General features: G+C 35.0%; 51 protein-coding genes (2 of these 51 only partly in view). 9 read left to right on the top strand and 42 right to left on the bottom strand.

Annotation, left to right across the window (positions count from 1 at the left end; translation table 11 throughout):
- On the bottom strand, positions 1–499 hold the beginning of the coding sequence (locus AC4FQ5_RS10290) for an aminoglycoside phosphotransferase family protein (protein WP_491143003.1). It extends 521 nt beyond the left edge of the window; only the first 499 of its 1,020 coding nucleotides appear in the window; it begins with the start codon at positions 497–499; its stop codon lies beyond the left edge, outside the window.
- Between the two features lie 50 nt (positions 500–549).
- Between AC4FQ5_RS10290 and xrtF the strand changes: the two genes are divergently transcribed.
- Entirely contained in the window at positions 550–1,080 is a 531-nt protein-coding gene (gene xrtF, locus AC4FQ5_RS10285) for an exosortase family protein XrtF (RefSeq protein WP_491143001.1), read from the top strand.
- On the top strand, positions 1,067–1,504 hold the full coding sequence (locus AC4FQ5_RS10280; RefSeq protein WP_491142999.1) for an exosortase F system-associated membrane protein: 438 nt from the start codon (positions 1,067–1,069) through the stop codon (positions 1,502–1,504). The genes xrtF and AC4FQ5_RS10280 overlap by 14 nt, the downstream gene beginning before the upstream one ends.
- Before the next feature lie 232 nt (positions 1,505–1,736).
- On the opposite strand, the gene AC4FQ5_RS10275 is transcribed toward AC4FQ5_RS10280, so the two are convergent.
- From AC4FQ5_RS10275 to AC4FQ5_RS10190, 18 genes are all read right to left on the bottom strand, one after another.
- Complete coding sequence (locus tag AC4FQ5_RS10275; RefSeq protein ID WP_491142998.1) at positions 1,737–2,729, bottom strand: cation diffusion facilitator family transporter; 993 nt, start codon at positions 2,727–2,729, stop codon at positions 1,737–1,739.
- 51 nt (positions 2,730–2,780) lie between these two features.
- Complete coding sequence (locus AC4FQ5_RS10270; protein WP_491142997.1) at positions 2,781–3,773, bottom strand: aspartate-semialdehyde dehydrogenase; 993 nt, start codon at positions 3,771–3,773, stop codon at positions 2,781–2,783.
- A gap of 85 nt (positions 3,774–3,858) precedes the next feature.
- Complete coding sequence (locus tag AC4FQ5_RS10265) at positions 3,859–4,290, bottom strand: hypothetical protein (RefSeq protein ID WP_264748811.1); 432 nt, start codon at positions 4,288–4,290, stop codon at positions 3,859–3,861.
- An 89-nt stretch (positions 4,291–4,379) separates the two neighbouring features.
- Positions 4,380–7,028 carry a TonB-dependent receptor gene (locus AC4FQ5_RS10260; protein ID WP_491142996.1) on the bottom strand — a complete coding sequence of 883 codons (2,649 nt, stop codon included), beginning with the start codon at positions 7,026–7,028 and terminating at the stop codon, positions 4,380–4,382.
- A 212-nt stretch (positions 7,029–7,240) separates the two neighbouring features.
- Positions 7,241–8,101 (bottom strand): carboxylating nicotinate-nucleotide diphosphorylase, encoded by an 861-nt coding sequence (nadC, locus tag AC4FQ5_RS10255; RefSeq protein ID WP_491142994.1) that lies wholly within the window; start codon positions 8,099–8,101, stop codon positions 7,241–7,243.
- Positions 8,102–8,120: 19 nt separating this feature from the next.
- Positions 8,121–9,698: an L-aspartate oxidase gene (gene nadB, locus AC4FQ5_RS10250; RefSeq protein ID WP_491142992.1), complete on the bottom strand. Its 1,578-nt coding sequence runs from the start codon at positions 9,696–9,698 to the stop codon at positions 8,121–8,123.
- Between the two features lie 30 nt (positions 9,699–9,728).
- Positions 9,729–10,358, bottom strand: coding sequence for an NAD(P)H-dependent oxidoreductase (locus AC4FQ5_RS10245; protein ID WP_491142990.1), 630 nt, complete (start codon positions 10,356–10,358; stop codon positions 9,729–9,731).
- 130 nt (positions 10,359–10,488) lie between these two features.
- Complete coding sequence (locus tag AC4FQ5_RS10240) at positions 10,489–12,756, bottom strand: FIDD domain-containing protein (RefSeq protein WP_491142988.1); 2,268 nt, start codon at positions 12,754–12,756, stop codon at positions 10,489–10,491.
- Between the two features lie 212 nt (positions 12,757–12,968).
- Positions 12,969–15,218: an FIDD domain-containing protein gene (locus AC4FQ5_RS10235; protein ID WP_491142987.1), complete on the bottom strand. Its 2,250-nt coding sequence runs from the start codon at positions 15,216–15,218 to the stop codon at positions 12,969–12,971.
- A gap of 172 nt (positions 15,219–15,390) precedes the next feature.
- On the bottom strand, positions 15,391–15,867 hold the full coding sequence (gene rnhA, locus AC4FQ5_RS10230) for a ribonuclease HI (RefSeq protein WP_491142985.1): 477 nt from the start codon (positions 15,865–15,867) through the stop codon (positions 15,391–15,393).
- Between the two features lie 75 nt (positions 15,868–15,942).
- Positions 15,943–17,532: a replicative DNA helicase gene (dnaB, locus tag AC4FQ5_RS10225; protein ID WP_491142983.1), complete on the bottom strand. Its 1,590-nt coding sequence runs from the start codon at positions 17,530–17,532 to the stop codon at positions 15,943–15,945.
- A gap of 156 nt (positions 17,533–17,688) precedes the next feature.
- Entirely contained in the window at positions 17,689–19,758 is a 2,070-nt protein-coding gene (locus AC4FQ5_RS10220) for an FIDD domain-containing protein (protein WP_491142981.1), read from the bottom strand.
- A gap of 102 nt (positions 19,759–19,860) precedes the next feature.
- On the bottom strand, positions 19,861–21,930 hold the full coding sequence (locus AC4FQ5_RS10215) for an FIDD domain-containing protein (protein WP_491142979.1): 2,070 nt from the start codon (positions 21,928–21,930) through the stop codon (positions 19,861–19,863).
- 90 nt (positions 21,931–22,020) lie between these two features.
- Positions 22,021–23,256: an MFS transporter gene (locus AC4FQ5_RS10210; RefSeq protein WP_491142977.1), complete on the bottom strand. Its 1,236-nt coding sequence runs from the start codon at positions 23,254–23,256 to the stop codon at positions 22,021–22,023.
- A 93-nt stretch (positions 23,257–23,349) separates the two neighbouring features.
- Positions 23,350–23,712: a hypothetical protein gene (locus AC4FQ5_RS10205; protein WP_491142975.1), complete on the bottom strand. Its 363-nt coding sequence runs from the start codon at positions 23,710–23,712 to the stop codon at positions 23,350–23,352.
- A 69-nt stretch (positions 23,713–23,781) separates the two neighbouring features.
- Complete coding sequence (locus AC4FQ5_RS10200; RefSeq protein ID WP_491142973.1) at positions 23,782–25,281, bottom strand: GH3 auxin-responsive promoter family protein; 1,500 nt, start codon at positions 25,279–25,281, stop codon at positions 23,782–23,784.
- Positions 25,282–25,409: 128 nt separating this feature from the next.
- A complete protein-coding gene (locus AC4FQ5_RS10195) occupies positions 25,410–25,655 on the bottom strand; it encodes a hypothetical protein (protein WP_491142971.1) in 246 nt (81 codons plus the stop codon).
- Positions 25,656–25,871: 216 nt separating this feature from the next.
- Entirely contained in the window at positions 25,872–26,264 is a 393-nt protein-coding gene (locus AC4FQ5_RS10190) for a hypothetical protein (RefSeq protein ID WP_491142970.1), read from the bottom strand.
- 251 nt (positions 26,265–26,515) lie between these two features.
- Here AC4FQ5_RS10190 and mfd point away from each other — a divergent pair, with 251 nt between their 5' ends.
- The 4 genes from mfd to pth all read left to right on the top strand — a co-directional run bounded on the left by mfd (position 26,516) and on the right by pth (position 32,644).
- Entirely contained in the window at positions 26,516–29,896 is a 3,381-nt protein-coding gene (gene mfd / locus AC4FQ5_RS10185) for a transcription-repair coupling factor (protein ID WP_491142968.1), read from the top strand.
- Positions 29,897–30,042: 146 nt separating this feature from the next.
- Positions 30,043–30,957: a hypothetical protein gene (locus AC4FQ5_RS10180; protein WP_491142966.1), complete on the top strand. Its 915-nt coding sequence runs from the start codon at positions 30,043–30,045 to the stop codon at positions 30,955–30,957.
- A gap of 101 nt (positions 30,958–31,058) precedes the next feature.
- Positions 31,059–31,991: a hypothetical protein gene (locus AC4FQ5_RS10175; RefSeq protein ID WP_491142964.1), complete on the top strand. Its 933-nt coding sequence runs from the start codon at positions 31,059–31,061 to the stop codon at positions 31,989–31,991.
- Between the two features lie 89 nt (positions 31,992–32,080).
- On the top strand, positions 32,081–32,644 hold the full coding sequence (pth, locus tag AC4FQ5_RS10170) for an aminoacyl-tRNA hydrolase (RefSeq protein ID WP_491142962.1): 564 nt from the start codon (positions 32,081–32,083) through the stop codon (positions 32,642–32,644).
- A gap of 83 nt (positions 32,645–32,727) precedes the next feature.
- Here the strand turns inward: pth and AC4FQ5_RS10165 are convergent, their stop codons facing one another.
- The 8 genes from AC4FQ5_RS10165 to AC4FQ5_RS10130 all read right to left on the bottom strand — a co-directional run bounded on the left by AC4FQ5_RS10165 (position 32,728) and on the right by AC4FQ5_RS10130 (position 40,452).
- Entirely contained in the window at positions 32,728–33,363 is a 636-nt protein-coding gene (locus AC4FQ5_RS10165; protein WP_491142961.1) for a carbonic anhydrase family protein, read from the bottom strand.
- A gap of 50 nt (positions 33,364–33,413) precedes the next feature.
- Complete coding sequence (locus AC4FQ5_RS10160; RefSeq protein WP_491142959.1) at positions 33,414–35,009, bottom strand: SulP family inorganic anion transporter; 1,596 nt, start codon at positions 35,007–35,009, stop codon at positions 33,414–33,416.
- Between the two features lie 125 nt (positions 35,010–35,134).
- Positions 35,135–35,437 (bottom strand): hypothetical protein, encoded by a 303-nt coding sequence (locus AC4FQ5_RS10155; RefSeq protein ID WP_300350103.1) that lies wholly within the window; start codon positions 35,435–35,437, stop codon positions 35,135–35,137.
- Positions 35,438–35,461: 24 nt separating this feature from the next.
- Positions 35,462–36,127, bottom strand: a complete 666-nt coding sequence (locus AC4FQ5_RS10150; protein WP_491142957.1) for a carbonic anhydrase — start codon at positions 36,125–36,127, stop codon at positions 35,462–35,464.
- A gap of 389 nt (positions 36,128–36,516) precedes the next feature.
- Complete coding sequence (locus AC4FQ5_RS10145) at positions 36,517–37,074, bottom strand: serine O-acetyltransferase (protein ID WP_491142956.1); 558 nt, start codon at positions 37,072–37,074, stop codon at positions 36,517–36,519.
- Between the two features lie 50 nt (positions 37,075–37,124).
- Positions 37,125–38,273, bottom strand: a complete 1,149-nt coding sequence (locus tag AC4FQ5_RS10140; protein WP_491142954.1) for a glycosyltransferase — start codon at positions 38,271–38,273, stop codon at positions 37,125–37,127.
- Between the two features lie 131 nt (positions 38,274–38,404).
- A complete protein-coding gene (locus AC4FQ5_RS10135) occupies positions 38,405–39,301 on the bottom strand; it encodes a glycosyltransferase family A protein (protein ID WP_491142952.1) in 897 nt (298 codons plus the stop codon).
- On the bottom strand, positions 39,298–40,452 hold the full coding sequence (locus tag AC4FQ5_RS10130; RefSeq protein WP_491142950.1) for a glycosyltransferase: 1,155 nt from the start codon (positions 40,450–40,452) through the stop codon (positions 39,298–39,300). The genes AC4FQ5_RS10135 and AC4FQ5_RS10130 overlap by 4 nt, the downstream gene beginning before the upstream one ends.
- A gap of 93 nt (positions 40,453–40,545) precedes the next feature.
- On the opposite strand from AC4FQ5_RS10130, the gene AC4FQ5_RS10125 reads away from it, so the two are divergent.
- Entirely contained in the window at positions 40,546–41,322 is a 777-nt protein-coding gene (locus tag AC4FQ5_RS10125; RefSeq protein WP_491142948.1) for a class I SAM-dependent methyltransferase, read from the top strand.
- 33 nt (positions 41,323–41,355) lie between these two features.
- Here the strand turns inward: AC4FQ5_RS10125 and AC4FQ5_RS10120 are convergent, their stop codons facing one another.
- Entirely contained in the window at positions 41,356–42,372 is a 1,017-nt protein-coding gene (locus AC4FQ5_RS10120; protein ID WP_491142946.1) for a glycosyltransferase family 2 protein, read from the bottom strand.
- Positions 42,372–43,181, bottom strand: coding sequence for a glycosyltransferase family 2 protein (locus tag AC4FQ5_RS10115; RefSeq protein ID WP_491142943.1), 810 nt, complete (start codon positions 43,179–43,181; stop codon positions 42,372–42,374). The genes AC4FQ5_RS10120 and AC4FQ5_RS10115 overlap by 1 nt, the downstream gene beginning before the upstream one ends.
- A gap of 57 nt (positions 43,182–43,238) precedes the next feature.
- Between AC4FQ5_RS10115 and asnB the strand changes: the two genes are divergently transcribed.
- Positions 43,239–45,062 carry an asparagine synthase (glutamine-hydrolyzing) gene (gene asnB / locus AC4FQ5_RS10110; RefSeq protein WP_491142941.1) on the top strand — a complete coding sequence of 608 codons (1,824 nt, stop codon included), beginning with the start codon at positions 43,239–43,241 and terminating at the stop codon, positions 45,060–45,062.
- On the opposite strand, the gene AC4FQ5_RS10105 is transcribed toward asnB, so the two are convergent.
- From AC4FQ5_RS10105 to AC4FQ5_RS10090, 4 genes are read right to left on the bottom strand one after another with little or no spacing between them, the layout of a single operon-like run.
- Positions 45,057–46,172, bottom strand: a complete 1,116-nt coding sequence (locus AC4FQ5_RS10105) for a glycosyltransferase family 4 protein (protein WP_491142939.1) — start codon at positions 46,170–46,172, stop codon at positions 45,057–45,059. The genes asnB and AC4FQ5_RS10105 overlap by 6 nt on opposite strands.
- Positions 46,160–47,104: a glycosyltransferase family 2 protein gene (locus AC4FQ5_RS10100; RefSeq protein ID WP_491142937.1), complete on the bottom strand. Its 945-nt coding sequence runs from the start codon at positions 47,102–47,104 to the stop codon at positions 46,160–46,162. Before AC4FQ5_RS10100 ends, AC4FQ5_RS10105 begins: the two co-directional genes overlap by 13 nt.
- 1 nt (position 47,105) lies before the next feature.
- Positions 47,106–47,900 (bottom strand): glycosyltransferase family 2 protein, encoded by a 795-nt coding sequence (locus tag AC4FQ5_RS10095; RefSeq protein WP_491142935.1) that lies wholly within the window; start codon positions 47,898–47,900, stop codon positions 47,106–47,108.
- A gap of 14 nt (positions 47,901–47,914) precedes the next feature.
- Positions 47,915–48,481, bottom strand: a complete 567-nt coding sequence (locus tag AC4FQ5_RS10090) for an acyltransferase (protein WP_491142934.1) — start codon at positions 48,479–48,481, stop codon at positions 47,915–47,917.
- 85 nt (positions 48,482–48,566) lie between these two features.
- Between AC4FQ5_RS10090 and AC4FQ5_RS10085 the strand changes: the two genes are divergently transcribed.
- Positions 48,567–49,562 (top strand): glycosyltransferase, encoded by a 996-nt coding sequence (locus AC4FQ5_RS10085; protein ID WP_491142932.1) that lies wholly within the window; start codon positions 48,567–48,569, stop codon positions 49,560–49,562.
- Between the two features lie 24 nt (positions 49,563–49,586).
- On the opposite strand, the gene AC4FQ5_RS10080 is transcribed toward AC4FQ5_RS10085, so the two are convergent.
- The 9 genes from AC4FQ5_RS10080 to AC4FQ5_RS10040 all read right to left on the bottom strand — a co-directional run.
- Complete coding sequence (locus AC4FQ5_RS10080) at positions 49,587–50,270, bottom strand: NAD-dependent epimerase/dehydratase family protein (protein WP_491142930.1); 684 nt, start codon at positions 50,268–50,270, stop codon at positions 49,587–49,589.
- Entirely contained in the window at positions 50,267–51,346 is a 1,080-nt protein-coding gene (gene wecB, locus AC4FQ5_RS10075) for a non-hydrolyzing UDP-N-acetylglucosamine 2-epimerase (RefSeq protein WP_491142928.1), read from the bottom strand. Before wecB ends, AC4FQ5_RS10080 begins: the two co-directional genes overlap by 4 nt.
- Positions 51,347–51,375: 29 nt before the next feature.
- Positions 51,376–52,158 carry a glycosyltransferase family 32 protein gene (locus AC4FQ5_RS10070; RefSeq protein WP_491142926.1) on the bottom strand — a complete coding sequence of 261 codons (783 nt, stop codon included), beginning with the start codon at positions 52,156–52,158 and terminating at the stop codon, positions 51,376–51,378.
- Positions 52,155–52,931, bottom strand: a complete 777-nt coding sequence (locus tag AC4FQ5_RS10065) for a hypothetical protein (RefSeq protein WP_491142924.1) — start codon at positions 52,929–52,931, stop codon at positions 52,155–52,157. The genes AC4FQ5_RS10070 and AC4FQ5_RS10065 overlap by 4 nt, the downstream gene beginning before the upstream one ends.
- Before the next feature lie 67 nt (positions 52,932–52,998).
- Positions 52,999–53,892 carry a glycosyltransferase family 2 protein gene (locus AC4FQ5_RS10060; RefSeq protein WP_491142922.1) on the bottom strand — a complete coding sequence of 298 codons (894 nt, stop codon included), beginning with the start codon at positions 53,890–53,892 and terminating at the stop codon, positions 52,999–53,001.
- Complete coding sequence (locus AC4FQ5_RS10055; protein ID WP_491142920.1) at positions 53,892–54,770, bottom strand: glycosyltransferase family 2 protein; 879 nt, start codon at positions 54,768–54,770, stop codon at positions 53,892–53,894. Before AC4FQ5_RS10055 ends, AC4FQ5_RS10060 begins: the two co-directional genes overlap by 1 nt.
- A gap of 62 nt (positions 54,771–54,832) precedes the next feature.
- Positions 54,833–55,657, bottom strand: a complete 825-nt coding sequence (locus tag AC4FQ5_RS10050; RefSeq protein WP_491142919.1) for a glycosyltransferase family 2 protein — start codon at positions 55,655–55,657, stop codon at positions 54,833–54,835.
- A 111-nt stretch (positions 55,658–55,768) separates the two neighbouring features.
- Positions 55,769–56,647 (bottom strand): glycosyltransferase family 2 protein, encoded by an 879-nt coding sequence (locus AC4FQ5_RS10045; protein WP_491142917.1) that lies wholly within the window; start codon positions 56,645–56,647, stop codon positions 55,769–55,771.
- Positions 56,644–57,671, bottom strand: partial view of an ABC transporter ATP-binding protein gene (locus tag AC4FQ5_RS10040; protein ID WP_491142915.1) — the 3' portion only. It continues 253 nt past the right edge of the window; only the last 1,028 of its 1,281 coding nucleotides appear in the window; the start codon falls outside the window, past its right edge; it ends in the stop codon at positions 56,644–56,646. The genes AC4FQ5_RS10045 and AC4FQ5_RS10040 overlap by 4 nt, the downstream gene beginning before the upstream one ends.

Raw genomic sequence — 57,671 nt, 5'->3', positions numbered from 1 at the left:
ATTTATGATATTCAAGCTCCAGTACATCTGCAATAAAATTTTTGAAGTAATACAAATCATGCATTACCGGAAGCTCATCATAACTTTCATATTCAAAAGTTTTGGTAAAATCAATCTGGTCCTGCGTTTTGGTTTGCAAGTGAAAAAGTTTTTCTAAGGTCTGCTTTACCAAAGATTCTACATTTCCGGACAGACCTTCTTTCGAAATAATTTCTGAAAGTGTCTGTCTTCCCAAATATTCCTGAATATATAATTTCCTGTCTTCAGAAACTTTAAAGATCTTCGGAGTATTGAGAGTTAAGCCCGAGAAAACTTCAGAAAAATAAAGAAAACTTTCATTCTCCGGAATATTTTCGTTGTAGGTTATGATGTACGTATCATTTTGATTTTGAGCCAAAAAATTGACCCTTGCAGAACCGCTTTGAGCTAAAGTGACAAATTGAGTTGATTTTTCGCCAAAATGGTTTTCAAAAAATCTTTTTGCGTTTTCAGAAGTCATAATATGGTAACAAATATACTAATTTACGTTCGATTTTTTATCTTTGCATCATGCTAAAGGACTTTAAGCCTGTTTTGGGAATTCTGTTGCGTTTCATCATCATTTATCTGGTGCTGCTCTTTGCTTATCAGTTCTATCTGAACAGTTTTAAAGCTCAGGGACTTGACCCTTACTCCCGTTTGATTGCCGATCATGTGATGTTTATTCAAAATAAATTAAACTTCCCGACACACTTACTCGATGACGTTCCCAACGAGCAGGTGGGATATATTGTGAAAGGAAAATATGTGACGAGAATGGTAGAAGGCTGCAACGCAGTTTCTGTGATTATTCTTTTTGTGTCTTTTATTTTTGCTTTTTATAAAGGGGCTAAAACTTTTATTTTTGCAGGAATTAGTCTTGTTGTTTTATACATAATGAATGTTTTCCGGATTGTAGGACTGAATATCGTAACGAGTGATTACCCGCAATACAATAAAATAGCTCACGATTATCTTTTTCCTGCGGTGATTTATGGAAGTGTGGTGATTCTCTGGCTGGTCTGGATTAAATTTTTTGCCTTGAAAAATGAAAATTCTTAGTTGGTTCCTGGTTTTAGCCGGAGTCTGCGGACTTGTTGGTGTGAGAATGACAGAAAACGAGATTTTTTACGATCCTTTTCTGAATTATTTCCACGAAGCTAATAAAAACATTTCTTTTCCTGAATTTATTTGGGGGAAATTGATTTTCAGTCACCTTTTCAGATTTCTATTAAACCTTTTTTTCTCATGTGTGATCATTCATTTTTTATTTAAAAATAAACAATGGACTTTGCAGGGAGCGGTTTTGATCACAATTATTTTTGCAATCACTTTTCCTATTTACTTATACTGCATTCATGACAGATTTGAGATTGGTTACCTTTTTTCTTTCTACATGAGAAGGTTTGTAATTCAACCTCTGATTTTACTTTTGATTATACCCCTGTTTTATTACAGGAAACAAATTTTAATGAAAAACTCGTGATCAATATTAATTTGTAATTTTTTATTTTAACTTTTTGATTCCCCGACAAAGTGACCTGAATTTTCTTACAGATATTTTGTGAATAGCCCGGATCGCAGCGGTTACCCCGCAACAAGCGTTGGCAAATTCAGCGAAGTCAGAATAAGCGGCTGTGTGAGGAGTATGAGCGAAGAGCCGGAAATAGCTTCTAAAAAAATGCAGCTAATAGACATTATCAGATAGCTGCAAATGGTTATTCTGCAGTATGTTTTTCCACTCTGGTTACATTTTCGGCAGTCCATTTTACTTTTTTGGTAAAAGGCTGTTCGCGGACGGGGCAGTCGAGAATCTGACAAACAGGGCAGGAGATAGGTTTGCAGTCATCCATATGAAAATTGAACTCTACAGTTCGTTTGGTGTTTTTCGCTAAAAGGAGAATGGCTTTTTCCATTTCATTGTGTGCATCCCGAAGACTGTAATACCAAGGCAGTGTAATGTGTGCGTCAATATGCAGAGAAGCTCCGAATTGCTGAATCTTCATGTTGTGGATATCAATCCATTCTGTATGTCTGTTTTTTTCTAAAAGGTCAATGATGCTGTTGAGAAGTTCAGGATCTTGCTCATCCATAATTCCGCTTAATGCTTTTCTTACGATTCTGTAGCCTACAAAAATTATGTAACCTCCGAAAAGTAATGCAACGGCAGAATCGATCCAATAAATTCCGGTAAAATAAACGATAATCAAGCTGATCACCACTCCCAAAGTGGTCAATGTATCTGATTGCAGATGCTTCCCTGAAGCTATAAGCACTACGGAGTTTACTTTTTTTCCTTTTCGAATAGAGATGTAACCTAAAATATAATTAATGACCGCTGTAGCTGCAATGATTACAATTCCCCAGTCGATCCGGGAAATGATTTTACCCGTTAAGAGGCTATTGGCACCTTCGTAGATAATCATGATCCCTGCAATGATGATCAAAGCACCTTCTATTCCTGATGTTACAAACTCTACTTTTCCGTGACCATAAGGATGATCTTCATCTTTTGGTTTTGCTGCCAGATAAAGAGAGTATAAACCCATAAATGCACTGATGATATTAACGATGCTTTCCATGGCATCAGAAAATACGGAGTCAGAGTCTGTGATTTTCCAGGCAATTATTTTTGCAGTAAATAAAAGTATACCGATAGCTGCAATAATCTTCTGGAAATTGATATTGTCTGTGTTTTTGCTACTTCTCATAATTTGATAAAAAAAAGAATCTCTTTTGGAGACTCTTTTTATTTTGTTAGTTTATACTAAGTTATTTGCTACTAAGTATTCTGCAATCTGTACTGCGTTGGTTGCAGCACCTTTTCGCAGATTGTCTGCTACAATCCAGAGGTTGAGTGTTTTCGGTTGGGAGAGATCTCTTCGGATTCTTCCTACGAAAACTTCATCTTTCCCTTCTGAATAGAGTGGCATTGGATATTCGTTGTTTTTTACGTTATCCATTACGATTACTCCAGGAGTTTCTGATAAGATTTTTCTTACCTCGTCTAGCTCAAATTCGTTTTCAAATTCGATATTTACGCTTTCAGAATGACCTCCCTGTACCGGAACTCTTACTGCAGTTGCCGTTAAATTAAATGTGTCATCACCCAAAATCTTTTTAGGCTCTTTCATTAATTTAATTTCTTCTTTTGTATAATCGTCATCAGCAAAAACATCACAATGTGGTAAGGCATTTTTGAAAATCTGATAAGGATAAACTTTAGCAACAGAATCATCACCAGCAATTTCAGCATTTAACTGATCAACGGCTGCTTTTCCTGTACCTGTTACAGATTGATAAGTAGAAACGATGACTCTTTTTAAATCATATTTTTTATTCAACGGACCTAAAACCATTACCAATTGTATGGTAGAACAGTTTGGATTTGCAATAATCTTATCTTCTTTTGTCAGAACATCTGCGTTGATCTCAGGAACGACCAGTTTCTTCGTTGGATCCATTCTCCATGCAGAAGAATTATCGATAACGGTAATTCCAGCTTCTGCAAATTTAGGAGCGTATTCTAAAGAAGTTGATCCTCCTGCAGAGAAGATGGCGATATCAGGTTTGGCAGCTATAGCGTCGTCGATGCTTACGATAGTATAATCTACCTGTTTATATTTCACCTGTTTACCAACAGATCTTTCCGAAGCTACGGGAATCAATTCTGTTACAGGGAAATTTCTCTCTTCGAGAACTTTAAGCATCACTTGTCCAACCATTCCTGTTGAACCTACTACAGCTACTTTCATAAGTTGATAATATTGTTTTTTAAAGGTTATATGCAATCGCGTGGCGATTTCATTGTTGTTAAAAAAAATTAAGTTAAATATATAATTAAGCTCCAAAGACTCTTGTCCATGGAAATGCAAATGCAAATAAGCCTACTGCGATCAATCCCATGATCACAATTCCTAAAGAAATAGTGTCGTTGGATTTTACTTTTTTGTTGATGATGGTCATCAAAACTGCAGCAATCAGCATTGAAAAAGGATGTTCTACATACTGAAATCTCAAATCAGCATTTTTCATTACTGATCCCATATCCAGCCCTTTTGTAAAATTCATGATCAGCATTACAATACCAATTAAAAATTGTACATGGAAGAAAATCATCGTGAAAAGCGTGATTTTTTTCAGGAATTTATTTACTTTACCGCTATATCCGAACATTACTGTTAAGAGTGCGATGATAAATAAAGAGGTTAAAGCGAGCTCCAGATAAGCAAAACCTTTGTGGGCGCTCAGTAAAATTTTGTAAAGATCCATACTTCTATTTTTTCTGTTTATTAAGTGTACAAATATAAAAAAATCCCAGCTATAAAGCCGGGATTTGGTATTTAATAAAAATGAATTTATTAGAATCTAAAAGTTAAAGTGGTAGACCATGTTCTTCCGTAACCGAAATAAACCTGGTTTTGTTGGCTAATACCTTTATATTGTCCTGCTGCTTGATATGCGGCAAATGCTGTATTTCCAGAAGTTCCAGCAGCAAAGTTTTCTCTTGTTTGGTTTGCGTGGATATTTGTAGTAGCTTCTGAAATATACGTAGTATCAAATAAGTTGTAAACGTTTGCCCCAATTGTAAAGCTTTGCCCACTTCTTAATTTGAACACATATGATGCACCTATGTCAAATAAATGAAAGTCAGGTAATTCTAATGCTCCAAATTCTGTTGCTGGCGCTCTAAATGTAGCTGTGTTTCTAGAGTTGTCAAAATCATTTACGTTAAATCCAGCGTACAAATCATTTGCGTATCTCCAGTTAGCGTAAAATCTTAATCCTTGTACTGGCTTTACAATTGCAGTAAATGAAGCAGTCATTTGTGCTGCATCACCTACCTTAACTCCATCTAACGCCAATGTTGCAGTGTTTGATCCTGGTGATAAGTTGATTGGGTTGTTGTTTTCGTCATAAGATGTACTAGATGCATCACCTTTATACTCCCAATTTCCCATAGAGAACATACCTTCTAGCTCAAGATATTGCCCAACTTTATAGAATCCTTCAAATTCAACTCCAGAGTGAACCTCGGTGATTCCGTTTACTTCTGCATATGCATTCTGGAACGTTCCTCCATTACCATCTGGAATTGTTAAACCAGTTCTTCTTTGGAACCTATCTGCCCAAGAAGTTCTGTATAAGTTAACATTAGCTCTGAAAATCGAAGATCTGAAACCATAACCTAATTCCGCAGAGAAGATTTTCTCATTCGTTAAGTTAGGATTTACTACCTGCTGGTTATTTGGATAAACTGCGGTGAAAAATGGTTGTCTAGAATAGTAACCGATATTTCCAAACACATTATGTTGATCATTAATGTTATAATTTAAACCTCCTTTTACGTTATAACCTAAAATATCTTTAAATCCGGTTTTTCTGTTAACCACTTGACCAGTTGTTGCACTTGGTTGTTTTGTAACTCCGTCAACTACCCAATTGTCAATTCTTTGGAAACCTTGATTAGATACAGATCCTTGCGCAAATGCAGAAATTTTGTCGTTTGAATACTCAATTTGTCCAAAACCACCATACCATAAAACTTCACCATTATAATTTCTGCTGGCGATCTGAGAATCATCTTTAATTGCTTTAACAAAAGGATTAGCAGAAGGTACCGCATTGTATGCTTGTGTCACAGTATAGAAAGGCTGAGAATTGAAGTTTTGATTTTCACGGTATTCTTTGTTTCCTAAGAAATCACTAATAACTCCTGGGTGATAGCCATAATAATATCTAGCGTCAATTCCAACTTGGAAATTCCAATTTTCATTTACTTTGTGCTGGAAATTTGATAAAATTCCATACCAATCATGAGAGTTTACGTGTGCTCTTCTTACTAAACCGTTATTTCTTGTAGCAATACCTGGAGTTGCATTTGCTGGAGCTGCAGTACCAGCGTTATTTGTGAAATCTGAAATAACAGCACCTTGATTCCATCTTACGATGTCATCCCATCTCATTTGTCCATCAGCTGTTTTAGCAACGTTGAAGACGGATTTGCCGTTAATGCTTCCTAAGAAACCAGTTCCACCACCTCTACCCCAAGATCCATATCCAACAGTAGATAATTTAGAACGTTCTGAAATTTTCCAATCCCAGTTAATAGATGCAATTGGCTTTGAATAGTAGTTTGTATTTGTAGAGAATTCTTCACCATTTAAATTACCCCAGTTTGAGTTGTATTTTCTGTTTGGCTCACCATCTTTACCATATTTTATATAAGTTTGGATCGTATTTGTAAAGTTTTGGTTATGCCATTGAGGTGCTCCTGTAAATGTAAACTGTAAATCATGCTTTTCATTTGGTTGATAACCCAAAGCAAAATAATAGTTGTACGATTCGAAATTAGTTCCATTAGCATACATTGCTCCTGCTGTTCTACCTAATAAAAATGAAGAAGACCATCCTGTTTTAGATTTTCCAGTATTATAAGCAAATGAAGTTTTTAAATATCCATCATTAGCTATACCTAGTGTTACAATACCTTCTTTCTTTTTATCAGAAGCTTTAGTGATGTAGTTCATTGTACCTCCAACTGATGCAATAGCCAATTTTGAAGAACCAAGACCTCTTTGTACCTGAATATCTGAAGTTACGTCGGAAAGACCAGCCCAGTTTGACCAATAAACAGCTCCGTTTTCCATGTCGTTTACAGGCATACCATTGATCATTACCGCGGTATTTGAGTTTCCAAAACCTCTTACTCTGATAACAGCGTCACCGAAACCACCACCACCTTTGGTTACATAGACTGACGGTGTTGTGTTTAAGATTTCAGGAAGTTCTTGGTTACCTAATCTTTCAACGATTTGTGCAGCTTTAATATTTGAAACTGCTACAGGAGTTTTTCTGTCTTTTGCAAGATCGGCTACACCTGTAATTACAACTTGCTCAATATCTCTTGACCTTGTGTCAATCGTGTCTTGAGTCTGCTGTGCATAATAAACGCTAGCTGTGGATAATGTGATTATCACGGTTAGCATCGATTTGTTGATTAATTTCATAATCGTAAGTAATAGTTAGAATTAAATTTACTGCAAAATTCGACAAATAAATTTTAACTATTATTAACTCAATGTTAATTTTTAATCAGTCTTAATAATGATTAACTTGCTGTTTTTCAGTTAAATATAAATAATATGAATTTTAACGTGAAAAAAATCATATTATTTAATTTTTAACAAATGGCGCGTGTTTTTATTAAATATGTAATGTTTTACATAATAGCTTTTAAACTTAAATCGATATTTTTAGCAGAATGTGTAAGTGCTCCTGCGGAAATAAACGTCACCCCTGTTGCAGCAATGTCTTTTAACTGATCTCTTGTAATTCCTCCTGAAGCCTCACTTTCACAAGACCCGTTAATTAATTTAACGGCTTTTTTCATCATATCAACATCCATGTTATCAAGCATGATTCTGTCAACTTTTGCCTTAATGGCTTCCTGTACTTCTTCAAGATTTCGGGTTTCAACTTCTATTTTAAGTTTTTTCTTTGTTTTTTTTATATAATCTTTCGCCATTTTCACCGCGTTGGTGATGCTTCCGTTATAATCAACATGATTGTCTTTTAACATGATCATGTCGTACAATCCATATCTGTGATTGGTGCCGCCACCGATGGCAACTGCCCATTTTTCACAAACCCTGAAGTTGGGAGTTGTTTTTCGGGTGTCCAAAAGCCTGGTTTTTGTACCAATCAATCTAGAATCCCAATCTTGGGTGAGTGTAGCAATTCCGCTCATTCTTTGCATACAATTGAGTACTAGTCTTTCAGTAGATAATATGGAACGTGCGCTTCCGGTTACGATAAAAGCTACATCGCCGGCTTTTGCGGTCTCACCGTCTTTGATGAATCTTTCTACTCTTAAATCTTTATCAAAAGTCTTAAAAATAATTTCTGCCAATTCAACCCCTGCCAAAATACAGTTTTCTTTTACCAATAGTTTTGCACTTTGCTCCAGGTCTTTTGGGATTGTAGACAAAGTAGAGTGATCGCCATCCTGAATGTCTTCTTCCAAAGCATTTTTGATGAACTGTTTTAAAACTTTATCGGTTGCGTAGTTGGGTCTTTTCATTATTTTCTTTAATAATCTATTATGCTTGTACTAAATCCTTATTATAAAATGCGCCTTTGTTTTTTGTCATTTCCATCGACTGGGTGATGATAAGGTGTGCAACAGTTGTTAAATTTCTCAATTCTGAAAGCTGCGGCGAAAGAATAGAGTAGTGATAGATTTCGTCAACAGCTGCTGCGATTTCCTGATGCTTTTGGAGCGCCATTTTCAGACGTCTGTTGCTTCTTACAATTCCCACGAGATCGCTCATCATTTCCTGAAGCTGTTTTCTAAGGTATGATACGATTACCATCTCGTCAATGATTTTCATTCCTTCTTCATTCCATTCCGGAACGGCTTTCAGGTCATCAAAATTAAAATTATTTTCTTTGAGTAATTCTACAGTTTTCATTGCGGCATTATGACCAAAAACCAAACCTTCCAAAAGTGAGTTTGAAGCCAGTCTGTTGGCTCCGTGAAGCCCGGAATTGGTGCATTCTCCTACAGCGAATAAATTATTGATAGAAGATTGCCCGTCTTTGTCAACTTCGATTCCACCCATCAGATAATGACATGCAGGAACAACCGGAATCAATTGAGTGAAAGGATCGATGCCTTCATCTTTACACTTTTTATAGATGTTGGGGAAATGTTCCAGAAATTTATCATGATTCATCTCTCTACAGTCAAGTCCTACGAATTCGTCTCCCGTAACTTTCATTTCTGCATCAATAGCTCTTGCTACAATATCTCTTGAGGCCAGCTCTTCACGCTCATCATACTTATGCATGAATTTTTCACCTTTTTTTGTTCTCAGTTTTGCGCCGTCTCCACGTACCGCTTCGGAAATCAGAAATAACATTCCGTCAAGCTTACTGTACAGCGCAGTGGGGTGAAACTGATAATACTGCATATTGGTCACTTTTCCTTTTGCACGGGCAACGAAAGCGATTCCGTCCCCGGTTGCAATAACAGGATTTGTTGTGTTTTTATAAACGTGTCCTGCTCCACCGGTTGCAGCTAAAGTGATTTTTGAAGTAATTTTCTTGATTGTTTTAGATTTTTCATCTAAAATATAAGCACCATAACAATTGATTTCGCCTTCATTCAGTTCTTTTCCGGGAACATGATGTTGCGTAATGATATCAATAACGTAATGATGATCAAGAATTTCAATATTAGGGCTGCTTTTTGCGGTTTCTAATAATGCTCTTTCGATCTCAAAACCGGTAATATCCTTATGGTGCACGATTCTGTTTTCTGTGTGACCGCCCTCTCTTCCTAAAGCAAACTCACCATTTTTCATGTCAAAATTGGCGCCCCATTCCACGATTTCATTAAATCTTGCGGGGGCTTCTTTTACCACCATTTCTACAACATGACGTTTGTTTTCTCCATCTCCGGCACGCATGGTGTCTTCGATGTGCTTTTCAAAATTATCATTTTTAGAATCTGTAACAACGGCTAAACCGCCCTGAGCATACTTTGTGTTACTTTCATCTTCGTCAGATTTTGTTACAATGATTATTTTGGTGTCGGGAAACTGCTCTGAAACTTTTATGGCATAAGAAAGTCCGGAAATTCCGGAACCAATCACTAATACATCCGCTTTTATCATATTCTTGCTTTAAGACAATCGTCTAAATATTTACATAAATTTAAACAATTTTTCGTTTGGTTTTCTTACTTTTTTCATGTGCTGGAACTGATCTTCTTCCGACCGGTAGCCTAAAGCAAGTGTTACAGTTACTTTTTCTTTTGTGTTATCTATATCTAAAATTTCTTCGATGAGATCTTGTCTGAAACCTTCCATCGGACAGGTGTCTATATTTTCAATGGCTGCAGCGTACATTAAATTTGCCAATACAATATATGATTGCTTTTCTGCCCAGATCAGAATATCATCATGCTCCTGTCTGCTAAAATGCTTTGTGATACTTTTTCTGAATAAATCTAAGTTTTCTAAAGGGTGTTCTCTCACTTCGGAGATATGATTGAAATATCCGTCGAGATAGTTTTCTTCAATATTTTTTTTGGACACGAGTACGATAAGATGTGAGCAGGTGGAAATTTGTGAAGGGTTATAAAAAGCAGGTATTAGCTTTTCTTTCATTTCTTTGGTCTCAATGACCAATATTTTATAAGGCTGAAGCCCCTGCGAACTTGCCGCCAGTTTTCCCGACTCAAGAATGTTGAGAAGTATCTGCTGTGGAATGATTGATTCGGGATTGAATTTTTTTACAGAATATCTTCTGCCTAAAGCTTCCAAATAATTCATAAAGACAAATTTAAGAATTGAATATGAATAAAGAGAGTTTTGTGCCGAAATTCTATTTTTAAATTTATAAATAAAAAAACCGCTCCTTTTTACGAGAGCGGTTTCAATATAATTAAGGTATGAAAAAAAATTAATCTCTGTTTTTTACCATAATCCAGCCTGAGAATTTGACAGGAGTTTTGTTTTTGTTGTTTTCATTCCATGTTACAGAATACCAATAACTTCCGGTCGGTACTTTTCTGCCATTGGCGGTTCCGTCCCAAATGTATCTGTTGGTTTTGTCACCTTGATGAAGCTTAGAACCATATCTGTCATACACGTTGAAGGTCAAATCTAATTTTCCTTCTAAGGCAGAATAATCGATGAAATCATTCTGACCATCCCCGTTTGGAGTGATGACGTTAATAAGATTCGGCACGGTAATATTTACTTCAATAGGTTCGCATTCATAAGTATCTCTCACATAGATTTTATGCAAGCCTCTCGAAATTTCGGTAAATATGTTAGAATCCTGCCAATGAACATTGTCCATAGAATATTGATATGCAGGAGTTCCGCCATTTACATTGACGGTAATTGTTTTGTTCGAGATATCAATGTAAGTTACAACAGGTTGTTCTGAAGCGTAAACTTTTACCGTTTGTGTTGAGGTACAGTCACCTGTTTTAAGTTTTACCCAATATGTTCCTACTCCCACATTGGTAATGGTTTGGGTTGTTGCTCCTGTACTCCATTCATATCCTGAAAATCCGGAACCTGCATCTAAAGTTGTTTTATCTTCGATACAGATTATTTTATCAGTCAATACTGTAGAATAAACTGGCGGAATTACAATTAAAGTCACTTTCGCAACAGAGAAACATCCGTTTGCGGTGAAAACACTGATATATACAACTCCGTTTGGAGCGGTGTATGTTGCCGGATTCCCGATCTCATTTGTTCCGTTTAGAGCATCCGTGAGCGAAGGATAGTATTTTTTTGTCGTTCCTGCCTGTGCCGTAACGTTTGCACTTATCAGGTTGAATACTCCTAAAGAGGGATTGGTTGGTTCCGAACAGGCTCTTAATGTTGCATCAGTTACCGTTACGACCGGAAATGTGTTGAGAGTGATGATCGCATTATCTACGCAACCTTGCGGAGTTGTTACCTTGACGTGAATCGTAGTGCCCTGTGCAGCCGGAAAAGCTGCAAAGTTCATGATTTGGTTTGTTCCCGCATTTAAGCTTGCAAGAGTAGGATAGTATTGTTTGGTGACTCCGGCCAACGTTGTCACAGCGGCGTCATTAAGATTGAATATTCCTACACCGGCATTGTTATTATTACATTCTGTGAGCGATGCGTCAACTGCTTCAAACGGAGTTGGGTTTAGAATGATTCTTGCATCACCATTATCACATAAAGTCGCCGAGGGATCTTTAATAACAACCGAGATCGTTGTATTTCCTGTATACTGAAAGTTGGTAGGCGTTGCAATTGGTGTCGAGCTTCCCAAAACATAATAAGTGATAATGTAATTGGCAGGATTGTTTACAAATTGAGTCGCATAAGAAGTCAGATCAACAAAACCGTTTCCTGTTGAAGGATTGGTGCATACAAAAGGAGTGATCGTATTTTGAAGAATTGGAACTTTATCAATGAAGATTTTAGCATTTTTAATTGAATGTCTTGCGCTTGCTGCTCCGGTTCCTGCTGAAAAACCAAAGTATCCTGTTGTCATCCCTATTGCTCCTCCGGAAGGGGCAAAAGATTGGTTAGTAATTACCACACCGTCTATTTTGATCTGAATAATCCAGTTAACGGGATTAGCCGGATCAACCTGTCCGTTTACCTCAACGTGTTTGTAAGCAGGTCCTACAAAAGGTTGTGTCGTCTGCAAATCCGGAGAGTGAAAGGTGCTTCCTGCTGTTACATTGTACTCTATATTGGGGCTTCCGGCAGGAGTATTGTTGGTACCATATAAAAGGTGAACTTTGCTCATCTGTCCTTCGGTGGAATTGTTGAAGATATCAAAAGCCACCATCAATCCGTTTGCATTTGCAGGAATACCCAATCCTCCGCCTGTTGTAAATGCGGTTGGCGGGTTTGAAAGATACCAGAAAGTCAGTCCATCTCCTCTTCCGTATGCAGTGGTTCCGTTTCCATCGATTCTGAAATCAAACTCTACTTTCCACTTATCACAGTATTTTAAGTTGATAGGATTTGAAAGTTTGATGGCGCCAAATTGACTCGTTTGGTCAGGCGTAAGCTGCACAAAGTCATTGGGTACTGTTGCCGAAGGAACAATATCCCATCCTGCCGTATTTACAGGATTTCCTGTTAGTTGATATGTCTGAGCAGAGGTATTCTGAAAGAAAAGTAAAAACAGGACTGAAAAATAAAATAGTAATGTTTTCTTCATTTTATTTAATTAGTTTATTGGTTGAGATTTTAGTTTTATTTTAAATATAATTTATTTTAAGACGGTTATAATTATCAATAATTTATAAATTTTATTTTTGTTTTGGTTTTTTTTGTATAAAATTCTCTTTAAATCGTTATTTGTATTATTTTTTTTATTCGCATTGACTGTAACAAAAAATCACTCCAGATAAGGAGTGATTTTTTGAGTGTTTATTCTCTGTTTTTTACAAGTACCCAACCGTTGTATTTTGTTTGGGTGCTGTTTGCATCGTTTTCGTTCCATGTGATGCTGAACCAGTAAGTACCTGTAGGGATTTTTTTTCCGCCGGAAGTTCCGTCCCATTTGAAGTTTCTCATTTTGTCAGCCTCGAATTTTTTGTTTCCGTATCTGTCGTATACTGTGAATACTAAATTTTTCTTATATGCTAGAGCGGTATAATCGATGAAATCATTTATATTATCCCCGTTTGGAGTAATTGCATTCAGAAGATTAGGTACAGTAACCTGTACTTCAACGGGTTCGCAATTGTAGTAATCTTTTACGAAAATCTTGTTTTCACCTCTTGGTAATCCTTTGAAAACATTAGAATCCTGCCATGTAATTCCATCTAAAGAATATTGATAAGGTGCTGTTCCTCCGTTTACGTTTACAGTGATGGTGTTATTTGTAATATCTAAACTTGCAATTACAGGATTTGAAGATCCTTTCACTGTTACATTTTGAATTGTATAGCAGTTTGCTGTTTTCAGTCTTACCCAGTACGAACCTACCGGAACGCCTTGTATTGACTGAGTTGTTGCGCCTGTGCTCCATTCGTAACCGTCAAACCCAGGTCCTGCATCTAATGTTGTTCTGTCATCAATACAAATGATTTTATCTTTTAAAACGGTAGATTTTACAGGAGGAATTACCTTTAGTGTGATCTTTTTAATGATGAAACAATTGCTGATTGCAGTCACTTTTACATAAACATCTGAACTTGTGGAAATATATGTAACTGGATTTATAATTTCATTGGTTCCTGCTAAAGCATTAGCCAAAGTAGTGTAGAACTTTTTAGTTATATCGGTCTCTGAAGTTATGTTTGCTGAGGTTAGATTAAATAAGCCCAAAGTTGGAGTTACATCAATAGAGCAGGCTTCTAAATTGCCATCCGTAACTACAGGCAGTGGAAGGAAGTTTAGTGTAATCTGTGCTGTACCGGTACATCCCTGAGGAGTAGTTACTTTCACATAAACAATTGTGGGGGCGGATATAAATGCGGTAGGATTGGTAATCTCATTGGTTCCTGCATTGAGATCAGCCATCGTTCTGAAATATTTTTTAGTAATACCCGGAACTGAACTTACATTCGCTGTAGTAAGATTAAATGTTGCTGTAGTTGCATTATTGTTATTACATTCAGAAATTGTTCTGTTGGTTGCCGTAAATGGGGACAGTGAAAGCTGGATCTGTCCATCTGGGTTATCACACAGGATTCCTGCATTATCTTTAATAAATACATTTACCGTTGTGTTTGCACTAAACGGATAATTCGTAGGAGTGGTAATTGTGGTACCTCCTACGGCATAAGTGAATGTATAATTGGCAGGTGTGGCAACAAATTGCGGATTAAATAAAGTTAAATTTGCATTTGCAACTCCGGTAGTAGGATTCGGGCAATATGATTGCGTAACGGATGGTTGTAAAATGCTTACTTTATCTGTATAGATTTTTACATTTTTGATAGAATGTCTTGATCTGTTTCCTCCGGTAGATGCTGAGAATCCAAAATATCCCACCGTCATTGCAGCTGCTGCTCCGGAAGGTGCAAAAGACTGGTTGCAGATTACCGTACCGTCAATCTTTATCTGTACAATCCAGTTGGCGGGAATCGCCGGATCTACCTGTGCATTTACTTCAACGTGTTTATAAGTAGTCCCCTGAAACGGCAAAGTCGTATTCATGTCTGGTGAATGAAAAGAACTTCCTGCAACATTGAAAAACTCTACATTGTTGGTATCGGTCGTGTTGACTACCTGTCCGTAGGCAACGTGTACTTTACTCATTACCGCCGTTGTGGTATTGTTGTAGGTATCAAAACCGGCAATGAAACCGACTGCATTCTGGGAAACTCCCAATCCTGATCCTAAAACACTTGCCACAGGAGGATTTGCCAGATACCAGAAAGCAAGACCGTCACCGTTTGCAGTTTGGTTAGAATCCATCCGGAAATCAAATTCTACTCTCCATTTATCACAAAATTTCAGGTTGATAGGATCGTTTAGTCTTATTGATCCTGACTGGTTATTTGTATCCGGAGTAAGCTGTATAAAATCTGTATTGACAACTGTAGGCGCAACCATCGTCCAGCCGGTAGTAGTTACTGGGTTCCCTGTGAGCTGATATGTTTGCGCACTGAGTGTTCCGGAAAGACAAAAAAGAAATATGAAAAAACAAAACAGTAGATTTTTATTCATTGATCATTGTACTTTATGATTAGACGCGTAAAGGTATTAAATCCTGATCAATAAATGCAGATTTAATGTTAATTTTATGAAAAAATTTACTTAAATGGTAAAATATGTCGTGATTTATAAAAGAATAACTAAAATATTTAATCTGAAGTTAGAATGATTCAAAATTTATCTATTAAAATAATGAATTATTGTCAATATTCTCAAAATAAGAATCGATTTCAAGATTAGGCGCATTTGCCGCTGCCACAGCCAATTTGTCGCAGAGTTCATTTTCAAAATGGCCTGCATGACCTTTTACCCAATGCATTTTTGGCTGATGCTGATTAAAAAGGGCGATAAAACGCTTCCAGAGGTCAGGATTTTTCACGTTTTTCCAGCCTCTTTTTATCCACCCGGCGATCCAGTTTTGGTTGATGGCGTCTGAAACATATTTGCTGTCTGTGAAAATATGAATGTCATTTTCAGTAGATTTCAGTTTTTCCAAAGCGGTGATTACAGCCAACAATTCCATTCTGTTGTTGGTGGTTTTTCTGAAACCTTTTGAGAAAGTTTTCTGATAATTTTTTTCAGGAACTTTCATGAGGATTCCGTAACCTCCTTTGCCGGGATTCCCGCTGCATGCGCCGTCTGTATAGATTTCAATTCTCAAATCTTTGGTTTTAGACTAAGGTTCAGTTTAATCAATAAATTGGATGGTCAAGTTTATGTAAGCCTATGATTTGAATTAAAAAGGAAAATCATCCTCATCATCCAGATCATTCATTGAAGAGCCAGAAACTTTAGAGTTATCCGGCAAGTCAAATGCTGCACCGGGTTGAATTGTAGTTTTTATTTTTTCAAAACCGCTCGGTTCAGATGATTGGTTACCACCTGAAGGATATCCGTAATCGTTGTTTCCATATAAATCAAGATCACCAAACTTCGCAAAATGCTTCATAAATGAAAGTCTCACATCGGCTGTTGCACCATTCCTGTGTTTAGCTATGATAAGTTCTGCCTGGTTTTCGGTAGAAGATTCCTGTCCTTCTTCATCGTTGTCCCAAACTGCAATTTTATAATATTCTGGTCTGAAGATAAACGATACAATATCCGCATCCTGCTCAATAGCTCCCGATTCCCTCAAATCTGAAAGCTGAGGTCTTTTTCCGGGACGGGTTTCTACAGTTCTTGACAGCTGGGAAAGTGCAATTACAGGAACATTCAATTCTTTTGCAATTGCTTTTAAAGAACGAGAAATCATTGCGATTTCCTGTTCACGGTTTCCGCCTCCTTTTCCGCCGCTGCTTGCGGTCATCAGCTGGAGATAATCGACCATGATGATTCTTACCCCATGCTGCATTACCAGTCTTCGGCATTTCGCACGGAAGTCAAAAATCGAAAGGGAAGGAGTTTCGTCGATATATAAAGGAGCATTTTCCAGTTCTGAAACGTTGGAGAACAGTCGTTGCCATTCTTCATCGCTCATTTGTCCTTTTCTGAGTTTTTCTGAAGAAATTTTAGTTTCAGAAGCGATCATCCTGGTGATCAGCTGTACAGATGCCATCTCGAGAGAGAATAACGCCATCGGAATCTTGTGACCCACCGCAATATTTCTTGCCATAGAAAGCAAAAATGCAGTTTTCCCCATCGCCGGACGTGCAGCAATGATAATTAAATCTGAATTTTGCCAGCCTCCGGTTTCTTTATCAACATCGGTAAATCCTGACGGAACTCCGGAGATTCCTTCTTTGTCTTTTAAAGATTTAATCGTATCAATAGCTTGTTTTACCAATGTATTTGCAGTATCAAATCCTTTTTTGATGGTTCCGTTGGTGATTTCAAAAAATGATTGTTCGGCTTTATCTAAAAGTTCAAAAACGTCGGTAGATTCTTTATAAGAAGTATCAATAACGTTTGCTGAAACATTGATTAAACTTCTTAGGATATATTTTTCTAAGATGACACGGACGTGATATTCGATGTGGGCAGAAGAACTCACCCCCATTGTCAGTTCAATAATATAATGATCACCACCTGCAGAACTTAATTTATCAGTTTTTTTAAGTTCCTGAATAACGGTCATCAAATCAACAGGACTGTTTCCTTCGTACAGTTTTAGAATAACTTCAAATATCACCGAGTGTCTGGGATCGTAAAAAACTTCGGGTGTCAAAAGGTCAATAGAGTGATCAAGCCCTTTTTTATCAATTAAAAAAGTACCTATAACCAGTCTTTCAAAATCTACTGCATTGGGGGGCATTTTTCCATCTGCAATCGACAATTCTCTGGCAAAGTTTCCTTGTGTAAGAGATGATAATGTTTCTTTCTGCGCCATGCTGCAAATATAGTTTATTTAAAAAATAATTTTGAAGTGAGTAATTAATATTTATTGTTGATAACTTATAAAATCACAATATTAAAAGGTTGTTGAGTGATGTTAATAAAAAAATCACCCCGTTTCTGAGGTGATTTTAATATGATGAAAATAAATTTATTCTCTGTTTTTTACCAATATCCATCCGCTGTATTTCGTCTGGGTACTGTTTGCATCGGTTTCAGTCCATGAGATAGTGTACCAATATGTTCCGGTAACGATTTTCTTACCGCCTGAGGTTCCGTTCCATTTGTAATTTCTCATCCTGTCTGATTCGTAAATTTTGTTTCCGTATCTGTTGTAGACGGTAAAGATCAAATCTTTTTTGTAAGCTAAAGCTGAGTAATCTACCTCGTCATTTACATTATCTCCGTTTGGAGTGATCGCATTTACCAGATTCGGAACTGTCACCTGAACTAGAATAGGATTACAATCGAAAGAATCTTTTAAGTAGATTTTGTTTTCACCTCTTGGAAGATTGTTGAAGATGTTTGAGTCTTGCCATGTAATACCATCCAATGAATATTGATAAGGAGCTGTTCCGCCTGAAGCATTCACTGTGATGGTGTTGTTTGTAATATCTAAACTGGCAATTACTGGCTGTTGTGCAGCGTAAATATTTACCTGTTGCAATGTAAAACATTTACCTGTTTTTAATTTTACCCAATAAGCACCAACAGGTACGCCTTGAATAGTCTGTGTCGTTGCGCCTGTATTCCACTCATATCCGTCAAATCCTGGTCCTGCATCTAGAGTGGTTCTGTCTTCAATACAAATAGTCTTATCTTTTAAAACTGTAGATTTTACAGGAGGTAAAACTTTAAGAGTGATTTTTGTGATTGCGTAACAGCCATCTCCACTGGTTACTCTCACATACACTTCACCATTTTCACTGATATAGTTGGTGGGATTTAAAATTTCATTAGTTCCTGCCAAAGCATTGACCTGAGTTTTAAAGAATCTTTTTGTGCTGCCTGTTTGTGTCGTAACATTTGCTGAGGTTAAATCAAATACGGCATTTGTGATAGCATTTTCGATATAGCAAGATTCTAATGTTACAGGAGTTAAAACAACAACTGGGTAATAATTTAAAGTAATTTCAGAATCATCTGTACAGCCTTCTACAGAGGTTACTTTTACATAAATTGTTTTTGGTGCAGAAGACACATAAGCGGTTGGATTTGTGATTGCATTGATATTGGCATTAAGGTCAGCCAATGAAGTATAGTATTTCTTCGTTGCTGTTGCATCTGCAAAAACCGGCGCAGTAGCCAGATTAAATGTTGCAGAGCCTTCGCCATTGTTGTTACAGGCAAAAATAGTAGCGTTACTTGCAACGATATTTCCTTGTTTAAATTTAAAAGTTCCTAGCTGAAAACATCCGTTTATTGGATTGGCAGGATCTGCAGGATCTGTATATTTTAATCTATAATAATAAATTGTTGTCCCGTTTATTAATGCAGTGGTAAGTGGTGAACTTCCTGTGATGGCATTGTTTTCTGTATCATGATAAGTAACGGTGAAATTAGCATTTCCATTGATGATACCAGCAGAAAGAGTTGTAAAATCAAACTGCATTGGTAATGCACACTTTAATATTTCGTTGGGGGCATTAGGAGTTGCGCTTGGTGTACCGGGAGTTATAAAAGGGTTAGGAGTAAGTGCCGGATTATTAAACGCTGAAGTCAGAGTAGCCGTACCTCCCCAATTTAAAGAAAAACCAGTTTGCGACTGAGAAAAGTTATCAATAACCAGATAATAAGTCTGACCTGCAACCACATCCATATAACTGCTCCACTGTCCAAAAGTACCGCCATTGGGGTCTGTTGATGTTAAAGAAAGTCCCGTTGGTCCATCGGCTCCTGAATAATTACATCTGATTGGATTTCCTAGCGTGGTGCATGTTAAATTTGGTCCATATACACCAAAATCGTAATCGTCTGCAAATACAGCAGGGTCAATAGTGAAAGTTAAAGTTCCCGATGTAGCAATGGTAAAGGTATACCAAACAGTATATCTTTCATCGGTTGACAAGCATCCTCCAAGCTCTTCAGCAATATTTCCATCATCTTGTGAATTATATGAAAAACCAGAGTTTCCACAAACAGGAATCGCTGAAATACAGTCAGATTGCGAGTAAAATAACTGCGATATTATTAAAACAAAAAAGAGTAGTAATTTTTTCATGTGAAATGAATTTAAAGCAAATTTAAAAAAAATAATGCATTTAGGTTTAAAATGTAAAGAAATCGCTCAGATGCGATTTCTTTACTGTTATTATTACAGAGACTAATCTCTGTTTTTTACCATTACCCATCCTGAGAATTTGATAGGTGTCTTGTTTTTATTGTTTTCGTTCCATGTTACAGAATACCAATAGGTGCCTGTAGGTATTTTTTTACCGGCTACCGTTCCGTTCCATGTGTAGTTATTTGATTTGTCTGCCTGATGAATTTTAGTTCCGTATCTGTCGAAAATGGTTAATACCAAATTAGACCTGCTTCCTAAAGCAGAGTAGTCAATCACATCATTTACACCGTCTCCGTTTGGTGTGATCACATTGATAATGTTGGGTACTACAAAATTTACTTCCATCGGATTACAGTCATATGAATCTTTTACATAAACTGTATAGTCACCTCTTGTAAGGTCTGTAAATACATTAGAATCCTGCCAGTGTACATGATCCAGTGAATACTGATAAGCTGGTGTTCCTCCTAATACATTAACAGTAACAGAGTTGTTGCTAATATCAATATTTGAAACTACAGGTTGTTCTGTTGCATATACTTTCACATTTTGAATCGCTGTACAGTCTCCGGTTGTAAGCTTTACCCAGTAAGTTCCCACTCCTACGTTTGATATAGTTTGGGTTGTTGCTCCGGTACTCCATTCATATCCGCTGAATCCAGGTCCTGCATCTAAAGTAGTTTTATCTTCAATACAGATTACTTTATCTATCAATACGGTAGAATAGACAGGAGGAATTACCACTAAAGTAACTTTTGCAACATTATAACATCCGTTTGTGCTGGTTACTCTTACATAGACAACGCCGTTTGGTGCAATGTAATTGGAGGCACTTGCGCTTGGGATTTCATTAGTCTGATTGACTGCATCAGTTGCTGACGGATAATATTTTTTAGTAGCACCGGTAAGTGCTGTTACGTTGGCATTACCAAGATTGAATAAACCTGTTGAAGGATTTGTTTCTATAAAGCAGGCTCTCAGAGTTGCTTCCGTAACGACAACGACAGGATAAAAATTCAATTTAATTTCTGCGATATCCGTACATCCGAATTCTGATGTTACCAAAACAAAAACCGATCCTCCTGCAGATAAATACTGGTAAGGATTCGTGATTTCATTGGTATTGGCATTCAAATCAAACATTGAAGGATAATACTTTTTAGTGGCGGTAGGAATATTAATGACATTGGCTGTTGTGAGATTAAAAACAGCAGTTCCCTCATTATTATTGTTACATTCTGTGAGAGTGGCATCTGTGGCGACTATAGATCCGTCTTTGAATTTAAATTCGCCGGTTTGCTTACACCTGTTGATAGGATTATTAGGATTTGTAGGATCTGTATAAGTAATACTGTAATAATAAGTGTCTGTAGTATTTACGGAAACAGGAGTTGTAATAGGATTGTCACCTGTCAAAAGGTCGTTGGTATTATAATGGTAAGAAACAGTAAAATTAGCATTACCATTGATAATTCCAGGACTTAATGTGCTGAAATCAAATATTGCAGGATTAGTACAAACCACCACCTCATTCGGAGAATTTGGGTTTGCATTTGGGAGTCCCGGAGCAATAAAAGGATTTGTAATCAGTCCCGGATCATTGAATGGTGAAGCCAGTGTAGCGGTACCACCCCATGTAAGAGTAAAACCGTTCGGACTGTTTGAAAAGTTATCAACCACAAGATAATATACTTCTCCCGGAAGCACATTCATAAAACCGCTCCATTGCCCGTTTACAGTCGGATGCACCGTTGTTAAATTCAGACCTGTAGGACCATCAGCTCCTGAAAAGTTACATCTGATCGGCGCGCCTAAAGTTCCGCAAGGTTTATTGGGACCATACACTCCGAAATCGTAATCGTCAGCAAATACATTTGGATTAATGGTAAATGTTAAAGTTCCTGCGGTTGCAATAGAAAATGTATACCACACAGAAAAGTTTTCGTCATCAGTAAGACAGCCGCCAAGATCTTCAAGGATATTTCCCGGACCTGATGGTGTATATGATATTCCCGAATTTCCACAAACTGTAATAGCTGTAGGACAATCTGACTGCGCAGAAAATACCTGAGATAGGATCAATAAAAAAATGAGTAGAGTTTTTTTCATTTTCGAAAAATATTTAATACAAATATAAAAAAAATAATAAGCTTATGTTTAAGTTTTTAGAATGTATTTAAAGACAACGATGATTGTCTCCTAATATTGCATTTTCCTGAGCTTATGATTAGTGGCTCCCACAATCAGAGCAATTAGTACAGTCATGCTGCCTCCGAACACTACAGAACGCACAACGCCCAAAAGTTTTGCCATCAATCCGCTTTCAAATTGTCCCATTTCGTTGCTCGACATGATAAAAATAGAATTGACGCTCAAAACTCTGCCCCTTATATGATCCGGAGTTTTCAACTGAACAATCGTACCTCGGATAACAACCGATATTCCGTCGAGCATTCCGCTTAAAACCAAAAACATAAATGACAGCCAATAATAATGTGACAACCCGAAACCGATAATACAAAGCCCAAATCCTGCAACCACAGCAAGCAAAACTTTACCCTGATTTTTTCTTAAAGGGATAATCGAAAGAGTAGTAATGATGATCATCGAACCGATGTCTGAAGCAGCATTCAATAATCCGAAACCTTCAGCGCCGGATTTCAGAATATCTGTAGCAAAAACAGGAATCATGGCTACCGCACCACCGAAAAGTACTGCAAACATATCCAGACAAAGTGCTCCGAGAATTTCTTTTGTTTTAAAAATATAAGAAATTCCTTCACGCATACTTTCCAATACTTTGATCTCTTCTTTTTTATATTCTGAAAACTGTTTTTGAAGCTGCCAGAAAAATATTGAAGCAATAGATATTAGAGAAATAATCACAACTAATGTCCATTTTTCACCAAACAAACCGATCAAAAATCCGCCTGCGGCATGACCGCAAACTGATGAAACCAAAAATGTAGCCTGATTTAATGTAATAGCACTAGGAAGATTCACCTTTTGAACGATTTTCGGGATCATCGACGGAACAATAGGACCTATAAATGCCCGCACAATTCCTGTGAAAAAGACAACTCCGTAGATAAAATAGGTAATCTCGTGTCCGGAAAAATGAAGCTCAACATTGAAAAATGCAGGAATTAAAAGAAGCCCGATCAAAAAAACATACAGGTATGTGCAGATGAGCAGCAGCTTTTTCTTTTCGTTCATATCGATAACATGACCTGCGTACAATGCGCAGCTCACCGCCGGAATTACCTCCGAAAGTCCTATCAATCCTATTGAAAAAGGATCTTTTGTCAATTGATATACCCACCATCCGAGTAAGGTGGCAAGCATTCTGAATGCTAAAACAATAAAAAATCTACCGGTAAGAAGATTTCTGAATTCTATATTTTCTAAGGTTTTAAGCGGTGTAAGAGAAATCATTTCGCAAAAATAGCCCTAAATATTTATTCAGGGCTATCTTATATTGAGATTTTCAAAAGATAAATAAAATATCCTCTGAAAGATAAAATCTATTTAGTCGGCTCTTAATGCGCTGATCACGATTGCAGCAACACCTGCTGCTCCTATCACCGCAGCTCCGCCTACAACTCTCGCTTTAGACCTGTCTTTTACAGATGCGATGTTAGACTTAGGAATGATTATTTCTGCACTGTCTTTTTTACCTGCGGTACCGATGATGTTTTCACCACTGATGTTTCTGAAAAGGATGGTCTGTTTTTTAGATCCGTCTCTTGGTGTTACAACATATATTTTTCCTGCTTCAAGGTTAGAATAATTATTTGTTGAGATATTTTCGCTGTACTTTGTGGTAGCACAAGATGAGATGACAAATAAACCCGTTAGTAAAGATGATTTTAAAAGTACAGATGCTTTCATTATTAAATTTTAGTTTTCCAAATTTATAATTTTTTTTGAATATATCTTTTCGGAATAAAGAAAATGTGCTTAAATTTTATAAATTTTCAATAAATCTCCGATTTTTCTGTCATTAGCCAATCTCGGAATTTTATTTTGACCACCCAGTTTACCTTCAGATTTTGCATATTCCTGAAAAGCATTTTTTGAAAGTTTACTGATCTTTAATTTCTGAAGAATATTTCCGGATATTAAATCGTCATAATAAGTATTTCTTCTTCTAAGCTGATCATCGAGCTCCGCTTTAAATACATCTAAATTTTCAGGTTCTTTTTCAAATTCAATAAACCATTCGTGATAAGGCAATCCTTCTTGTGGATTAACTTCTGGAGCTAAATGAAATTCTGTAATTTGTGCAGGAAATTTCTCAACCGTTGCTTTCATCGCTTCCTCCACCTCAAAAGCGATCACATGCTCGCCAAAAGCGGAGGTGAAATGTTTGGTTCTGCCACTGACCAAAATCCGGTGCGGATTTTTATCAATAAATCTTACTACATCACCAATAGAATATGCCCACAATCCTGAATTTGTAGTTAAGATCAAAGCATAATCTTTATGGAGTTCGGTTTCATTTAAAGTTAATCTATGTGCATTGGGCTTTCCATATTGTTCTAAAGGAACAAATTCGTAGAAAATCCCATGATTGGTTAAGAGTAAAAGTCCTTCTTTTGTATAATCATCCTGAAAAGCAAAAAAACCTTCCGAAGCAGGAAATGTCTGAACGATGTCTACTTTCCCGCCCAAAAGTTCTTCCATCTTTTCGCGGTACGGTTCGTAATTCACGCCGCCTGTTACGATCAACTGGAGATTTGGGAAAAGCTGTTTGATCTTTTTGCCGTTTTTCTCAATCAGTTTTTCAAAATACATAATCAGCCACGGTGGTATTCCGGAAATCAGGGTCATGTTTTCTTTTTCCGTTTCTTCAACGATTTTATCAACTTTGGCCTCCCAGTCTTCCATCAGATTGGTTTCCCAGCTTGGAAGACGGTTTTTCTGAAGATAATTTGGGATGTGATGCGCCACAATTCCGGAAAGACGACCCGTTTTGATCCCAAAAACCTCTTCCAGTTCCGGGCTTCCCTGCAGGAAGATCATTTTCCCGTTGACGAAATCTGCGTTTCCTTTTTTTGAAATATAATGAAACAAAGCACTTTGAGCTCCTGCAACCTGAAACGGCATTCCCTCTTTTGAGATCGGAATGTATTTTGAGCCGGAAGTAGTTCCGGAAGTTTTAGCAAAATATTCCGGAGTGTCTGTCCAGAGAATATTGCGCTGCCCTTTTTTTACTTTTTCGATGTAGGGTTTGAGGTCTTCATAGTCTGCAATCTGCACATTCTTCTGAAAATCCTCAATAGATCTGATGTTTTCAAACTGATGTTCTCTTCCAAAAAGCGTTTTCTCGGCAGTTTTCACCAATGACAAAAGCAGTTTCTCCTGATTTTTTTCTGCATTTTGCTTAAAATCATTCGCTTTCTGCACATGGTTATTTGCCCAGATCAAAGCTGCATTTTTCTTGAAGAAGTTTAACATGGTTCAAATTTATAAATAAGTATAGAATTCTGTCAAATATTTTAAGATTAAACACAAAAAAACCGATAAATTTTATTTATCGGTTCTTCGAAATTTGATTATGAAAAATAACATTTTTTTAATGTTAATTATTTGTTTGCTTTAAACCTTTTATCAGGTGTTCCGTCTTTTTTTAATTTTTGATTTTCTTTGTATCTTTTATCAGGAGTACCATCTTTTTTAAGCTTAGCAGCGGGTTTAGCTGGTTCTGCTTTTACAGCTTTTACTGTTTTAGTGGTTTGCTTTACAGTAGATTTTGTAGCAGGGGCGACTTGTTGGGCATTTGCAAGTCCTAATCCTAAAACTATTGACATTGCGGTAAGAAATTTTTTCATTCGTAGATATTTATTGTTTTTGTTTAAGTAAATGTATGCAAAATCTTAATATAAAAATCTTTTTTTGAAAGTCTTAACTGTAGTTTATTACAGATTAAAAAAAACTTAAGATCAGTTACGGCAGATTCATTGATTGCATTTACTCTTACTGAATTTATAATAAAAAAAACCTGCTCCCAAAAAAAGGAGCAGGTTCCGGATATGTATGAATAGTTATTATCTTGTACAGTTGGCTGTCCAGATTTTTCCGTCTTTTGCATAAGCAATTTTCAACTCATTGTTGTCAATTCTGATGTAAGAAGTTGCAGTAGACCCTACACTTACCAGCACATTGTCACCTTGCTGTTCAAATTCTACCCCGTTAAGATCTGGGATGCTGTTTGAGAAGGCAAAATTATACTTCGTACCGCTTGCGATTTTTGTTACGAATACTTCTCCGTTGTCTGTCCCAATTGTAGTAGATCCGTCATTGTAAGATATGCTTCCTCTATAAGTTCCTGCAAAGAAATCATTGTTTGCCGGATCGTCATCATCACTACAAGAAGTGAAAGAGATTGCCGTGAACATTACCAGCATAAAAACGCCTAAAATTTTGATTACATTTTTCATAATATTTAATATTTCGGTTTATGGAAGAAGACTTTTCAAACACTGTGCCGTATATTGAAAAATCAAATTATTTTTAACTTTTTTTGGGCTTTTTAATAATAAATTGTGATTTTTGATCAATTATTATTATCATTTGTTAATTTACAACCATGCGTTTTTATCGCAAAATAAAAATAGCACTATCTTTGTAATGCTAAAACGGTTTCGGAACTCTTCCGAAATCGCTTTTGTCGTTTACACTTATATTATTTATGCATTTAAAAACCATAAAAGAAAGCTTTCTTCCTGACCTTTTAAAAAAAGAATTTGGAAAAGAAATTTTCGCACAACTTGAAAATCATCAGCATCTTTCAGTAAAGGGAAGTGCGGGTTCTTCGGTTTCTATTTTTACTGCCGAATTGTTTCTTACACAGAAAAAAACTATTCTTTACCTCGTTGACGATAAAGAAGAAGCTCTGTACATCAATACCGAAATGGAAGATCTGCTCGGAAAAGAAAAGGTTTTATACTTTCCGGCAACACACCTTGAGCCCTATCAGGTTGAGAAAACGCAGAACGCCAATCTTGTTTTACGGACCGATGTTTTAAATAAAATAAATTCTGAAAAATCTCCGAAAGTCATTGTGGGTTATATGGGAGCTTTATCTGAAAAGGTTTTGAAGAAAGAAGATTTTAAGGCGATTTCTCATCATATAAAAGTTGGCGATCAGCTTGATTTTGATTTTGTAGACGAATTACTATCGCATTACCAGTTTCAGCAGACCGATTTTGTTTCAGAACCCGGAGAATTTTCTGTACGTGGAGGAATTGTAGACGTTTTTTCGTATTCCAACGAGAAACCTTACCGTATTACTTTCTTTGGAAATGAGGTTGAAAGCATTAAAACTTTTGATATTGAAACCCAGCTTTCAGTCGATAAAGTAAAAGATTTTCAGTTGGTTTCGAATATGAACTTTTCAGTTTCAGGAAGCCGTGTTTCTTTACTTGAACTTCTGCCGAAAGACAGTTTTGTAGTTTCTAAAAATGCTGTTGTAGGTTTAAATAAAATCCGAAGCTTTTATGAGAAATCTTTAGAAAAATATCAAACATTAAGCAAAGATATTTCACACAGAACTCCGCAGGAATTATTTATTTCAGATGAAGAGTTTTTATTTGATCACAAGAAATTTAAAACGATAGATTTCAGTTCGCAGACTCTCCAACTCTCCAAATCTGAAATACTCCAGCTCAATCAAACGCAACAGCCTTCTTTTCACAAAAATTTTGAATTATTAATTGAAGATTTAGAAGAAAAACAGCAGCAGGGTTTTGATACATGGATTTCTTTTTCTACCGATAAACAGAAAGAAAGGTTAGAATCTATTTTTGAGGACATCGATTTTGCTCAGTCCGGCTCTACTAAGATTTCATTTAAAAGTTTTAAATCTGAACTTCATGAAGGTTTTGTAGACGCAGATCACAAGCTTTTGGTCTATACCGATCACCAGATTTTTGACCGTTATCAAAGATATAAAGCAAAAAACACGTTTGCCAAATCTGAACAATTGACGCTGAAAGATCTGATGTCGTTAAAGGTCGGAGATTACATCGCACACATCGACCACGGAATCGGAAAATTCATGGGATTGGTGAAAGTGAATAATGATGGCAAAATTCAGGAATGTTTTAAACTGACTTATAAAAATGGAGACCTGTTATATGTAAGTATTCATTCTTTGCATAAAATTTCAAAATACAACGGTCCCGATGGGAAAGAGGTAGTTTTGAGCAAGCTTGGTTCGCCTGCCTGGAAATCGTTAAAGCAGAAAACAAAAGCTAAAGTAAAGCAGATTGCATTTGATCTAATTAAATTATATGCGGAACGGAAAACCGCCAAAGGTTTTGCCTACACACCAGATTCTTATTTGCAGAATGAGCTTGAGGCAAGTTTCCTTTATGAAGATACTCCAGATCAGGAAAAAGCGACCATTGATGTAAAAAATGACATGGAAGCCGAAACTGTGATGGATCGATTGGTTTGTGGTGACGTAGGTTTCGGGAAAACGGAAGTCGCCATCCGTGCTGCTTTCAAAGCTGCAACAGACGGAAAGCAGGTGGCGATCTTGGTTCCGACTACAATTCTGGCGTTTCAGCATTACAGAAGTTTTAAAGACAGGTTAAAAGATTTTCCTGTAAATATTTCTTATCTAAACAGATTCAGAACAGCAAAACAAAAAGCTGAAACTATTGCTGGTTTGAAAGACGGAAAAGTAGACATTGTGATTGGTACACATCAGTTAGCTTCCGAAAAAGTAAAATTTAAAGATTTAGGTTTACTGATTATTGATGAAGAACATAAATTTGGAGTTGCCGTAAAAGATAAATTAAAAACATTAAAATCTAATATTGATACACTTACTCTGACCGCAACGCCAATTCCGAGAACTTTGCAGTTTTCGTTAATGGCTGCGAGAGATTTATCGGTGATTAAAACGCCGCCGCCCAACAGGCAACCTGTGGAAACTCACATGGTCGGTTTTAGTGAAGAAATTATTCGTGATGCGGTTTCTTACGAATTGCAGCGTGACGGACAGGTTTATTTTATCAACAACAGGGTTGAAAATCTGAAAGATATTGCCGGATTGATTCAAAGATTAGTTCCTGATGCGAGAGTAATCACCGGTCACGGACAAATGGAAGGCAAACAGCTTGAAAAGAATGTTCTTGATTTCATGGAAGGTAAATATGATGTTCTGGTTGCAACAACAATCGTAGAAAGTGGAGTAGATGTTCCTAATGCGAATACCATGTTTATAAATGACGCCCAACGTTTTGGGATGGCAGATCTTCACCAGATGAGAGGTCGTGTTGGTAGAAGTAACAGGAAAGCTTTCTGTTATCTGATAACGCCCCCTTTGGATATGGTGACCTCTGATGCCAGAAAAAGACTGGAAGCGATTGAGCAGTTTTCAGATTTGGGAAGTGGTTTTCAGATTGCGATGAAAGATCTGGAAATACGTGGAGCAGGAGATTTGCTGGGAGGAGAACAAAGCGGATTTATCAATGAAATGGGATTTGAAACCTATCAGAAAATGATGCAGGAAGCTCTTGAAGAATTAAAAGATGACAAAGATTTTGAAAATCTGTTTGAAAATGAAGCAGACCGTCAGAAGTTATTTAAAACGGTAAAAGAAGTCAATATTGATACCGATTTAGAGCTTATGCTTCCGGATTCGTATATTTCAAGTACAGAAGAAAGACTTTTGCTCTATCAAAAACTGGCTGAAATTGATAATGAAAAAGATCTTCAGAAATTTGAATCTGAATTGACAGACCGTTTTGGAATCTTACCTTCTGAAGCAATCAATTTATTAAAAAGTGTTGCTTTGAAATGGCTTGCCGCAGACATTGGTTTTGAAAAAATCGTCATGAAAAATGGGATTTTCCTCGGATATTTCCCAAATAATCCACAGGATAAATTTTATCAGACTGATAAATTCAGACATATTATCAGCTATTTAACTCAAAATCCTTCACAGGCACAATTGAAGGAAAAAATCGGAAAAGAAGGTAATCAATTGATGATGCGGAAAGATGGTGTGCAGAATGTGGACGAAGTAAATGTCTTGCTGAAGTCTATTCTTGATCTTTAAGTCATATTTGTATTTCTGATTTTTTGAATTATTTAACATAATCTAAGTCTAAAAGCGAAAGTTTTTAGATTTTTTTTATTAAATATTTAAAATAACTCAAGTCGTATTGAAAATTAATTATATTTGTGCGACTAAAAATAAAAACTATGATTAGAAACAACTTTTTTAAAGTAGTGGCAGCATTACTTCTTGGCTTTATGTTCTCTTGCGATAACACAACGGATGATCCCATCAATAATAATAAAAATAATCCCTCAACAGGTACAGGAGGAAGTGGATCTACTGGTCCCACAATTACAGGACCAAGAATTTTGCATAAAATAGTTGTCAATAATGTGACTAACCAAGAATTTGTTACCACGGGAAATGTTCTTCAGAAAGCTATTTTTCAAGAAGCAAGTGGTCCAACTTCATTTTTCATTGGAACACCAACATATACCTCTGGTAAAATTTCAAAAGTGAAATTTGGGCAGGAGATTAATGGTGCTATTCCGGCTAATAATATTGCATATGATTTTGATATCACTTACGATTCTAGTGGGAAAATAAATTATACTACCTGCCAAACAACTTTGGGAGGTGCTCCACACTTCAACATGGAATATACCTATACATATGATAGTTCCGGAAAAATGACAAAGATTGTTGAGAAGAAAAAATCAGGGACAACCTACATTCAGTTTACCAATTATACCTTTACCAATACGGGAGATAATATCACAAAAGTGATAGCAGAAAATGGAACAACAAGCGCAACAGGTGTTCCAAATATGTCTACTTTAATGTCGGCTGGTACATATAATTATCCTCTGTACGATGATAAGATAAACCCATATACAACTTTACCAAAGACATTTTTTGTAATGTGGAGTTTGGTACATCCTACTAATTTCCAATCATTATCGGCTAATAATGTAAAGAGTTTCAATATTGTATATCCACCTATCGGATCTGTACCAGCTCCATTAGTAAGTGGCGATTTTACTTATATTTATGATTCGATGAATTACCCGACTTCAGATCAGTCTCAAGCTCAGAAGTATATTTACAAGGCTTTATAACGAGATTTATATTATTACTTTTGCGAGAATATAAATAAAAACGTGCTTTTTATTCAAAAAAAAATTATATTTGTGGAAAAATAAATAATCCCCCTTCGGAAATGAAACAACTTTTCTATTTTATTTTACTTATAGCAGGTATTTCTTCTATTCACTCTTGTAAAGATATGGTTGATGAAGAAGGTAATCCTCTCATCGATTTAAATCAATCAAGCGGATTTAATGGTCCGAGAGCTTTATTCAGAGAAATTACAGATTCTGATACAATTGCAGAATATCATTACAATGGTTTGCTTTTGTCAAGAGTTATTACAGATAAATATTCTGTAGCAAATGTGATGTGGAGCGGTGATAAGATCAGTCAGATTGATTTCAAAGGTCATTTAGACAATGATGGAGACGGAGACCTGGATGCCGATAGTATCGTTTATACACAGCTATTTACTTACGGAAATTTAGGGAGATTGACGATTATTTCAGAAAACAGATCTACTTTTAAAAGAGCAGCGCCTGTACCTCCTTCAACGACTCCTGGACCTTACGCACTGGATTCTAAAGTAAAAGTTTTATACGATCTGACTTACAGTTCTACAACAGGAAAATTAGATGTAATCAATATGAAAAATGGTCCTGATGCTATAGGAATCCCTTTTGAATATAAAGATTATTCTAAAACAACCTATACATATTTAGGCGATAATGTATCAAAAGCTGAAAGACATTATGGTAAAATCAATGCTGGTATCAATGGTCCTGCAATTGAAAAGTATGCATATGAATTCCTGAATTATGATTCTCAAATCAACCCATACACACTTCTTCCGTTTGCATATAAAGTTTCTACAATTTTAGCAACTGATTATAATGATGATGCATCTTCGATGTTATCTCCTAATAGTCCGAAAAGAATATCTATCACAGATCTTACACAACCAATTCCGACCCCGGTAATTTTCTCTACAGATTACAGATATGATGCCCAAACGTATATGATAAGAGGTTTTGGAGTAAACTATATTTACAAACCGATGTAAAGATATCATCAAAAAATATATTTAAACTCAATTCTCCACAGGATTGAGTTTTTTTATTTAATATCTATTAATTTTGCAAAAAATTTCTCATGAAATATTTAATCGTCGGTTTGGGCAACAAAGGTCCGGAATATGAAAATACACGTCACAATATAGGTTTTAAGGTTGCCGAGAAAATAGCGGAAAGCCTTGATGTTTCTTTCAATACCACCAATTTTGGATGGATGGCAGAAGGAAAATACAAGGGCAGAAAGGTTTTTATATTAAAACCTGATACATATATGAACTTATCTGGCAATGCTGTAAAATTCTGGATGCAGAAAGAAAATATTCCACTGGAAAATGTGATGATTGTTACGGATGACCTTGCTTTGCCGTTCGGAACTTTAAGAATGAAAATGAAAGGTTCTGATGCGGGTCACAATGGACTGAAGAGCATTCATGAGAGTCTGCAGACCCAGAATTACGCAAGGCTGCGATTTGGAATTTCCGCAGAGTTTTCTGAAGGGAGACAGGTTGATTACGTATTGGGAACCTGGACACTGGAGGAAGCAGAAAAACTAGGTGAAAGAATAGAAAAATTTTCTAAAGCATGCCTTTCATTTGTTTTTGCAGGAATTGGAAATACGATGTCTGCATTTAATGGAAAATAGCCATTACAATTGATTTAAATCTGATATAAAAATTTCGGCGGGAGCAAAGCTCCCGCCGAAATTATAATTAAGGAGAAAATATTTTATAACCAGGTTACAACGCCTGTCTCAACATCATAATTGGCGCCTACAATTTTGATTTTTCCTTCGTCCTCAAGTCTTTTTAGAGTTGAGCTTTGTTTGCGGATATCATCAATCGCATTCTTTACATTATGGTGATTTAATCTTTCAAGAAGCGAAATATTTGCTGAAGAGCGTTCTTCGCCATCTTCTATTACCGACTTGATGATAGGGTCAAAGTGATCAATAAGGTGGTTGAGATTGTCCATGCCCATTCCCTCGATTTTTGCAGCATCAAGTCCGCCTTTTAGAGCTCCGCATTTGGTGTGTCCCAAAACAACAACAAGCTTGGAACCCGCTACGTTGCACCCAAATTCCATTGAACCCAAAATATCCTGATTGACAAAATTTCCGGCAATTCGGATGCTGAAAATATCACCCAATCCCTGATCAAAGATGAGTTCAGCAGACGTACGGCTGTCGATACAGCTTAGAACGACTGCGAAAGGCCATTGACCTTCTCGTGTTGCATTTACCTGCTCCAGAAGATCTCTGTTTGCCTTAAGGTTGCCTACGAATCTTTGATTCCCTTCCTTTAAAAATTCTAATGCCCTTTCAGGAGTTATAGTCGACTGTGTTTCGGAAGTATGTGCTTTCATATAAATTTATTTTTATGAATTATTATTTAAAATTAAAAATTGATTGTTGTTTACATTGCTCTCTTGTGAGTAATAATCACATGAGATTCTTCATCGGCTTCGTAATCTCTGTATGAGGTTTTGAAGCCCATCAGTTGTACAGTAATGTCTTCTTCTTTTGCACGGATATTGGCAAAATCCTGAATCATTTCTAATACATCGGTCGCAATATACGACGTCGTTGTCGCATCAATAATCACTGTAGAGTTGGGTTTGATATTTTTCAACGTCTTTTTGATCGCAGCTTTATTAAGGAAAGAAACTTCCTCGGCAAGTTTGATGGAGATTTCGTCTGCATCATCCAGTTTTTCTCTGCTCAGATAATAAGCACGTTTCATATTTCCCTGAAGAATATAAAAAACGGAGATGGCAAGACCAATTCCGACACCTTTCAGCAAATCGGTCGCTACAATTGCTACCACAGTGGCTACGAATGGTATGAACTGAAATTTACCCAAATGCCAGAAATGTTTGAACGTAGCAGGTTTTGCCAGTTTGTATCCTACCAAAAGCAATACCGCAGCCAGAGTTGCCAGCGGAATTAAATTTAATAAAAACGGAATAGACAAAACGCAAACTAACAAAAGGAAACCATGAATCATTGCTGAAGCTTTTGAAGTTGCTCCTGCATTGGCATTTGCTGAACTTCTCACAACCACCGATGTCATCGGAAGTCCTCCGATTAATGAACTTACTAAATTACCAATTCCCTGAGCTTTTAATTCAAGATTGGTATCCGTAATTCTTCTTTGTGTATCTAATCGATCGGATGCTTCAATACATAGCAGTGTTTCTACTGATGCCACCACTGCAATTGTAGCCCCTGCAAGCCAGACTTTATAATTTGTAAAACCGCTGAAATTTGGGAATGTAATCAATCCCTTAAAATCTTCAATTGACTTAGGAACAGGCAGTGGTACAAGATGCTCTTTGCCAATGGCTAAGACGCTGCCGGACATTTTAAACACCTCATTAAGTAAAATACCAGCAACAACTGCAACAAGAGCTCCTGGAAGCATTTTCATTCTTTTTAAAATGGGAATTCTATCCCATGCCAACAAAATTCCTATAGAAAATAATGTGACTACAACAGCACCCGGATGAATGGCTTCAAGCAGTTCGGTAAAATATCCGAAGTTCAGCCCTTTATCAAAAATAGATTCATGACCTTCATAATCTTTATCAAATCCCAAAGCATGCGGAATCTGTTTTAAAATGATAATGATACCAATACCAGCAAGCATTCCTTCAATTACATTATTAGGAAAGTAATTGGAAATACTTCCGGCTCTTACAAACCCTAAAATAAGCTGAATGATTCCTGCAATAATCCCGGCGCAAAGGAAGAGTTCAAATGCACCAAGATCTGTTATAGCTGAGGCCACAATAGCAGTTAATCCTGCTGCGGGACCAGATACAGAAATATTTGAATTACTGATTGCCCCGATTACCAAACCTCCTACGATACCGGCAATAATCCCTGATAACGGCGGTGCTTCAGATGCTAAAGCGATTCCTAAACAGAGGGGTAAAGCCACCAAAAATACGACCAGACCCGACGGGAAATTCTCTTTGATTTCTCCAAAGAAAGATTTTGATTTTTTCATGATAATTGAAAAATACGTTGATGTAAATAGTGAATCGATTAAAATCAATCAAAAATGATTGGAAATTAATGAAATGTAAAAATGTTCAGAATCGAAGACGATTTGAATAAGTAAATTGTAAATGACTAAGCTTCCGGAGGCGGAGAAAATATGCTCAGTAAAGGAGATAGATGAAAATCGTCATCTATTAATGTGAAAGATCTGCCCTCAATATCAGGCTCAAAGAACTTAAGATAATCGTAAACATCTAAAGTTTTTGGAAGTGTTTTTTCGTAAACAGAAAACAGAGATGAGTAATGAGAATGGGTTTCTTCTTCGTTCACTATTACATTGGTTGACATGATATCCCAATCAGCAACAGCAGCAATGCTTGGCAATGCTGTGAAGTTGAGGACGATCATTAATGTAATAATACTCCAGAATTTCATTTACTCTTTTTATTTTTTGAAAGATTATTTCTTTCGGCTCATCACCCAGTCTGAACTGGTAAGATTATATATTTTTTGAATGTCTTTTAAGATTTTCTCAAAGTCAATCTCCAGATCAATAATTTTTCCCGTTCTAAGGTCAAATACCCAGCCATGCACCACAGGAAACTCATCAATGATATATCTTTCCTGCACACAAGCCATTTTAATAACGTTGATGCATTGCTCCTGAACGTTTAGTTCTACCAATCTGTCATAGCGTTTTCCTTCATCATCGATAGAATCCAGCTCAGCTTGATGCAATCTGTACACATCACGAATATTTCTCAACCAAGGATTTAATAATCCTAAATCCTGAGGCGTCATCGCAGCTTTTACTCCACCGCAATTGTAATGTCCGCAAACAATAATATGTTTCACCCTCAAATGTTCTACAGCATATTGTATAACTGCAGTGGAACTCATATCTAAAGTGTTGACTACATTGGCAATGTTTCTGGTGACAAAAACTTCACCGGGTTCTGTTCCCATCAATTCTTCGGCAGTTACCCTGCTGTCTGAGCAGCCGATATACAAATAATCGGGATGCTGGGTTTTTGCAAGTTCCTCAAAGAATTTCGGATCCTTTTCGATTTTAGATTCAACCCATTTTCTGTTGTTTTCAAAAATAGCTTCGTACGATTGTGACATAAATAAATTTTAAATTGAATGAATTATTTATTTCGTTTAAATTATTTTTAAAACCAATAGACTAAATCAATAACTATGCAAAAATATGATTTTTGATGAAACAGCCATCATTTTTAACAAAGTTTAATATTAAATATGCTTAAAATCATGTCAGATTTTTTAAAACTGTTGTTTATATATAGTCTTTTATGCTCAAATTTTATTTTATCAGCAATATAAACATCAATTTTAAGATAAATTTACAAAAAACAGATCATAAATAGTAGGATACAATATTAAATATCTAAGATATTTCTCTGATTATTAAAACCATTGTTTTAAAATATAATTTTCAACAAGAAGATATTATGAACTATCAGAAGATATATTTCAAACAGCTTATCTTTGACTTATACTCTGTTATTGATATATCCCTCGGTCGCATTCTTGGTGGGGTAGATCTTTGCTTTGTTTCCTGCAACAATAGAATTATCGGGTACGTCTGTGTTTACATAAGAATTTGGTGCAATCAAAACATTGTTCCCAATGGTGATGCTTCCTACAATTACGGCGTTGGGACCAATCCATACATCATCTCCAATTACAGGAAAGCCTTCATTTTTTCCCCGGTTTTGTTGCCCGATGGTAACGCCCTGTGCAATATTGCAGTTTTTGCCGATTACCGCTTTGGGGTTGATCACCAGACTCCCCCAATGTCCCAGATATAAACCTTCACCTATTTGCGTTTCCGGATAGATCTGAAAACCGTATTTAATCTGAAAATGTCGCAGAACAATCTTCCAGTAGAATCCTAAAACAGGAGTTTTATTAAATTTCTGTGCCTTTCTGAGAATATAGATAAAGTGCAGATTAGGATTGATGCATTTCATCAAAATCTGAATGGGTGAAAGCCATTCGCCACTTTCTCGGTAAAAATCTTTTTGTATAATGGTGTAATTCTTGGGCATGCAGCAAATTTAAGGATTCTGTTTTATTTTTATTGATAATTAAATCTTAATTATAATTCATCTAAAACTGAAACTATTCTGGCAACAGAATGATCAAGATTAAAAGGCATAGTATAATTTTCGAGTTTTTCGGTGTACCCGGAGAAAAATTCAGGATTTGTTAAAGCTTTTTTCATGCCCAGATAAATTCCTTCCTCGGAGTTTTCTACAATCAAACCAAGTTCACCGTTGTTCAGCATTTCATTAACGCCGGAAACTTCTGTGGCGATGATTTTCTTTTTCAGAGTAATCGCTTCAAATAAAACAGTCGGGAAACCTTCATATCTTGAACTTAAAATATAAAAATCAGAATTTTTAAAGTAAGGATAAGGGTTATCAGTAAAACCTAACATGGTGGCGGTTTCGTCAACTCCCAATTCGGTTTTTAAATGTTTAATGTTTTCAAAATCATACCCGTCACCTACAATCAAAATTTTATGTTTAAAGCCTTCATCAAGTAGTTTTTTGTGAACTTTCAAAAGTCTGTCGAACCCCTTTTGAGGAAAAACAGTTCCAACCGATATGAAAGTCGGAATTTTCTCATCAAATTCATAATTGATAACCGGTTGCTGAGCCTTTGTTACAATTTCTTCGGTATCCAGAGGATTGTATATTTTTACAATTTTTTGTTTTTCAGCTTCGTTTCTGGCTAAATTGTGAAATAATTGTTCTATTTTTTTTGAAATCACCATAATAGAGTCAAACCCGAAAAACTTTCGAATTTCCTGATTTGTATATTCTTTTACCTGTGAAAGATCATTGTGAATCCAGATGATTTTTTTTGAAGAATGGTTGGTAGAATGAAGGATTTCATCGCGCATTCCATGAATAGCTGCAAACTCGATGTCGTATTTTTTATCTTTTAATATAAGAGTATACAGAAGATCGGGGAATTCTTTTAAAACCTTTTGAAAGATCACTCTCGCTGCTTTTTCCGGGATGTCCTGAAGTCTGTTGGTAGTGATCATTTCACCTTTGTTGAGGTAAATAACGTTCACCCAATCAGGAACTTCACTAAGATATTTTCCTGAGTATAAATTTAGTAATAAGTCAATTTCGTACTTATCTTCAGGAAGATTTTTGAGGAAAGTTACCAATACTTTTTCAGCTCCTCCATGACGAAGAGAACCGATACGTATGAGGATTTTTTTCTTGATCATTTTGTTTGAGGGATTGTGTAAGAAAGAACTAATTTAAATTTTTTCTTCGATATATTGAAATTTTGAAGCAATGGTTTGTGGTATCTTCCAAAAATATAATTTCCAAATAAGCTTTTTAATTGAAGCGTTTTTTAAATAAATTTTGAAAATGGATAGATTAAATATGCTAGTGTTTTTATTTCAGATGCTTCCAGATCCGAGGTGATTTTTTTTAGAGATCTGCCGTCAATCTTAGAGAATTTGAGGTAACCACCGAGATTTCTAAAAATTGTCATTGGATTGCTCCAAATTTTTGAACCGTATATATTCAGAAAAGCTTTGTAGTTTTCCGCGAGTCCAAAAGCATTTTTTTTATCGTAAAACTGATTGGCAAGAGACTGCTCATCATTTTTGTCACGAAAATAGATTCTCGTAACTTTATTAATACAATAGTGAAATCCCAACTTATCAAACTGAAACTGAAAAACACCTTCCGGAATAAAACCTTTTCCGGCAAGATCACCAAAATTCAGTTTCATTTTTTTGTAAATTTCTGTTTTTCCCATACCCCATTTGTCTCCTTTTATTTTGTACTTGTAGCGCATATCAAAAATACTGCAGATCAATGGGTCTTTTGGGAAACGATCTCCCACAATATCACCAAACTGATCTTCACAAAGCGTCGAGACAAAAACAATATTCTGACTGTCTGGAATGTTTTCCCAGGTATTTACCAGTATCTCCATAGAATTTGGAGGAAGAGCATCATCAGAATCCAACGGTGAGAAGTATTGACCTTCGGCCAGATCAATTCCACGGAAAAAAGTTAAAAATTTGTGCTGGTTTTTCTGATGATAATAACGGATTTTAAAATCAGCTTCTTTCTGAAATCCTTCAACTAAACCTTTAGTATTGTCAGTCGAACCGTCATCAATCACGAGCCATTCAAAATTTTTGAAAGTCTGATTTTGCAAAGATTCAAAAACTCGTGGCAATGTATGTGCACGATTGTAGGATGGAGTAAGAATGGTTACTTTTGGAGCATTCATTGTTTAAGTTGATATTGACTGAGAAACACTTGGGTTACTTCATCATAGATTTTTTGATTGTCAAATTTCTCTGTTGATTTTTTGGTACTGTTTTTTATTTTATTTGGAATTTCAGAATTTGTGAGAAACAGTTTCATTCCTTCATAAATAGAATTTTCATCAGGATTTACCAAATATCCATCTGCTTGATGATCAATCATTTCCGGAATGCCACCAACATTGGTACTGATAATAGGAATATGTAGCCCCATTACTTCCCCAATCGTTAAAGGATAAGATTCAGATTCCGAAGGTAATACAAAATAATCTGAATTTTTTATATAGGGATAAGGATTTGTCTGTGTATCAAGCAACAAAAATGTTTTTTCAACCTTTAGTTCTTTTGCCTGTTTTTTTAAATTTTCCATTTCGCTACCTCCTCCAATGACAGCAATAGAATGTGAGAATCCCTCATCAGATAACCTTTTATGGATATTCATCAAAGTATGATAGTTTTTTCGGCTATGTAACCTTCCCATTGAAGAAAATACAGGGTGCAAATCATAATGTACCGGAAATTCTTCAGCTTTTTTTCTTACCTCATCGATTTTGATAGCATTGTAAATCACAGAACTTCTGGGGTATTCAATCTGGTAAAGATCTTTTATTACATCTCTTGTCTGTTTTGATCCGAAAATTACCCAGTCAAATTTTTTCAGATTGTTTATTCGGCTAAGAACTCTTTCCTGATCAGGGTCATAACTTACATCGGTATGAAACCAAGCGATTTTTCTTGATTTTAAAGGGCTTGATAAAATGTTTTCAAACTCTGCGTAAGTAGGAGCAATTTCTATATCAAAATCGTCTTTAATGATTTTTTTATAGAGTAATTTGGGGTTTTTTCTATAAAAAAGGAGAGTTAGGTTTCTCTTAACCAGCTGCAATGTCCTGAGAAAATTATTATTACTCATGTCTTCTTTTCCTTTTTGAAAAGTAATAACTTTAATATCTCTCGGAATATTACTTCTCAGTTCACCCTGATTAAGCGTGAGGAAGAATGTAATATCAAAAAGATCTCTCGGAAGATTTTCTAAAAGATCAAGAAGAACCCTTTCTACACCTCCCATCTCCATAGATCTGTGGCGGAAAAGCACTTTTATTTTCTGATGCATTTGTGTAGTTTTCAAAAAAATAATTCTTAAAAAAGCAAATATAAGATTGTTTGAGCAATTCTTTTGTATTTTTGCATCTCAAAACATAATTGTATGAGTAAAGTCGCTGAAATCGCAACAACATTTTTTGGATACCTGAAACGTCCTGATCTTTATCCCGAGCTGAGACGAAAAATTTGGAAAAACATTTTTAATCGTTCATCAGCTTTGCGTGGTAAAGAAGAAGCAGAAATCTGGTGTAAAAATTTAGCGGTTTCTGAAAAAGAATTTATTGAAAAAATACTGAAAATTACTTTTGTTCCTTTTCAGGAAATCTTTCCGATCGAGTATGAAGCGGCAGTACAGGCACAGGAAAAAGCGCCTATAAAAATGGGAGGTGCGGGCTCTTTAAGTGTTATTTATTATATTAATGAATATACTTCTGCACAAAAATCAATAGAAACAGGTGTTGCTTACGGATGGTCTTCTTTTGCAGCTTTAGCATCTTTAGTGAAGAGAAACGGAACACTTTTCAGTTCAGATATGCCTTATATTATGCAGAACCAAAGTGAAGATTTTGTAGGATGCGTGATCCCGGAAAAATATAAAAACAATTGGGATCTTTATCGTTTTGCAGACAAAGAATCTCTGCCTAAGATCTTTGCAAAGGCAGATTCTTTAGATGTGGTACATTATGACAGTGATAAAACCTATGACGGAAGAATTTGGGCTTACACTTTGTTATGGGACAAATTAAGAAAAGGCGGAATTTTTATGAGTGATGATATTGGCGACAATGCAGCTTTTAAAGATTTTTGTGAAAGCAAAGGGCTGGAGCCACACATTATAGAATTTGATGGCAAATACGCCGGAGTTATTATAAAAAATTAAAACAAAAACCACAGAAATATTCTCTGTGGTTTTTCATTCTGTTTTACAACCCATATTTTCATATTGCGAACGGAACTTATCGACCCACTGTTCAAATTCCGGGATATTAATTTTTGCCGAAACGAAATTTTTTAAATAATCTAAAGAAAAATCGTTTGGGAAATTTTGCATTGCATCAAAATCTCCTTTCAGCCAGGCTTCGTTAATCAGGTAATTAAATTGATTGACATCAAAATCAAAGCCGTATTCGTGATAAGAATTGGTGGCAGAAGACTGGAATGTAGTTTTCATTGCTTCTGTTTTTAATCTTGAGATAAAGTTGGGATTATTGAGGTATTTTTTATAGAAAACAGATGCATTGATGAGTTGTTTTTTTTCATCCACTTTACCATCCATGCCTTTCCAGATTTCTAACCAATATTCTTTTTTGTAAAAACCCATTAATATAGAATTGAGAGACCAATATTTTAAATGGGTAAGATTATTTACAAATTTCAATTTATAAAGGATCGTGAAAAATTTGTATTGATTGTGAAAGAAAGCTGTCATTAGCTTTCTATTCATCAACAGCAAATTTTTTGGTTGTGCAGATTCTAAATTCTCAGAAATTGAATTTAGATTCAAATCTTTTCGTTCGTTTTCGTTACCAAGCCAACCCAATTTTAAAAGATGAATATCAAATTTTTGCGCATCTTTTGTTAACTCATTTAAATTTACAGCTTGTGTAAACCAAACATCATCTTCTGTTACAATGACATATTCTGATGAATTTTTAACGTTCTCATACCAAAATTTTGTAGGAATTTCAAAACCATTGATAGATTTTCCGGATGCAATATTTTCTTCAATTGCTTTAACCTTATTTTCGTAATTATCTGACAGAAGTATTTCTACTTCAGGATATTTTTCACGAATTTTATCAAGATGTTTTTCTGGAGTTCCGTCATCCAAAACCTTGATTTTAAAATCACCCGAAACATTCTGATAAATTGATGTGATGCATCTGTCAAGATAAAAAGGGCGATTAAAAGATTTTATAATAATATCCATTACTGAAGTTTTCTCTGTATTTTCTTAAAAATGGTATTCTGTTTTGTAAAAATAAATTCAGGAAGATTATCAACACGATCAATTTTTTTACCGTAAAGTTGCTGTATATGTCTTCTTTTGGCTGTATCTAAAATGACTTGATGCCAGTTTTGATTTAATTTACCTTTCTTGGATTTTTCCTGAGAAACTCCTTTTTCGTGCAGCCTGTAAAAATATAAAGGTTCTTTTATAAATGTAAAGTTCCCGGTTTCGTATAGTTTTAAATAAAGATCCTGATCTACTGCGGAAGTAAGTGCCGGATTGATTCCTGAAGTTTGATCGTAGGCTGATTTTTTAAATGTGAAAAAATGATTCGCTTCTAAAAAAATATTGAAAAACAATTGATCTCCGTTTTTTACCGATTTGGAATGTGGGAATGGTTTTAAAGGTTTTAGATTATGATCACAAAGAAAAAATTTTGAATAAGTCACCACATTTTTTTCTGTATAATTTTTTATACTGATTTCTATTGCATTTTCTGCCAATGCATCATCAGGGTCTACAAACCCGCAAATTTCTCCTGAAGACAATTCTATACATCTTCTTTTTGTGTAACCGACTCCCTGATTTTGGTCATTTTTATATAATTTAACTCTTGAATCATTTTTCGTCAGTGTTTCGATTTTTTCAAAAGAATCATCAGTAGAAAAGTCATCTACAACAATCATTTCAAAATCTTGGAAAGACTGCTTGAGAAGACTATCATAACATTCTGTGAAATAATGATAATTATTATAGTGTGCAATAAGAACAGAGAATTTTTTCATCATCAAAAATATGGTCAAAATTAACGAAATAATCTTAGATTTGCACCTTAATATTATGATATGTGTGGAATTACGGGGATTGTGAAGAAAAATATTCGAGAAGAAGTTTTCTATCATCAAACTCTTAAAAATATGACGGATTCTATTATCCACAGAGGTCCGGACGATGAAGGTCACGAGTATTTTCAGAATTGTTTTCTAGGTTTTAGAAGATTGGCAATTGTTGATCTTTCAAAAGACGGGCATCAACCGATGTATTCCAATACAAAAAATGAGTGTATCGTTTTCAACGGTGAGATTTATGGTTATCGCGACTTGAAAAAGGATCTTTTTGATTATCCTTTCCAAAGTAATACAGACACAGAAGTAATTTTATCACTATTTCAAAAATATGGAACAGATCTTCCGAAGCATCTTAACGGAATGTTTGCGATTGCAATCTGGGATGAAAAAAAGCAACAGCTTTTTTGTACGCGAGACCGTTTTGGAGAAAAGCCTTTTTATTATGCCATTGGAAAAAACGGTGAATTTATTTTTGCTTCGGAGATCAAAGCTATTTTGGCAACAGGTCTTGTAGATGCAGAGTTGAATGATGATGCGATTCATCATTTTTTAAAGCATATGTATGTTGACAGTCAGCAAAGTATTTATAAAAAAATTAAAGTTCTACCTCCTGCTCATCAATTAATCTATAAAGATGGACAAATTGAATTTTCACAATATTGGAATTTTCCTGATCAGGAATCTGATATTTCGGAAGAAAAAGCTGTAGAAAAATTTCAGAAATTGGTAGAGCAATCTGTTGAGAAACAATTGGTAGCAGATGTAAAAGTAGGAGCATTTTTGAGTGGAGGCTTAGACTCCGGGACATTGGTTGCGCTTTCTTCAAAGAAAAATAATAATTTGACAACTCTCGGATTTCAATATGAAGGTGATTGGGACGAAATGCCCGATGCGAGAAGCATTGCAGAAAATTATAGTACGGATCATAAAGAAGTAAGTCTGCAAAAATCAGAAATTCCTAAAACACTCGTTGAAGTTTTGCAAAAATTAGACGAACCACTTGCAGATACAGCTATTCTTGCGACTTATACAATTTGTAAGGAAGCAGCAAAGAATATGACTGTCGTGATCACAGGTAATGCAGGTGATGAGCTGTTTGGTGGTTACAAATGGTATCAGCAGGAGAAAGAAATTCTTGAGAAAGGAGGTGCAAATTCTGCATTCCTTCCATTTTATAAAATTAGCTCAACCCTTAGTGAAAAGGCAGGACTTGAAAAATCGAGACTTTACTTTTTAGATAAAATTTTCAGATCTAAATTTCCTGATATTGTAGCATATCAAAAAGGAAAGGTTCACAGTAATTTTTCGGAAGAAGAAATCTTTCATCTATTGAAAAACAAACAAAGTTATGAGCATCAATACAGCTTTGATTTAGATAAAAACAATCTGAATACCTGTATGAAAATGGATCTCACCAATATCATTCCGGGAGATTATCTGGTGAAAGATGACCGTATTGCAATGATGCATTCTATTGAGTTGAGAACACCTTTTCTGGATAAAGATCTCGTTGAATTTTGTGCAACACTTCCTGCCAAATATAAAGTGGACAGCAGTAATACAAAGATCATACTCAGAAAAGCATTTGGAGATCTGCTTACAGAAAACATCCTGAATAAGAAAAAACAAGGTTTCGGAGCACCCATCAGTGATTGGCTGAAGATCCCGGAAATGGAGGAACTTACGGAGAAAATTCTAAAAAAATCTTCATCAAAAATCTTTAAAAAATTAGATTTTCAGCAAGTTCAAAAGCAACTGAACTATAATTATAAGCATTGGTCCCTTTTGGTTCTTGGAATTTGGATGGAAGAACATTTATAAAGTTACCGCTTTACGAATAGCTTTTTCCACTTCTTCGATATGTTTTCTCATCGAGAAGTTTTCGTAGATAAATTTTTTCCCGTTTTCCCCGAAATTTTGAATAAGAGAGGGGTTTTCTAACAGGTGAATCATTTTTTCACCCATATTTTCCCAATCATTTTCGTCAACCAGAAAACCTGTTTCGCCATCTATTACGGTGTCAATAATCCCGCCGTGTTTTGTTGAGACAACAGCTAATCCTGCAGCAGAAGCTTCTAATATTGCTACCGGAGTTCCTTCTGCATCGCCGATTTTTGTAGTGATAGAATGCTGTACAAATACTGCACTTTTTGCGAGTAATTCCATCTGTTGTTCTTGTGATATCCAGCCCGGAAAATCTACAGAATTTTCAATTTTCAATACTGTGACCAAATTTTTCGTGTCTTCAAAAAGTTCGCCTTCACCTGCAAAAATAAGTTTAGCTTTTGGAAATTTTTGTAGTACTTTATGAAATGCTTTTATGGTGGAAAGAGGCGATTTCATTTCTGCAAATCTACCGATTGCGATAAAAGTCTGAGAATGATAGTTTGGATTAATATTGAAAAATTCATCTCTTGCGCCCAATGGAGAAAAAATAATTTGGTTATCCTGAAAGCCAAATTCTTTCAGCTTTGGAATCATGTTTTTTGCAACAGGAATAACCAATGATTTGTACTTTGCGAGGTTTTCATATTCATCCCAATTGCTTTTAACAATTTCTTTTTTGTGAACTTCATATCCCAAAACATTCGCTACAATGGGAATATTAAGCTCTTCACAAGCCTCTCTGATCGCAGAACCGGTATTCATGAATTCTGCAAGAACACAATCGATTTTTTCGTTTTGCAGTATTTTTTTGAACCGGTTTTTGATAAGCGAATTTAATTTTCTTTGATTTTTTAATGAAATAAAAGAATACCAGTATCTTATCAATTTTTGTTGCCTCAAAGAAGTTCCCATATAAAAATAAGGAATGAAGCCTCCAAATAAAACAATTTTATCGAAGGGAAGAAATTCAATATAATTTCTGCTGAAAGAACCCATTGGTTTGAATCTTCCGTTGGTTGCTATAGCGATCTTTATTTTTTCCATCTGTTGCTGACTTTTGTGAAAATTCCTTTATAGAACAATCGGGCTTTAGAAATATTCAAAAAAGAATACTTGGAAATTCTGAAAAATGATGATTTAAATATTTCTTTCAGTGAATGATCCCGAATCCATTCATTAATTAAATTGATGTATACTGTTTGTTTTTCATGATGACTGTATTCAAAGTTTTCAAGGAAAAAATGATTTGCTTTTATTTTTTCTTCAATTCTTCTTTCTCTTTTTTCCACAGTATTATAATTTCTGGTAGATTGAGATAAGTGTCTGAAATAGTTTTGTTTGGTCGCATGGAAATAAACGTTGCCCTTTAATAAAATATGTGCATAAAAAAGCCAGTCACCAGAAGTTTTAAAATCCTGAATATGTTCTATTGCCTTTGTTGCAAGATCTTTTTTAAAGATAACCGAACTGGCATTTAAAATAAAATTTTTCTTCGAAAGATATTTTTTTACATAAGTTTTACCATCAATTTTGTGGTCGTTATTCCAAAGAGAGGCATCAAGTTCTTGAGTGTATTTTTGTATTGTATTGAAAAAAGGCTCCTCATTTTCACCGATTAAATAAGAGTCACAGTAATACAACGAAATGTCCTGAGTCTTTTTAAGGATTGTATTTGCCGTCTCCAAAAAATCAGCCGTGCAGAAGTCATCACTTTCTGCAATCCAGATGTAATTATATTTCGATAATTCCAGACCTTTTTTCCATTGGGCAAAAGGACTCCCGGAATTGGCAGTATTATAAATTTTGTGGGTAATTCTTGAATCACTGTATGAATCAATAATTTCGATACTTTCGTCAGCCGAATGATCATCTAAAATAATCACTTCAAAATCTGTGAAAGTCTGCTGAAGTACCGAATCAATTCTTTTTTTTAGAAAGCGTGCATGATTGTAATTTGGAATAATGACAGAAAACATATTAATAATCTTTTTTATACCCTGTTAATTCTCCTTTGTCGTCTAATTTCCAGGAGGCCGAATTTCCGGCTTTCGTAAAGTAGTAACGCTGCTCTTCAGTATAATTTTCCGGATCTACAAACCAACCCATATGCTGGCTTGTATAATTACCTCCAAATCTTAGAGCTTTATAAAAATTAACACTTTTGAAATGTATCGGATATTGTGGTTTGTATAAGGCAAATGTGGTGTCAATATCTGCCAAATAAACATTTTCTTTCACTTCGTTTTCCCAATATTTTTTTTCCCATTCAATGACTTTATTTTTGATTGGGTAAGAATCAGGTATGTTTTCTAAATCTAATGCAAAACCCACTTTTGTGATTTTATGGAAGTTTTTTTCCAACTCGGAGATGAAATTCTGAACAAAATCAATGGGAAGGTCAAAATTGGGTATGATATCAGGATCTGTCAAAAAATAGTATCCTTTTGCATACTTTTCTATAAGTTGAGGAGAATCAAAAAACACACGGTATCCTTTATTGGTAGTTTGTCTTTCAATATGTACTTTATCTTTGATTTCTTCAAAATATTTTAAAAGGGGTTCATAGGTCGAGCAATTATCAATAATTACAATATTTGAAAAGTTTCTCTGGATAAAAAAATCAATAAGATTTCTAAGGCTCTCAAGTTGATTATAACTAATGATGATTATAGGAATCTCCGTAACATTTTTTAATTGTGATCTTATTGTTTTATTTGATTTTTTAAGATACAAATAAAATAGATATTGTAAGAAGTTTTTGAGTTTTTTCATTGGGGCAAACTTGATTATAGGAAATTTACGTGATGATCTTGCTTATTGATGATGATAGAATTGTCGGGAACATCCTTGTAAATCACGCAGCCTGCACCCAAAATCACATTATTACCAATGGTAACATCTTTTAGGATAATTACATTTGCCCCTGTCCATACATTGTTGCCTATTTTTACTTTACCGGTATTAAATTCAGTTTTAGAAACGGAAAAAGGCTCTTTTGTGTATTGATGGTTATGGTCAAAAATTTTCATTCCTTCACCTAAAATACAATTTTCACCAATACTGATTTCTCCAAGACAAGAAATTGTTGCTCTTGTTATGTAAGTGTTTTTTCCAATATTCAGTTTTGCATTGGATTTTACCGTAATGTAGTTAAACTGGTTGATTGTCACATTTTCAGCAATATTAAACAATGCTGTAGGTGATAGGTCGAAATAGTTATCACTTCCTGTTTTAAAACTTTGATGAATATTACTTCCTGTTGTGAAAAATAAATTTCGCTGTTTCGCTGTGATACACAGATTGACAAAGTTTTTTAATTTTATAAATAAAAAGCCTAAAGCAGTTTTCATCATCTTTTTTTCTAATCATTTGATACAAAGATAAAGTTTTAGTGTTTATTTATATATTTTTGCTTGAAATTAAGCATTAATATTTCTTATGAATCCTTTGGTGACTGTCTCCATTCCTATTTTTAAATGTGAAGCATTTATTGAAAACTGTCTTAGGTCTATTAAGGATCAGAGTTATCAAAATATTGAAGTCATTTTAGTTAATGATCAAACCCCCGATAAAAGTATTTCTATTGCTGAAAAAATGATGAGTGAATATAACTTGTCAAACTGGAAAGTAATTCATTTAAAAGAAAATTCGGGACTTTCTGTCGTAAGAAATGAAGGAATTCTGAATGCAAAAGGAAAATATATTTTATTTGTTGACAGTGATGATGAGCTTTATCCTGACGCTATTGACAATTTGGTAAAAAAGGCAGAAGAAAATGATGCTGAAATTACAATGGGAGAAGTTCAGGGGATCAAAATACCGTCACAGGAGATTGTTGATGTTTTTCCTATTCATACCAAAACAGATATTCTGGAAGGGAATCAAAAGATTTTTGAAGAACTTGTAAATGGAGGATTTGCAGTGTCTTCCTGGAATAAATTAATATTGGTTGATTTTCTACGTAAGAATGATTTGTATTTTACTAAAGGCTTGTACGCACAGGATTCTCTCCATACTTTCGAAATGGGACTGTATCTGCAAAAAATCGTTTTTTTAAGAAAAAAAACTTACAAATACTATCTCCATCAGGAATCGGTGATTCATAACCGCAAGAAAATTCATTTTGATAACTGGATTACCATAGCACAAAAAATAAATACGTATTTGCTCAAAGAAAAAAACAGCTTCCGAAAAAAACTCATTCTTGAATATTTAGTCAGCTTCAAAGCAATAACGCTTGAAATGAATTGGAAAGCACAGCAAAACGAACAGCTTTGGAAAGATAGTTATAAAGCTTATAGTAAACTCGGAGGTTTAAATTTTCTAAATTATTTATCCGGTAATTATTCTTCAAAAATGAAAAAGCAGGATCTTTTTTACAGATTACCTTTATCTTTGGGATACAAATTTTTCCGTTGGAGATTTGATAGATAAATGAAGTTTCTTTCGTATACGATGTCACAAAGAATAATATTTCTCAAGAATACTAAAGAGATACAATTCTTTATCTGTTAAATTATTTTTCACAAAATAATATTCAACATCCGGAATATGAATGTCATAACCTGAGCCACTCTTTATCAGATTGATATCAACTCTTTTACTGTAAAAACGTTCTATAATTTCTAAGATTTCAATGATAGAATAATTTTTAATGTAAGCGAGATTAATAATGTTGTTAAAATTTTGATTGTCAATTAAATCAAAAGTTATTTTTCTAATGTCATCAGTGTCAATCAAATTGCGTGTTGCTTTTGTATGAACATTGATGATTTCATTGTTTTTTACGGCATTTACAATATAATTCATCAAAAGATTGGGATTGCCCCCTTTTCCGACGGCATTGCTGACTCTCAGAATCAAATATTTTTCACACGAATTTTTAATTATCTGCTCCATTTTGAGTTTATGAAGTACATAATTGCTGTTGCTTTTGGAAGAATCGTAAATGCTGCAGGTAGAAAAATAGACAAAAATCTTATCTTGATTTTCAGCAATTGTTTGTTTGATCAAATTTTCTTCTCTGTTAAATTCTTCAGGTCTGGTTTCTAAAGAATTTGAAACTCCAGATGCAAAGAAAATTGTATTTTCTCTGTCACACCCTTTAAATAATGAAGCGATTAGCCCTCTGCCAACTATCATTCTAATGCTTTTTTAACAATTTTTTCAGCAGAATTTCCGTCGCCGAAAGGATTATTTTCACTTTTGAAAATATATTCTTCAGGGTTATTATAAATGAAATTAAAGCTGCTCTTAATTTTCTGAATATCTGTTCCTACCAAAATACCACAATTGCAAGAAATTACTTCCGGTCTTTCGGTTTCTTCACGTAGAATCAATACTCTTTTCTGCAAACTGGGTGCTTCCTCCTGTATTCCTCCCGAGTCTGAAATAATTAGTTTAGACTTCGCCATTTTTCTGATAGCATCAAGATAGGAGAGTGGTTCTGTGAAATTTATATTTTTTGGAGTTCCGTTCTCGAATGCTTCCATGATAATTTTTCTCGTATTCGGATTGGGGTGTAGTGCCCAATCAAATTGAGCTTGAGGATTTTCCTCTGCCAGTTCTTTGACAGCCTGAGCAATGTTTCTCAATGGCTGACCAATGTTTTCCCTTCTGTGGGCGGTAATGAATATAAAATCTTTGTATTCAACGGCAATATTTTCTTTTTTTGTGACGTATTGAATCATATCGACAATACTGTTTCCAACCAGAGAAATATTGTTTTCCGAAATATTTTCCTTTAAAAGATTTTGCTTTGCCAGTTCTGTAGGAGAAAAATTAACATCAGCTGTTAACGAAACAACTCGCCTGTTGAACTCTTCAGGAAAAGGTAGTTTTATATCTGATGTGCGAAGACCTGCTTCGATATGATAAAATTTTCTTTGTTCCAAAAAAGCAACCATGGATGATGCTAAAACGGTAAAAGTATCACCTTGTGCAATAATTTTTTGAATATTTTCTTGATGAACTAAATTGGATATTTCATCAATCAGTTTTGCGATAAGATTAGAATTTGTAAAAGCCAAAGATTGTACAGAAAGTTGATAATCAGGCTGTACATCAAAACTTTGTTCCATCTCTGTAAGAAGAGAATCGTGTTGCCCGGTATTGACGATACAGATCTTCTGATTTCTTTTTCTGAACTCATTGATGATGGGAAAGACCTTTAGGAATTCTGGTCTGGTTCCGTAAATAATCGCAATTTTATCATTCATCCTATATGTTTTTGTAAAAATAATAAAACTTAACGTTTTAAACGTTTAATAATGTGTTTTAAAAGCATTTTTAAAGGAAATTGATTCAAAATCTCATCTGCAGAAAATTTTTGCATATTGTTGACTACGTTATGAATCTCCTTTTTGCCGTTTTCCATTTCAACAATATTTTTAAGATTGAAATGAACATGTACAAAATCTTTAAACGGATTCGGTGTATCGCGCTCGTGCCATGTTCCTACAAAATGATGAGCTGCATAATTTTTAGGTAAATCGAGGCAAAAATAGGTAGAAGGATAAATGACAATTCCATCTGCGAGTTCTTGATATTCGTCTTTATCGGGATCTACTTTGTATTCTTTTATCAACAGATCAGAAACAAAAACTGTGTTTGTAGTCAAGTTGAAATCTGTTTTTTTATTATAAAAATCTAATACTTTTTTTGGCCACGGGTGAGCTTTTTCGGTTGCCCAAAGCGCAGTAAATGGAGATCCTTTGATCTCAAATCCGGAAAAAGCACGGTGTATGAGAAATTCATCCAAAGAAAATTTTACTTCCACATCAATATCCATGTAAATGCCACCTTGTTCAAATAATGCCAAAGCTCTTGCATAATCTGAAACAAATGCCCACTTTTTTTCTTTTGCTGCGAGACGTACATATTCGCAACAATTGATGTCAAAATTAGATTCATTCCACTCAATGATTTCGTAATCTGGAAGGTTTTTTTTCCAGGAATCAAGACAGATGTAGAAAGATTCCGGTTTTGGGTTTCCACCAAACCAGCAGTAGTGTATTTTTTTGGGAATCATTTTTTACTTTTCACAGACATATATAAAAATATTCCTGCCGTTATTATTTTATTTTTATTTTTATCAAAAATCCAACGATGGGTTGGGTGACCTCTGTAGGTGCCATTTATTGCAAGCCCCGTTAAAACATTATTAATTTTTTCGTTTTCTGCAATATCATCATAGATAATTGAAAGATTGTGGGTGTCTTTAAATCTGGATATTAAATTACCTAAGATTTTATTGTCGTAAAAATGGTGGATTTCTACCAAAATATCTGTTTCAGATTGCCAGTGGAATTTTTGAGGTTGCAACAAGAAGTCTTCCGCACCTTCACAATCAATTAGTAAAAAGTCAATTTTTTTCTGCCAGTTAAGCAGTATTTCTTCTGTGGCTTCAGGAAAGTTGATATAAGGTTTTAGATTATTGATTTCAATCCAGGAATCAATAAGTGGACTAAATTGTTCATCCATTTCAAACACATACATATTTTTCGGTCTTAGAAGATTGCTTAGTCCTGCAGGATAATAACCTTTGTGACCTCCAATTACCATTATGTTTTCGATGTTTTTATTGATCAGTTGAGAAAAACTCTCATGAAGAACCGATTCATACAGACCAAGTACCTCAGATAATTTCAAACTTGGTTTCAGAATGTCAGGAATGAGTAAGCCTGCAAAAGGACCGGTATATATTTGGTTTCCTGTTTTCTCTAAAACAGAAGCAGTTGTCTCATTTTCTGAGAGGGGGTTTGATAATAATTTTTTTTTAACTCTTGTAAGTATTTTCATCATGTTTTAGTTTTAATTAGCTGTGTGAGCAACCTTTTAATTGTTATTTGTATTTTTCGCTGAATATCAATTATGATAATAATATCCTTATTTTATTTAATCCCTTAAAAATACCAAATGTTGTGATAAGATGATTATAAAATTGTTTTTTTTCGTGAGGTGATAGAAGTTTTTTTTGTTTGCAAAGAATTTCAGATGCTTGTGAAAGTAGAAATCTCTGTGATGATCCGGATACTCTCATTTTTTTTGTCTCTAAAAAAGTGTCGTAAAAATAAAAAAAACTGTTGTGATAAATATCATCCTGTGTTTTGAGGTTTGATTGATAAGATTCCGGATGAAACCTGCGTAACGACAAAACGATATCTTTAGCTACAGCTTTTTCACTTGTGAGAAGAAGTTTTACAAAATAATTGTATTCTTCTGCAGACCTGTTTTTTTCAGTAAAGCTTATTGAGCTTGCAATCGTAGCTTTTATGATTGGATCTAAGGTAAGCCAGTTTATTTTTTTTTGTATAAAATGATCTGCAGTGATGGGAAGTTCAAAAAGACCACGATAGTTTATAGGATGCTGATTCTCGGGATTATTGAAATATTGTGTTTTTGTAATCACAAAATCGTAATCACCGGAAGTCATATATTTTACTTTTTCTTCTATATGATGGGGGGTCATAAGATCATCACTATCAAAAAAAATGATATAATTTCCTTTGATGTTTTTCATTCCCAGGTTTCTGCACGCATTGGCTCCTTTGGGATAATTATGAGGACGCTTGATGAGCTTGAATCGAGAATCTTTTATAAGATACTGTTCTATAATATTATAAGAATTGTCGGTAGAACCGTCATCTACAATAATGCATTCCCAATTTTTATAAGTTTGTGACAAAATAGAATCGAGTGTTTCGCCAACAAGAGATTCGCGGTTATAATTGGGTATGATAATTGAAACAAGTGTTGTTTCCATTAGAAAAGATATTTAATTAGCCTGATGCCGTTTATAATATTATCTCGTGAGACAGTAAATATGATGTTTGAAGTTGCTTTTTTACCAGTATAATAATAATGTTTTTTTAAACAATTTAGCAGTATCTTTTTCTGTTCGGAAGTAAATAAGTGATAGTAACGAGAAATGATATAGTCGTAAAAAGCATTTGTAGCTTGTGATTTTTCTTTATTATTGTTGCTCAAAGAAGAGATATTTAAACCTGAGTTTCTTATGAAAATATAGCTTTTCTCCGAATACAATATTCGATCATTTTCTGCATAATCAAAAATCATACAGTCATCACTGTGCCAAGCTAATGGGAATTGATTTATTTTGTGTTTTCTGTAAGTTTCTGTTCGGAAAATATTTTCTGAGAGGGAAGATAAGCTAACGTGATCTATTCGTGAAATTAAAAAATCGTTCCTGTTTATGATAGATTTTGAAAAAGAAAATTGTTTTATAAAGTGGTTTTTTGCATCAATAATTTTTATAGGAAACTTCAGTACATTTATTTTTTCTCGATCAAGAGTATTTAAGCACTCATAAAATTTATCCACAAAATTTTCTGATAGCATATCGTCATCTCCCAGAATCTGAAACCAGCCTTCTTTTACGTTTTCAAGAATTCGTTCCCATTGTAAAGCGAGATTTTTACCACCCAAATTATTATTGTAATTAAAATAGTGATGGGAAGACTCATCAAAATATTGATCAATTATTTGCTTAGGATCATCCGGACTTGCATCATTTCCTATGTACAAAGTAAAGTTTTTGTTACTTTGTGCAGCGACAGACTTTAGAGTTTCTTCAAAGAAATCTATTTTGTAATAAGGTATGACGATGGCGAGCTTATTCATCTTAAATTGAGCTTTATTTTGCTTTAAAGATTGCATAATGATTTAGCATTATTAAAACTAATTTATTTATTAAAGAAATTTAAAACCTTATCAATAACACGGTATCTTTTACTGTTTAATTTATCCAATAATCTGATGCGATCTTTTTTGAGTGCTCTTGCAGTTGAGAAGTGGTCATAAAATCTAAGTATATTATCCCTGTAAGCTTTTGAGTGTTTGTCGTAAATGTAATATCTGATGTTTTCATCATGATGCTGCATCGCTTCGGTATTTCTTGATAATTCTTTTATTCGGTATTGAAAACCAATAAAATCAAGCTTTGTAACCTTTAGTTTGCCGTAAAAAATATTAAGATGAATCCAAAACTCCCAATCTTCATAGCCGTTAACCATATTTTCATCATATCCCTTTATTTTTTCCCAAGAGGTTTTTTTGTAAAAAGAGGTACAGAAAATTGAGTTTTCTAATAAAATATCAGCATGATGGAATTGATCCAGCACCATTTCCCCGGATTTCGCACCAAAATATTCTGCTCTGCAATAGATTACATGAGGATTGTTGCGGAATTCCTGAGATGCAAGTGAGATGTAGTTTTTGTTTATTTTATCATCACCATCCAATGGTAATATCCATTCACCCTTAGCTCTTTCAATACCAAAATTCCTGGCAGATGATACACCTCCGTTTTCTTTTTCAAAATAAATAAAACGTGAGTCTTTTTTTGTCCAGGCTGTGGCAATCTCACGGGTGTTATCTGGCGAACCATCGTTAACAATGATGCATTCCCAGTTGAGGTAAGCTTGATCAAAAACAGACTGCAGACATTCGTCAAGATACTGTGCCTGATTGTAGCAGGGGACGATTACAGAGACAAAAGGTTGAGGCATAGTGTGTTTTGAATTAACAAAGATATTAAAAATGAGGGAATGTATTATTTGCAATAGTTTTAAGCTAGAATAAATAAAATCTGAAAATTTAAGAACTCAATATCTTAGAAATTATTTTATACGGGTGTAATATCTTTTCAGCCTGTTTTCAAGTTTAAGAAGAATAGAAATTACATTCCTTTTACACTGAAACGGGACATATTTAAGAAAAGAATTATAATTAAAACTCTTGATTCTGTTTTTGTAAATCAGCTCATTAAAGCGATAAAGACGTGCCTTGTCTTCTCTGTTCTGAAACGAAGTCGAATTTTGAGAATAATGATTTTGGTGCAAAACAATTTCCTCATCCACAAATTTAATCTGCAAAAGTGCTTTTACTCTTTCGATCAGCTCATTATCATCATAAGCAATCCCCAAAGCAAAGCGTTCGTCAAATCCTTTAAGCTTTTGTAATGATTTTTTTGAAATTGCAGTACAAAAATGATAAGCTTCCGGACGATGAACAGAATGATTATACCATCCTGCATCACCATCATTTAAGATAATATGATCATCTTTTTGTATGATAGCAGTAATTTCTGTTGGCGTTTCAAGCAATAAATCTAAGTTTTCTGTAGAATCTTTATCTAACGAAAAACAGGCAAAACTCAAATAACTATTGTCGGTAAGATTGTTTTCTGTATATTCTAAAATATTTCCAAAATGTAGACATTCCGGATTTTGTAATATCACTTTGTCGCCTTTAGCTGCCCTAAATCCTATATTGAAAGGGATGCAGGAATTTTGGTACCATTTATTTTTTTTCTCTAGACGGATGACTTTCAAAAAAGGAAACTGCATTATTAAATCCTCCAATCTTTCATGTTCATCACTTCCGTCATCTACGGCAATTACTTCCAGACCTTTGTCAAAATTTTGTCTTGCAATGCTCTTTAAAGTTCTTTCAAAAAGCTTTTTTCTATTATAATATGCAGTAACAATAGAGATCATAAAAGTGTTTTTTTACTTTCCCAAGAGCTTTCTACGCCTGTTTTTCCTGGTCTAATACTTCCAAATTGTTGTAGGAAAGAATTTTCATCCTCTTCAATTTCAAATGCAATTTGATATTGAGGAAGGTGGTCTACTATGGTATTGCTAGAAGGTGAATAGATTGCAAATGTGGCAGTGTAAAAGCCAACAGTTAAAATATTCTTTGGAAGTAAGCAGTTGAGATTCCAATTACCAGTTTCTGATGTGGCAAATCGTTCTGATGTGTAATCTGAAGTCCAATAGATTAATTCGTCATCATTGTTTTTAATATCAATTGTAACATATGCATTTTCTACGGGTATTCTGCAGGTAATATCAAAACTGAATTTTAAAATATCATCCGTGAAAATTCTATTATGCTCGTATGGTTTTTGAAGTTGAACCTTAAGAATTTGCATTTCTTTAGACTCATCTACAGGATAATTGATTATAAAGTTTTTTTCTGCGGATGCAAACTCCAAATCATAGCGATTAAGCACATTATCCATTTTTCCTGTAGAAATTATTTTTCCATTCTTCAAAAGAAGTCCTTTATCGCAAAGTCTCCTTACAGCAGCTAGATTGTGACTTACAAACAAAACAGTTCTACCTTCTCCTTTTGTCACATCGCCCATCTTACCCAGACATTTTTTCTGAAATTCAGCATCTCCTACAGCTAAAACTTCATCAACAATCAAAATCTCTGATTCTAAATGTGCTGCTACAGCAAATGCTAAGCGCACATACATCCCTGACGAATAGCGTTTTACCGGAGTATCTATATATCTTTCTACACCTGAAAAATCTACAATTTCATCAAATTTTCTCTTAATCTCCTTCCGCGTCATTCCTAAGATAGCGCCATTAAGGTATACATTTTCTCTACCTGTCATTTCAGGATGAAAACCAGTACCTACTTCAAGCAAAGAAGCAATTCTTCCATTGGTATAGATTTTTCCGGTTGTTGGTTTTGTTACTTTGCTTAAAAGTTTTAATAAGGTTGATT

It is taken from the genome of Chryseobacterium sp. DT-167 (genome assembly GCF_058310155.1).
The sequence above is the reverse complement of the archived record's forward strand: the minus strand, read 5'-3'. Positions and strand labels throughout refer to the sequence as shown.

Bases quoted from the DNA above. Each gene is read 5' to 3' on its own strand.
- xrtF (WP_491143001.1), top strand. From the start codon at position 550: ATGCTAAAGGACTTTAAGCCTGTTTTGGGAATTCTGTTGCGTTTCATC.
- AC4FQ5_RS10280 (WP_491142999.1), top strand. From the start codon at position 1,067: ATGAAAATTCTTAGTTGGTTCCTGGTTTTAGCCGGAGTCTGCGGACTT.
- AC4FQ5_RS10275 (WP_491142998.1), bottom strand. From the start codon at position 2,729: ATGAGAAGTAGCAAAAACACAGACAATATCAATTTCCAGAAGATTATT.
- AC4FQ5_RS10270 (WP_491142997.1), bottom strand. From the start codon at position 3,773: ATGAAAGTAGCTGTAGTAGGTTCAACAGGAATGGTTGGACAAGTGATG.
- AC4FQ5_RS10265 (WP_264748811.1), bottom strand. From the start codon at position 4,290: ATGGATCTTTACAAAATTTTACTGAGCGCCCACAAAGGTTTTGCTTAT.
- AC4FQ5_RS10260 (WP_491142996.1), bottom strand. From the start codon at position 7,028: ATGAAATTAATCAACAAATCGATGCTAACCGTGATAATCACATTATCC.
- nadC (WP_491142994.1), bottom strand. From the start codon at position 8,101: ATGAAAAGACCCAACTACGCAACCGATAAAGTTTTAAAACAGTTCATC.
- nadB (WP_491142992.1), bottom strand. From the start codon at position 9,698: ATGATAAAAGCGGATGTATTAGTGATTGGTTCCGGAATTTCCGGACTT.
- AC4FQ5_RS10245 (WP_491142990.1), bottom strand. From the start codon at position 10,358: ATGAATTATTTGGAAGCTTTAGGCAGAAGATATTCTGTAAAAAAATTC.
- AC4FQ5_RS10240 (WP_491142988.1), bottom strand. From the start codon at position 12,756: ATGAAGAAAACATTACTATTTTATTTTTCAGTCCTGTTTTTACTTTTC.
- AC4FQ5_RS10235 (WP_491142987.1), bottom strand. From the start codon at position 15,218: ATGAATAAAAATCTACTGTTTTGTTTTTTCATATTTCTTTTTTGTCTT.
- dnaB (WP_491142983.1), bottom strand. From the start codon at position 17,532: ATGGCGCAGAAAGAAACATTATCATCTCTTACACAAGGAAACTTTGCC.
- AC4FQ5_RS10220 (WP_491142981.1), bottom strand. From the start codon at position 19,758: ATGAAAAAATTACTACTCTTTTTTGTTTTAATAATATCGCAGTTATTT.
- AC4FQ5_RS10215 (WP_491142979.1), bottom strand. From the start codon at position 21,930: ATGAAAAAAACTCTACTCATTTTTTTATTGATCCTATCTCAGGTATTT.
- AC4FQ5_RS10210 (WP_491142977.1), bottom strand. From the start codon at position 23,256: ATGATTTCTCTTACACCGCTTAAAACCTTAGAAAATATAGAATTCAGA.
- AC4FQ5_RS10205 (WP_491142975.1), bottom strand. From the start codon at position 23,712: ATGAAAGCATCTGTACTTTTAAAATCATCTTTACTAACGGGTTTATTT.
- AC4FQ5_RS10200 (WP_491142973.1), bottom strand. From the start codon at position 25,281: ATGTTAAACTTCTTCAAGAAAAATGCAGCTTTGATCTGGGCAAATAAC.
- AC4FQ5_RS10195 (WP_491142971.1), bottom strand. From the start codon at position 25,655: ATGAAAAAATTTCTTACCGCAATGTCAATAGTTTTAGGATTAGGACTT.
- AC4FQ5_RS10190 (WP_491142970.1), bottom strand. From the start codon at position 26,264: ATGAAAAATGTAATCAAAATTTTAGGCGTTTTTATGCTGGTAATGTTC.
- mfd (WP_491142968.1), top strand. From the start codon at position 26,516: ATGCATTTAAAAACCATAAAAGAAAGCTTTCTTCCTGACCTTTTAAAA.
- AC4FQ5_RS10180 (WP_491142966.1), top strand. From the start codon at position 30,043: ATGATTAGAAACAACTTTTTTAAAGTAGTGGCAGCATTACTTCTTGGC.
- AC4FQ5_RS10175 (WP_491142964.1), top strand. From the start codon at position 31,059: ATGAAACAACTTTTCTATTTTATTTTACTTATAGCAGGTATTTCTTCT.
- pth (WP_491142962.1), top strand. From the start codon at position 32,081: ATGAAATATTTAATCGTCGGTTTGGGCAACAAAGGTCCGGAATATGAA.
- AC4FQ5_RS10165 (WP_491142961.1), bottom strand. From the start codon at position 33,363: ATGAAAGCACATACTTCCGAAACACAGTCGACTATAACTCCTGAAAGG.
- AC4FQ5_RS10160 (WP_491142959.1), bottom strand. From the start codon at position 35,009: ATGAAAAAATCAAAATCTTTCTTTGGAGAAATCAAAGAGAATTTCCCG.
- AC4FQ5_RS10155 (WP_300350103.1), bottom strand. From the start codon at position 35,437: ATGAAATTCTGGAGTATTATTACATTAATGATCGTCCTCAACTTCACA.
- AC4FQ5_RS10150 (WP_491142957.1), bottom strand. From the start codon at position 36,127: ATGTCACAATCGTACGAAGCTATTTTTGAAAACAACAGAAAATGGGTT.
- AC4FQ5_RS10145 (WP_491142956.1), bottom strand. From the start codon at position 37,074: ATGCCCAAGAATTACACCATTATACAAAAAGATTTTTACCGAGAAAGT.
- AC4FQ5_RS10140 (WP_491142954.1), bottom strand. From the start codon at position 38,273: ATGATCAAGAAAAAAATCCTCATACGTATCGGTTCTCTTCGTCATGGA.
- AC4FQ5_RS10135 (WP_491142952.1), bottom strand. From the start codon at position 39,301: ATGAATGCTCCAAAAGTAACCATTCTTACTCCATCCTACAATCGTGCA.
- AC4FQ5_RS10130 (WP_491142950.1), bottom strand. From the start codon at position 40,452: ATGCATCAGAAAATAAAAGTGCTTTTCCGCCACAGATCTATGGAGATG.
- AC4FQ5_RS10125 (WP_491142948.1), top strand. From the start codon at position 40,546: ATGAGTAAAGTCGCTGAAATCGCAACAACATTTTTTGGATACCTGAAA.
- AC4FQ5_RS10120 (WP_491142946.1), bottom strand. From the start codon at position 42,372: ATGGATATTATTATAAAATCTTTTAATCGCCCTTTTTATCTTGACAGA.
- AC4FQ5_RS10115 (WP_491142943.1), bottom strand. From the start codon at position 43,181: ATGATGAAAAAATTCTCTGTTCTTATTGCACACTATAATAATTATCAT.
- asnB (WP_491142941.1), top strand. From the start codon at position 43,239: ATGTGTGGAATTACGGGGATTGTGAAGAAAAATATTCGAGAAGAAGTT.
- AC4FQ5_RS10105 (WP_491142939.1), bottom strand. From the start codon at position 46,172: ATGGAAAAAATAAAGATCGCTATAGCAACCAACGGAAGATTCAAACCA.
- AC4FQ5_RS10100 (WP_491142937.1), bottom strand. From the start codon at position 47,104: ATGTTTTCTGTCATTATTCCAAATTACAATCATGCACGCTTTCTAAAA.
- AC4FQ5_RS10095 (WP_491142935.1), bottom strand. From the start codon at position 47,900: ATGAAAAAACTCAAAAACTTCTTACAATATCTATTTTATTTGTATCTT.
- AC4FQ5_RS10090 (WP_491142934.1), bottom strand. From the start codon at position 48,481: ATGATGAAAACTGCTTTAGGCTTTTTATTTATAAAATTAAAAAACTTT.
- AC4FQ5_RS10085 (WP_491142932.1), top strand. From the start codon at position 48,567: ATGAATCCTTTGGTGACTGTCTCCATTCCTATTTTTAAATGTGAAGCA.
- AC4FQ5_RS10080 (WP_491142930.1), bottom strand. From the start codon at position 50,270: ATGATAGTTGGCAGAGGGCTAATCGCTTCATTATTTAAAGGGTGTGAC.
- wecB (WP_491142928.1), bottom strand. From the start codon at position 51,346: ATGAATGATAAAATTGCGATTATTTACGGAACCAGACCAGAATTCCTA.
- AC4FQ5_RS10070 (WP_491142926.1), bottom strand. From the start codon at position 52,158: ATGATTCCCAAAAAAATACACTACTGCTGGTTTGGTGGAAACCCAAAA.
- AC4FQ5_RS10065 (WP_491142924.1), bottom strand. From the start codon at position 52,931: ATGATGAAAATACTTACAAGAGTTAAAAAAAAATTATTATCAAACCCC.
- AC4FQ5_RS10060 (WP_491142922.1), bottom strand. From the start codon at position 53,892: ATGGAAACAACACTTGTTTCAATTATCATACCCAATTATAACCGCGAA.
- AC4FQ5_RS10055 (WP_491142920.1), bottom strand. From the start codon at position 54,770: ATGAATAAGCTCGCCATCGTCATACCTTATTACAAAATAGATTTCTTT.
- AC4FQ5_RS10050 (WP_491142919.1), bottom strand. From the start codon at position 55,657: ATGCCTCAACCTTTTGTCTCTGTAATCGTCCCCTGCTACAATCAGGCA.
- AC4FQ5_RS10045 (WP_491142917.1), bottom strand. From the start codon at position 56,647: ATGATCTCTATTGTTACTGCATATTATAATAGAAAAAAGCTTTTTGAA.